The organism is Deltaproteobacteria bacterium (genome assembly GCA_019912665.1).
Lineage (GTDB): Bacteria > Desulfobacterota > GWC2-55-46 > GWC2-55-46 > GWC2-55-46 > UBA5799.
The window spans coordinates 1-57,671 of sequence record JAIOIE010000022.1 but is presented as its reverse complement, the minus strand read 5'-3'; the positions used below and the strand labels follow the sequence as shown (position 1 = coordinate 57,671).

The window sequence follows — 57,671 nt, the reverse complement described above, 5'->3', positions numbered from 1 at the left end:
TCGAGCCTCCCGCCATTTCCGAGCTGGCCGTCGGAATTTTCACCCCAGCATGCGGCAGAATCGCCCGAGGCGGCGCATGTATGGAAACCCCCGGCGGAAAGCAAGGTAGCCCGTAGCTCCGTGCCGTCGTCACCGTTACCGCAGCCCCACAGGGCCGGGAAGAGAAGGGCCAACAGGAACCGCTGGAATTGCGACATTCACTCCCCCGATGCGCAGTTTCACGACCGATTAAGTATTCCGCAAAAAAAGGGAGTGTCAAGGCCCTGGCTGGGATGCTTGTAATTGACCGGAAGGCCGTTTTCTGCTATTTTAAACTGAGTTTCCAGCAGGGGTATCCATGGGCAAGGGAAGGATTCTCGTAATCGATGATGACGCGTTCTTCAGGGTCCTTTGCTCTGATATGCTGGCGGGCGGAGGGTACTCTGTAAAAACCGCTTCCTCCGGAAAAGAGGCCCTGGCCGTCATCGAGGACGAAAGCTTCGACATTGTCATGACAGACCTCGTGATGCCGGACTTAAGCGGCATAGAGGTGCTGGAAAGGGTAAAGCAGCAAAACACCCTTACGGACGTCATCCTCGTTACTGGCCACGGCTCGATAGAGTCGGCCATAGCGGCCCTTAGGAGCGGGGCTTTCGACTATATAATGAAACCGCTCAATGAGGCGGAGCTCCTCCATACGGTCGGGAGCTGCATGGAGAAGCGAAAGCTCCTCGAAGAGAACCAGGAGATGCGCCAGTCGCTCCGGCTCTTTGAGGTGAGCCGGGCAATAACCACCACCCTCGACATACCCAGGCTTTACGAACTCACCCTCGACGCGCTCCTCCAGACGGTCCCCGCAGACTCAGGCATAGCCACTTTTTATGAAAGCGATCTAAGGACCCTCGCCGTCAAGGCGTCCAGGCACATAGACCCGGAGCAGGCCGAACGGCTCGCCGGGTTCTTCAAGACCATCTTCGAGGGCGATTACGAGGCCAGGCCCGAGATAAAGGTCTTTTCAAAATCGGAGTTCGACTTCGCGGAAAACGGGCCGCTAAAGGGGTTCGAGTCCTTCATCGTCGCGCCCCTTGCCAGGGGGCAGAAGGCCATCGGCTACTTCATCCTCCTCTCCCGCAAGCCGAAAGAGGAATACCTGGAAAAGGACCTTATGAACGCCTCGTTCATAGCCGAGCACGCCTCGACCGCCTATGAAAACGCCGAGAAGTACGCGGATGCCAAGGAGATGGCGTTCATAGACAGCCTCACGAACCTTTATAACGCCAAATACCTGGACCTCGTCCTCGACAAGGAGATTAAAAGGGCGGACAGGCTCAGGATGCCCGTTACGGTCCTTTTCCTCGACCTGGATAATTTCAAGAACGTGAACGACTCCAACGACCACCTCGTCGGCTCGAAAGTGCTCGTGGAGTTGGGGCATCTTCTCTTGAAATGCGTTAGGGAGGTGGACACGGTCATAAGGTACGGGGGCGACGAGTTCGTTATCATACTGGCGGACGCGGACCACAGGGCCGCGATGCAGGTCGCGAACAGGATACGGGCGACCATAGAAAGGCACGAGTTCGTGCAGGCAGAAGAGAAGCTTGTCTTGAGGATAACCGCCTCGATAGGTGTCGCGACCTACCCCACTCACACGAGGGACATGCGCGAGCTCTTGAAGACCGCCGACAAGGCCATGTACAAGGCCAAGGACCTTTCGAGGAACACGGTCTTCCTCGCGCCCATTCCGGAAATCGCAGCCCCCAAATAGAGACTAAACTCCCCTGGCAGGTTGCTCACGACTATTTTAGCTTGTCATTCTGAGCAAGCGAAAAATCCCGGCGCTAATCGAATCAACAAATCACGAGCTTCTTATCTCCCCCCGTCTTGGGGCTCGACACAGCCAAGGAAGCTACCGCTTGCCCGGGCGAGCTCCGCTGCCAGGGCCTTTATCCTCTTCATGTCCGTCTTTCCGGTCGCTGTTACCGGAAGCTCCTCGACGAAAAAGAAACTGTCCCGCTTGGGGAGCCAGAGCCGAGGGAGGTCCGTCCCGGCCAGCGCCTTCCAGGCCTCTTCGGGCGCTGTCTCCCTTTTCGTATAAAGGGCCACAAGCCGTTCCCCCCGCGCCATGTCGGGCACTGCCGTTACGACGCAATCCGAAGAAAGCGCGCATGCGAGGGCTTCCTCTATCCTTATGTGCGGTATCATCTCGCCGCCTATCTTGCTGAACCGGGCGAGCCTGTCGAGTATCGTTATGAACCCGTCTTCTCCTATGGAGGCTATGTCACCGGTAACATACCACCCGTTCCTTAAGACGCGCGAAGTGGCCTCAGGGTCCCCGAGATAGCCGAGCATGAGGTTCGGCCCCTTAACGAGGAGCATCCCTTCGCTACCGGGCGGTAGCTCCTTGCCCGTTTCAGGACTGACCACCTTGGCAGAGACGCCGGGTATGGGGTGGCCTACGGTGTCCGGACGCGAGCCCCTCTGGCGCACCCCGCCGTGCTCGATATCCGGGATGTTGACCGAGACAACGGGAGACATTTCCGTACAGCCATAGCCCTCAAGGAGGTCGAGACCGAACCTGGATTTGAACTCCGCGGCCACTTGGGGCTTAAGCTTCTCCGCGCCCGCGACGGCATACCTCAATGAGGCGAAATCCCCCGGCTCGCATTTTTTGACGTAATGGGAGAAGAATGTGGGCGCGCCCATTATCATGGTGGCGCGGTATTTCCGCGTAAGCTCGCCTATGCCCCTCGCGTCCATGGGGTTCGGGTGATAAACCGACCGGAAGCCAGAAAGGAGCGGGAACCAGATGGTCGCCGTGTAGCCGAATGAATGGAAGAAGGGGAGCGTGCCCATTATGGTGTCCCTGTGGGAATGGACGAATATCTGCTGGAGCCCCTCGACGTTGGAGATGACGTTGTGGTGAGATAGCATCACGCCCTTCGGGACGCCTGTCGAGCCGCTCGTGAATATGATGGCAGCAAGGCCCCTGGGGTCTTTATTTACGCAGTAGAGCGCCGAGATGAGGCGGGCCGGGAAAAGCAAAGCGGCAGCCATGCCGAGAAGGCGCCCGGTCCCGGAGACCTTTGCCATTACGTCTTCGAGGAAGAGCATCCTCCCGTCCCGCTCGATGCCCGCCTTTTCGATAAAGGCCCTTGAGGTGATTATCTCGCGGGCGCCGCTTTGCGAAACGGCGGACTCGAGGGCCTCCTTGCTAGCGGTGAAGTTAAGGTTCACCGGGACCTTTCCGGCCATGAGAAGCGCTATATTCGCGAGGGCCCCTGCAACGCTCGAAGGCAGAAGCAGGCATACCTTCTCTCCCTTGAGGTTCGAGGCGGCCCACCTCGAAAGGACTATAGCCCCGGCGAGCGCCCTTGCCCAGGAGAGCTTCTTTCCGGTAGAGTCGGCCATGCAGAACGAGAATAGGCGCGAGCGGGCTTCCCTGACGAAACCGAGGTGTAAAAGGTCCTGAGGGGTGCGCCTGTGGTCGTGGGCCGCGCTCCCGAGCTCCATCACGGCCTGCCTTACATCCTGCGCCGTCCCCTTATGGATGGGCTTTCCGAAGGAGACGGTGACCGGGTAGGGAAAGTGCGTTGGGAACTTCCAGAAGAACTTCATGCCCTTGAAGCTGAAGACCGAGCCCCAGACCCGGTCGAGGTGGACCGGGATTATCGGGACGTCGAGGCCGTCTATTATCCTTTCAAAACCCTTCTTGAACGGAAGGAGGTTACCGGTCCGGGTTATGGCTCCCTCGGCGAATATGCAGACCATGTGGCCGGCCTTGAGCTCGTCCCTCGCGCGCGAGATGGACTGGAAGACCTCTTTCCTGTTGCCGTCGGCTATGGGCAGGGCCTTCATGAGGCGCAAAAGCCACTGTATGGGTTTTATGTTGTAGAAGTACTCGTAGATGAGGAACCTTATGAAGCGCTGAACGCACGCCCCCACGAGAAAGGCGTCCACGAACGACATGTGGTTTGATACGAGGAGCGCAGGACCCGTAAGCGGAACGTTCTCCTGGCCGACCACCTTTATCTTGTAGAGGGTATGGGTAAGCATCCAGAGGATGAAGCGAGTTAGGAAGTCCGGCAGGGCCTTAAGTACGAATACGGTCGAGAGGAGCGTCACCACGCCGAAGGCGAGTATTATTTTATCTGCCGCAAGTCCCAGTGTCTCTGTCGTCACCCAGAGCACGCCCGAGGCGGCGAGAATGCCGCAGGTGTTGAAGAAGTTGTTGGTTGCGATTATCCGGCCCTTCTCGTCCGCCGCGCTCTTCTGCTGAAGGAGCGCGTTAAGGGGAACTATGAAGAGTCCGCCTGAAAAGCCGAGCATGAGCATGGCCGCCCCGGTCCGCGGGTACGAATCCGGCGAGAAGGCGAGGAGGAGAGAAAAGAGGCCCATGCCCAGCCAGCCGAGCGGCACGAGCCCGGGCTCTACCTTGTCGCCCGATAGCCTCCCGGCCGTGATGCTCCCCAGCCCTATGCCCACCGCGAGGAATACTATGAGTATACCGACCCAGAGGTCGGTAAGGCCCATTACCTCTTTCCCGAGAAGTATTATGACCATCTGGAGGAGCGAGCCGAGAAACCAGAAATATGTTATGCCGCAGACGGTGAAAAGGAGGAGCCTGTTCTTAAGGAGGCTCCGGGAGCCCTTGCCGATTTCCGAGAAGGGGTTCCATTTGAAGCTCTTGACCGCGCCGGAATCCGTGACGATCGGCACGCCGAAGCTCATGAGCATGCCGACAAGGGCCGTTACCACGAGGACGAGGCCCACGACCGTTAGCCTATCGCTCCAGGCCGAATACATTATTGTCCCGAGCGAGGTGCCGAGTATTATTGCCAGGAAGGTGGACATCTCAAGGAGGCCGTTTGCGCGCGAGAGGTCCCTGTCCGGCAGCATCTCGGGCACTATGCCGTACTTTGCGGGGCTGAAAAATGTTGAGTGGAGCGCCATGAGGAAGAGGGTCCCGAGCATGAGCTCGATCCTTCCGGACCAGAGCGCGGCGAAGCCGAAGAGCACCGCGACTACCTCGAATCCCTTGGTGACGATTATGACTGTCCGCTTGTTGAAGACGTCCGCAACGTGGCCAGCGTACCCGGAGAAGAAGAAGAAGGGGAGTATGAAGACCGCGCCCACCATTGAGAGGTACGCCCCGCCGGAAGCGCCTTCCGAGCCCGCGATGTTCACGGCCACGAGGGACAGGACTATCTTGAAGGCGTTGTCGTTGAACGCGCCCAGGAACTGTGTCCAGAGGAAGGACTGGAATCCCATGGACTTTATGAGGTCTTTATATCTGCCTATGCTCATTTAGATATTGATTCAGGGAGTTGTCTTCTTTCTTACACGGGCTCAGCCTGCGAGGTCATATCGGTTCCGACGGGCGTCACGGCAATTAAAAAGCAAAGGCCTATTATACCCCAATAGGGCCCCGGATGGGGCAAAAAGCAGGGCCGCCCTGGATGAGGGCGCTTGCTTCATACCCGATATTCGGGCCAAAGGGCTTTTTTGGCAATAGAGCGAAATCAGGGCGGCACAAGGGTGGAAAGGAGGTTTTTAGGAATTTCGGCTTTTTCCGGTCCCTGGCATCCGCGCCGATAAAAGCGGACTCCCGCCGGGCGGGGCCCGGCAAATAAAAAAAACCCCTCAGTGCCTGAGGGGTTTCTCTTTGAAAGGGGATTACCTTTCGTGCGGGAGCTTGTAGCCGACCCCGGCGAACTGGATGTTCTCCGGGTCGTCGCACCTCGGCGGAGAGACCGCGTGCACGCCGCCGCACTTGGGGCACTTGCCGACAAAGGTCTTCAATGTAAAGGCCTCGCCGCACCCCTGGCACTTGGCGTTCAGGCCGCCGTCCGGGATGGGGGCGTTCCTTACCCCGCCGCCGTGCGCGTGATAGACGAACTCCACGAGCTCAAGACCTTCAGAGAACGGGCCGCCGCCGGCAGGCCCGCAACTTCCGCAACCTTCACCCATAAGACCTCCTGAAAAAGAAAATAAGCTATTGGAAAACTTACATTAAAGGATACTACACTTCTTCAGGCCGTTCAAACAAAAATGTTTGCCGCCCCGGATAATCTCATAACCTGATATTTCATTGAATGATGTCTCCAGCAGGTATCCGTTCTCGCGGACGAGGTTCCTGAAGGCGTCCTCAATGTCCATGCCGTCCGCGAAGCCTATGACTTGGCAATTTTCGATGTCAGGCTCATCAGAATCAGAACCGGGCTGAAATGTAAACCCTTCCGACGTTATGAAAATAAATGACCTCATGCCGGACCTCCGAAAGTTTTTTGAGCCCTGCACGTTTATAACCTTTTTCAAAAATCCCTTCAAGAGCCTGTTTGTAAAACCGCTTGTCATGATGGAGATGATTTTGTATTCTGAGTTCCAATGGACCTGTACTTCGACATAAGTAAATCCAGGGGGTATAAAAGCCCTTCGCAGATCGCCCGCGTCCTTACCGAGGATTGGGGGCGGCGGAACCTTTTCTGCGCCTCCTGCTCGCGCTCTTCCCTCGTTACTTCGAAAGACAACACGAAAGTCCACGATTATGTTTGCGCCTCCTGTGGAGAGACCTATCAATTGAAGAGCCAGCGGAATCCGCTTGGAAACAAGTTCGTGGATTCGGCTTATCAGCCGATGATCGAATCCATTCGGGAAAACCGCGCTCCGAACCTGCTCCTCCTGCATTACCATCCGGTGGAGCGCTGCGCGGAGAACCTGATTATAGTGCCCAGATTTTTCCTCTCCGAATCGTGCATAGAGGCGAGAAGACCCCTTTCGGAAAACGCGCGCCGCGCGGGATGGGTGGGCTGCAATATAGTCCTTAAGCAGCTTCCGCCTGACGGAAGGATCCCGGTCATAAGAGATAGGCAGGCAATGAACAAAGGCCGGGTCAGGCGGGAGTTCAGGAAGTTCAGATTTCTGCTCGAAAAAAGAAGCGAGCTACGGGGCTGGACCGCGGACGTGCTTAAGATCGTAAGGGACTTGGGAAAAAAAGAATTCAGCCTCGAAGAGGTGTATTCAAGGGAAGGTGAGCTTGCAGGGCTCCACCCCTATAACAGCCATATCAGGCCCAAAATACGCCAGCAACTGCAGCTTCTGAGGGACAAGGGAGTTTTGAGGTTCATCGGAAACGGGCGTTACGTCCTTCTCTAAACCCTCTCGTACGGGTCCCACAGTTTCTTGAACTCGTCAAGCGCGAACCTGTCGGTCATGCCCGCTATGTAGTCGCAGATCACCCTTTCCTTGCCGTGCTTCTCGATTTCCATGCAGGTCTTCGGCGGCAGGAGCTTCGGCTCCCTCATGTAGACGGTAAAGAGGTTCCTTAGAATCCTCCGGGCCTTATCAGCCATCCGTATGACCCTGTGGTGGTTGTAGAGGTTGGCTTTGAGGAATCTTTTAAGCTCCCGGTTTCTCGCGTCCATTTCCGGGCTGAAGCTCGCGATATTCGCCCGACGCGCCCTCACGTCCTCAATAGAGCCTATGCCCTCGTCGGCTACGGTCTTCAGGATCGTATTCACGAGGTCCGTGACCTGCGCGTTTATTATCCTTATGATGGTCTGTGAGACGAGTATCTTCCTGTCCTCTCCGGGGTAGAGGGCCTTAACCTCGTTAAAGTGCTCCTTCCAGAGCGCGACCTCCTTAAGGGAGTCGATATCTATCATGTCGGAAGACAGGCCGTCGTCTATGTCGTGGTTGTTGTAGGCTATCTCGTCGGCTATGTCCACAATCTGGGCTTCGAGCGAGGCCGAGCTTCCGCCGTCGTATTCGGAATTTAAGCCGGGGCGGTCGTGCTCGGAGGAGTGCTTCACAATGCCTTCCCGCACTTCATAGGTGAGGTTCAGGCCGTTAAAGCCCGGGTACTTCCTCTCAAGCTCCTCGACTATGCGGAGGCTCTGCCCGTTGTGCTCGAAGCCGCCGTGCCCCTCCATCAGGTGGTTTAGCGCGTCCTCGCCGGTGTGGCCGAAGGGCGGGTGCCCGAGGTCGTGGGCGAGGGCTATGGCCTCGGCAAGGTCTTCGTTAAGGCCGAGGGCGCGGGCGATGGTCCGGGATATCTGTGCCACCTCTATGGTGTGCGTAAGCCTGGTCCGGTAGTGGTCCCCCTCATGGTATACGAATACCTGGGTTTTGTACTCGAGCCGCCTGAAGGCGTGGGAGTGGATTATCCTGTCCCTGTCCCTCTGGAAGGGGGTCCTGAAGGGGTGCTCGGCCTCCGCGTGCCTCCTGCCTTTTGATGCGCCGCTCCAGGCCGCATAGGGCTGAAGCCTCCTGGATTCCGCCTCGATGTGATTTTGAGCTTTGGCCATTGACTTTTCCCCGGAAGATAATAGAATTAATGCATGAGAACTCTCGTCCTCATCCTGGCTGTAGCGGTGCTTGCGGGTTGTTCGGTCATGCCCAGGGGCGTCCTGAGGGCAGTTGACCAAGACATAACCCTCGACCAGGTCCAGGCCAACCCGGATCGCTATCTCGGCTCGAACGTCCTCTGGGGCGGCATAATCCTCGGCGCCGAGAACCTCGAAGACGTAACCGAGATAGAGGTGCTTGAGACGAGCCTCGGGTTTGACGAGCGCCCCAGTAACGGAACCTCAAAGGGCAGGTTCATAGTCCGGTCACCGGGGTTCCTTGATACCAACATATACTCCAAGGACAAGCGGATAACCGTGGCCGGGACTGTAAGGGCTGTCGAGAGGAGGAGGATAGGCAGGATGGAATATCCCTATCCGGTCCTCGAACCCATTGAGGTCAGGCTCTTCGACCCGACCGAGGAAAGATACCCTTACCAGGACCCCTACTTCTACGGGCCGTTCTATCCGTACGGGCCCTATGGCCCGTTTCATCCCTTCAGTCCCTATTACCCCTTCGGCCCGAGGCGGCCGTTCTATCCTTATCCGTTCTTCCCATGACAATCTGCTGAAAAATCCCAATCTGCTGTGTCGTTTAAAATTGGACACTCCGGCGTACAAGAAAAGTACGCCTCATGCTCATGTTTCGACTCCTTGCATCTTGAGCTTTTTGAGCGGACTGCATGAGATCTTTTGTTTTGAAGCAAACTGCTAATCCTTTATCGGCGAGCAGCCGTCCTTCACGCCCCTTAAAAACTCCATGTACTCGTCGTAATAATCGTCCATGAACTCGAAGACGTTCCTGCCTTCGGTATCCAGCCCTTTTTTAACCTTTAGGAATTCCTTGAAGGTCATGGTTTACCCTTTTAATCTCTTAAGGTTTGAATTCCCACCCTTTGGAGCGCGTTTGTTTTTGACTTTTCACCCTTGATGGGGGGCTGGGAGGGGGTGAAGGAATTTCACCCTCCCCTCGTCTCCCCTCCCGTCAAGGGAGGGGAGGTTTGTAGATACCCCGCTACTTGCGGGGTAGTTCATTCATGCTTCCGCGATAGGGTATCGGGTCCGTTACCCCGGCCTCCCTGAACCCCCGGAGCCGGAGAAGGCACGAGTCGCACTCCCCGCAGGCAGCCTCCTCGTCGCTGTAGCAGGACCATGTGAGATTGAACGGGGCCCCGAGTTCGACGCCCTTTTTTACTATCTCTGATTTCCTGAGGCTTATCAACGGGGTGACTATCCGTATCTCCGTTTCCGGCCTGGTCCCGAGGTTTGCCGCCCTCTCGAACGCCTTGAAAAACTCGAGCGTGCAGTCCGGGTAGCCGGAGCCGTCCTCCTCGACCGCGCCGATGTATATCTCCTCTGCCCCGGTAACCTCCGCCCAGGAGACGGCTATTGAAAGCAGGTGCGCGTTCCTGAACGGTACATACGTCGCTGGCACCTCTTTCCTCTCAAGCTCACCGCCCGGAACGTCGATGTTCATGTCGATCAAAGCCGAGCCGCCTATGAGCCTCAGGTGGCTTATATCCACGATGAGCCTTTCGGTTACGCCGTAGAAATCGGCTATGGCGTTAAACGACTTAAGCTCCCTGGCCTCGGTCCTCTGGCCGTAGTTTACATGTAGGAACGCGCACTCGCCCTTTTTCGCGGCCCAGGCCGCCGTTACAGTACTGTCCATGCCCCCGCTCAAGAGGACTATCGCCTTGCCCATACAGGAGATTAAAGCACATAAGGCTTGGACGGCTCAACCGAAAATTGAGGAGAATACCATCCTGACCCGCTCCGGGAGGGGGTCCTCTGCCCAGGAAACGATGTGAGGCCCGGATATCTGCTCGAACAGGGCTTTCTGCCTGAGATAGATGTCCCAGTCCGCATCAGAGACCGCCTTACCCGGCTCGGCCAGCCTCCCCCGGAGGCGCTCCCTTATCGTGGAATTCCGGGCAGTGCACTCGACGGTGTTGACGATAACGCGCTTCCTGGCTGCCATCTCCCTGGCCTTCAGAAGGCGCTTCCGCTTCCCGAAGGTCGCGTCCAGTATGACGGAGCGCCCTTCCCCCAGCAGATCCGAAGCACGACTTATAAGCGCCTTGTAAGTCCTCTCGGTGAAATCCTCGGAATAAATGCCCTGGCCAAAGGGCTCCGTCCTTCTCTCGTAAGGCGAAAGGCCGGCGAGCTCCTTCCTGACAGCGTCTGAAGAGAGGTGGACGAAATTGGTATGCAAGGCTATTTGAGCCGCGAGCGAGGATTTTCCTGTCCCGGAAAGGCCCGAGATTATAATGAGCATGGGCTTGAACCCGCCGGATGCGTAGAGCCCTGAAAGATGGAAATGGCAGGCGGCGCGGAGAAAGGAGGCTTCCCTCTCGGCCTCACCGACCTCCGGCTCGGAGGCCTTGAAGCCCTCGACCTTGCCCCGGACAAACGCGCGGTAGCACCTGTAGAAGTCCATGAGGCGGCTGCCTTCGTAGTCGCCGGTTTCGTGAAAGTACGCTTCGTCAAAGGCCGAGGAAAGGGCGTGCCTGTTGAGGAAATCGAGGTCCATCGAGAGAAAGGCGGCATCTGCGATTACGTCCGAGTACCTGAAGCGCTCGTTAAACTCTATGCAGTCGATTATCTGGACGCCGTTGTCGATGAAGACGTGCTCGGAATGTATGTCGCCGTGGCAGTCCCTTATGAAGCCGTTCCTTGTCCGGCTCTCAAGGAGAGGGGCCTCGAAAGAGAGAAAGCCCTCGGTATGGTCCCTTATCAAATCGTGGAGCCTTTGGCTAACGGTCCGGCCGATAAAGGGGAGGGTCTGTGAGAAGTTCTCGCCGGTATTCCTCCTTATGGACTCTATCGAGCCGAAGCCGGATATACGCGCGTCCGTGCCGGCTCCAGCGTGGAACGAGGCTACGGCGCGCGCGACCTGCGCTGCCGTCTCTTGTGTAGCCCGGTCCGACGCGATGAGGGTCGAGAGGCACTTTCCATTATCGAGCCTTTTCATCTTGACCGCGTATTCGATCGCATTCCCTGGCCCGCCCATGAAAAAGGCGCCGTCCTCCTCCGAAATGGCTGAGACACCGAGGTATGCGTCCGGCGCAAGCCGGCGATTTAGCCGCACCTCCTCCTCGCAGAAGAAGCGGCGCTTCTCAAGGGTGGTAAAGTCCAGGAAGCCGAAATCGACGGGCTTTTTTATCTTGTAGACGAAATCCGGCGTGAACAGGAGATACGAGACGTGGGTCTGGCGGAGTTCGATTTCCGAAGGGCGCTCAGGGAATGCCTCGGGCCTCAAAAGCCCCTCTATGAGCCGGGCAGGTCCATCCACGGTTCCCCCTCATCATCTTGAATGGTGTAGAGGCCGGGAAGGCCCCTCAGCATTTCCTTGTGATCCATCCCGTAGCCGACGACAAAACCGGGCCCAATGACCGCTCCAATGTAGTCGGCCCTTAGCTCCGGGGCCCCGCCTTCGCGCTTAAGGAGCGTGCAGAGCCTTATGGAGGCCGCGCCCCTGTCGGAGAAGTACTTCATGAGCGCCTGTGCGGTGTGCCCCCTGTCTATGATGTCCTCTACTATTATCACGTCGCGCCCGCTCAAGTCCGCGGTTATGTCCCGGACGATCAGGACGTCCGCTGCCGGGGTGTCGCGGTGCCCGTAGCAGGCGGTCTGGATGAAGTCGACCTCGTGCCCCACCTCGAGTTTCCTCACGAGATCCGAGAGGAAGAGAAAAGCGCCCTTGAGCACGCCCACGAGCAAGGGAGTCCGGCCCCTGTAATCGGAATTTATCTGACGGGCGAGCCGCTCTACTATTTCGTTTATTCCTTGTGGCGGGATAAAGGGCTTAAGGTTCATCTCAGGGGTCCGGATTTTAATTAAGCATATAATCACGGCCCTCCCGTGTCAAGGCGGAGTTGGACTTGAATTGAGGTTATCCGGTGTGCTACATATTTACAAACACCTTAACCCTCAAACGCAGGGGAGAAGAATGATAATACAGTGCGACAGGTGCGGGACCAAGTTCCGCCTGGACGATTCACGGATAAGCGGCAAGGGTGTAAGGGTCCGGTGCACCAAATGCCAGAACGTCTTCATGGCCGCGCCCCCTCCGCCGGTCGAGGAAATACAACTGGAGGATATCTTCGGGGCTGCGGCAGACGAAACGGCGGCTGATGCTGCAGGGCCGAGGCGGGATAAGTCCGGCCGTAAACCCGTCAAGGATGAAAAAAAAGAAAACCTCGCCTTTGACTTCAGGGAGGGCTCGGAGGGGGAAGCCCCTTCGCGTCATGAGCCCGGACAAGACCCGGAGATTGAAGGCGGCCTCGGTTCGGATGCCGGGTCGGATGGAGACGATTCCGGGGAAGCACCAGGCGGCCAGGGCTTTGAGTTCAGCCCCGAAGGCGGAGCCCGGGAAGAGAAAAATGAATGGGGCCTAGGGGATGAGAAGGACGATTTCAGCTTCGGCTTCGAAGACCCTGAAAAGGACCATGTTGAAGAGAAAAAAAAGGAAATAAAAGAAGAAGTAAAAGAGGACGAGGACGAAATAAACTTCAGCTTCGAAACGCCTGAGCTCGTAAATAGAGAGGCGGCCCCCTCCCTCCAGGGCGCGCTCGCGGCAGAGGCTCAGCAGGCGGCCGGGGCAGCCAGGGAAAAGGCGATACCCTTTGCCGCCTCGGGCTACGCCAAAGAGGCCCTTGTCCCAGAGAAGGCTCAGCAGCAAAAAGCCGCCGGGGACGATTTCAAGGAGATACTCTCCCAGAACCTTTCGAGGGAGGACCTTCCGGCCTTTGAGGATAGCGGCGAGGAAGAGGTGCGGGAGAGGGGAGGCGCCAGAGCGCGTAAGCCCCCTGCATCACTGGGTCTGATGATAGCCGTTCTCATAGTTATTGTAGGAGGCGGCCTCGTTTACTTCACCGGGGCCATAGACAAGCTTGCAGAGGCGCTTACGCCCGGAGAGGCGAAGGTAAAGACCGTAGGCATAGAGACGATAGAGGGCTATTACGCCGAGAACAGTAATGTCGGCAGGATATTCGTCATCCAGGCACGCGTAAGGAACCTGACCGAAGAGCCGCAGGAGATAAAGGCCGCAACCGGGGCCATCTACGACCGGAGCGGCAAAAAACTCGGCTCGCGCTCCGTATCGCCCGGCAGGGTGGTATCGCTCGAGGAAGTGGGGAGCCTCTCCAGGGAAGACCTCCTCAAGTCCTTCAAGGACCCGTCCGGCGGCATCATACCGCCAAGGGGCACGGTGCCTGTGATGGTCGTCTTTACCGAGGCGGAGGGAGTGGCCGAGTACGGCATAGACATCGTAAGGTAACCGCCCTTCGGGAAATCGATGCGACGCCTTGAGGGCATAGCAGAGAATCTCCTTTCCGGACTTTCGGCCCTGCCCGAGAAGAGGATGAGGCTCGGGCTGTTAGCAAGGACCCTGGCCGCCCTCCCTCCCGAGGACGCCGCCAACCTCATCGAGATAATCTACGGGATGGACCCCCGCGATGCGGGCGTGTCGATAGTCCGCGCCATGATGGTGGACCATGACGCGCTCGGGAGCGCCCTTGGCCGTGTCTCCGATTCCATTTACCTCGCGGCCCTCAGGCTTGGCCTTTCAAGGGTAGAGAGGCTCTTTAACGATTTCGAGCCCTTCAGGGACGGGGTGAGCGGCTATGAGGAAGAGGAGTTCGTCAAAACCGGCCACCTCACGTTAGGCGAGCGGAGAAGCCTCTCAAAATCGCACCGCTACAAGGACATCGAGAAACTCCTTACCGACCCGGACCCTGTCATAGTAACGAACCTCCTCAATAACACCAGGATAACCGCAAGGGAGGTTTTGAAGATCGCCTCCAAGCGGCCAAACTCGCCCCATGTACTTAAGCTCATCGCCCTCCACAGTAAATGGTCCGGGAGGTACGAGGTCATGAAGGCCGTATCGAGAAATCCTTATGCCTTTCCGAGGGTCTCCATGGCCCTTATCGAGGGGCTCCTTGCCCAGGACCTCAAGGAAATAGCCGAGGACAATACATTGCACCCGGAGCTTAAAGAGGCGGCAAGGGATCTTTTGAAGAAAAAAGAGAAAGGCTAATACGAAGTTGTCTGGTTTTGAGAAACCGGAAAAAGGCAGACAGGGATTGTGAGGACCGGGAGGTTACGGCTGTACGGCCGGAGGAGGACTACTTCAGGCGTTCCTTTTCGTCCCTTGGCGCGGCGTCCAGGTCGGTTTCGCTTGAAGACCTCTTGAAATTTTTTATGGCCTTGCCAAGGCCAGAGCCTATCTCCGGGAGCTTTCCGGCCCCGAAGATGACGAGGATGATGACCAGTATGAATATAAGCTCTGTTGTGCCGAGCCCGAACATTGTATTACCCCGCTCTAATGTGTAAAATACGGATAGGCGCTTTTTAAGTCAACCCACTTGAAATTCTGACAGAAATACAGGTGCATGTCAACCGAAACCTTCCCGGGCCCCCAAGGCCGCATATCGCGTACCTTTTTGATTTTCCTTGCGCTTTCCGTGCTCTTGCACTTCCTGGCGCTTTGGGCGTCCACACTTCTGCCTGAAGATGCCGTCCGGAGAAAAGAGGCCCGCGCCCCCATACCTGTCGAGATACTGGATCCGCCGCGTCCCGGAGAGGAGAAGAGGAGCATCCCTGTAGCCGAGGCGCCCAAGGCAGAGCCTGATAACATCTCGCCGGCAAAAAAGCCGCCTTCGGTCTTTGCGGATAAAGACCAGAGCGTAAAAAAGGAGACCGTGCCTCCCCCTGCCCCGCCCAGTCAGATGGCGCAAAGAGCCCGTCCGGCAATGCCCCGGATCGAGCCGTCATTGGAGGAAGCCGGAGAGGCCCGAAAAGCGCCCCCCCTGTCCGGTTCCGGAGAGACCGAAAGAGAAAAATCCGGGCCAAGCGCCGGGACCGCCAGTAAGGAACCAAGGTCCCCCGTTGACGAACCGATCCGGACCGGGCCGGCTTCGCCGGGAGCACAAGCAGAGCCGCGCATATTGCAGGAGGAACAGAAAAGGCCGAGCCTCTTCCCCTCTGATGAAAGGATAGCCGAGCTTACCAGAAACTACGAGGCCGGGACCCATGAGAAGGAGACGGGCAAGACCCTGCAGCTCAACACGGCAGAGCTCAAATACCAGAAGTATCTGCTGGACATGAAGAGGAAGATAGAGTTCTACTGGGACTACCCGGCCCTGGCAGCGCGTAACGGCTGGCAAGGGAGCCTCTTCATAAACTTCACGATAAACCGGGACGGCACCGTATCAGGGGTGCGCATGGAGAGGTCCTCGGGCTACCCCATGCTCGACGATGCGGCAATTACCGCCATAAGGCTTGCGGCACCGTTCCCGCCCTTTCCGGCGAATTTCACTGTCGAGGACTTGAATATAAAAGGGCAGTTCCAGTACCATATCGTCGCGCCGAGAGGAGGCGGTTAGTTCGGGACTACAGCCCACCGCTCCCCTCCGGCCTTGAAAAGACCAGCCCGAAAAGATAAGATGCCGATTCAGAAAGAGAATCCAAAAAAGCCAGATCCGTTCCTTCCTTAATTGATGGCATATACTTCAGAAGAGACCATAAGGACATACCCGCGCCGGGCCTCAGCTTTCGCACTCATTGTGCTTGCGAGCGCCGTTGTCTTTCTTTTGCTTGTCCTTGTCGTCGACTCCCGGATGGAGATAATCCGGAATAGCGACGACGGGCATTATTTCTCTTACGCCAGGTCGGCGGTCATCGACAGGGACATGGACCTTCTGAACGAATACGAGCGGCTCGGTATCAAGGATTTCCGCCTGACGCCCGCGGGGCTCCCGGCGAACAAGTATTCAATAGGCCTTCCGCTCGCGGTCCTCCCCTTTTATGCTTTAACCCACATGGCCGTCCTCGCTCTGAACGCGCTCGGGTCCGGCCTCGACAGTTCCGGGTATTCCATCCCCTATCAGCTATCGTTCTCACTCGGGAGCATCTTTTACGGGTATTTTGGTCTACTTATCTCGTACAGGCTCGCGAGGAGGTACTACCCCGAAGCGGTCTCTTTCCTTTCGGCGGCCTCCATCTTCCTGGCCTCCAATCTCGTATACTATTTCATCAGGGAGCCGTTCATGTCGCACCTGGTCTCGTTCTTCGCGGCGGCGCTCTTTTTCTACATGTGGAGCGTTACGAGAGAGGGGGAGGGCGGAAAGAGGGCTTTTTTCGTGATGGGGCTTTCCGCCGGGCTGATGGTGATAACGAGGCAGCAGGACGCGGTATTTCTCATGGTGCCGCTCGTCGACGGAGTTATCGGTTTCATTAAAGAGAGGAGGCTTCCCTGGTTTCTGACGGCCAGGGGCCTTTTCCCGTTCGTCGCCGGGCTTGTTCCGGCGGCTATTGCGCAGGCACTTGTGTGGAAGCTCATATTCGGCTCTTTCCTCGTCTACTCATATGGCGGCGAGTCCTTCATCTATGCGGCCTCGCCGAAGATAATCGAAGTCCTTTTCTCCTCAAAGCACGGGCTCTTGAGCTGGAACCCCGTAATAATCCTTGCTTTGATAGGGGTCGGCTTCTTTATCAAGTATGAGAGGCGGCCGGGAACGCTCCTTTTAATAGCATTTCTCCTGCAGCTATACGTGAACGCCTCGTGGTTCATGTGGTGGTTCGGGCATTCCTTCGGTCACAGGGCATTCATAAGTTCCCTGCCTATCTTCATCATCGGGCTCGCGGCTTTCTTTGAGAAGCTCGATAGGAAAGGGCTCCTTGCCTGGGGAATAGGCGCGGCAGTCCTCCTTTCAGCGTGGAACATGGTAATGATGCTGGCGTATCTTTCCGAGATGATACCCTACGCCGACTACTTCAGCTGGAAAGAGCTTTTCCTTAAACTTCTCGACCTTCCGGAAGCCGTATTCAGGAAGGCACTCTCCATCTCCTGACCCTTGTCCTATTCCGAAATTCCGATTGCGATGTCCATTACGTTCGTGCCGGTCGGGCCGGTCATGAAAAGGCCGCCGATCGGCTTGAAGAAATTATAGGAATCGTTCCGGGAGAGGAAGCCCGACGCATCAAGGCCGAGGACCGAAGCCTTCCTGAGCGTGTCTGGCAAGGCAAAGGCCCCTGCCGCGTCGGTCGGGCCGTCCGTGCCGTCCGTTCCTGCGGAGAGGATCGATATGCCCTCCTCTCCGCCAAGTGCGAGGGCCGCGCAAAGGGCAAACTCCTGGTTCCTTCCGCCCTTTCCTTTTCCGGCCACCCTGAGGGTCGTCTCCCCGCCCATGAGCACGCAGGCAGGCGGCCTTACGGGGTTACCGGACCTCCTTATCTCCATGAGCACCGACGAGAAGAGCCGGGCCGCTTCGCGTGTATTGCCGGTCACTGCCGATGAAAGTATTATGGGGCGGAAGCCCAATGAGGCGGCCTTCTCTTTTGCCGCCAGAAGGGCGGTAAAGTTATCGGCCAGGATGATATTAGCGGTCCGGGCGAAGGCCCTGTGTCCGGGCTTGGGCGTTTCGGCAGCATTCCTTTTTACGCCGCTACTGAGGAGCTTAAGCGCCTTTGCAGGTACTCTCGCTGAAAGGCCGTATTTCCCGATTATTCGGATACAGTCCTCGAACGTCGAGGGGTCGGGCGCGGTCGGCCCCGAGCCGATGGAAGAGAGGTCGTTACCTACGACATCCGAAACGATAAGCGTAAGTACGCGCGCGGGCCATGCGAGCTCCGCGAGGCGGCCGCCCTTTAGCCTTGAAAGGTGCTTCCTTACCGCGTTTATCTCGTTTATCGAGGCCCCGGAATTTATGAGGAGCCTCGATATGGCCTGCTTCTCCTTTAGCGTAATCCCATCTGCCGGGGCCGGGAGCAGGGCCGAGGCGCCCCCGGTAAGGAGGAATATGACCAGGTCGTCCTCGCCTGCCCCTTCAGCCGTCTTTATCATCCTCTCGGCCGCTAAAAGGCCATTACGGTCCGGTATGGGATGGCCCGCCTCCATGACCTCTATCCGCTTAAGCGGAAGCGAGTGGCCGTACTTGGTCACGACGAGACCGCCGGATATCCTGTTACCGAGCAAGCCTTCCACTGCCCGGGCCATTGACGGCGCGCCCTTGCCCGCTCCGATGACAAAGACCCTGCCGCCTTTTTTGAGGCCTACGGACGCATTTTTTACTTTGAGGACTGATTTTTCAGGTGAACGGACGAGACGGAGGTTTGCACGGACCGCCGCATAGGGCGAGGCGGCATTTACAGCCGCCTCGAAGATCTTCCGGAGGGAGGCCTTCCTATCTGCCGCCGTTTTCATAGCGGTTCGTTATGGGCATGCGCCTGTCCTTTCCGAGTGCCCTCGGGGTTATCTTTATTCCGGGGGGCGCCTGCCGCCTCTTGTATTCGCTACGGTCGACCATGCGGGCCACCTTCCTTACAAGCTCCCTTTTGAAGCCAAACGCCGCTATTTCCTCTATAGACCTGTCATCTTCAACATAGGCCTTTAAAATCCTGTCGAGCACGTCATAAGGCGGGAGGGTGTCCTGGTCGGTCTGGTTGGGCCTTAGCTCCGCCGTAGGGACTTTCGTAAAGACCCGCTCAGGGATGACCTCCCTCCCTTCGAGCTCGTTTATCCTCTGTGATACTTTGTATACGAGTGTCTTCGGAAGGTCCTTTATGACAGCGAACCCCCCTGCCATGTCGCCGTAGAGGGTCGAGTAGCCCACACTCATCTCGCTCTTATTTCCGGTCGTAAGAACAAGCCAGCCGAACTTGTTGCTCAAGGCCATGAGGATGTTCCCCCGTATCCTGGCCTGCATGTTCTCCTCTGCCTCATTGGGCCTCGTCCCATTGAAGGCGTCCCTCATGGTCTCGAGATAGGCCTTGAAGGGCTTCTCTATCGAAATGGTAAGGGTTTTCATCCCTATGTTCCGGGCAAGTAATGTCGCATCCTCTATGCTCTCCCTGGAAGTATACCTCGAAGGCATGAGAACGCCCGTTACGTTCTCTTTTCCGAGCGCTAGTCCCGCAACGCAGGCAACGAGAGAGGAGTCTATGCCGCCGCTTAAGCCGATGACAGCGTGCCTGAACCCGTTTTTTTGGAGATAATCCCGGGTGCCGAGTACGAGCGCCTTGAGGACCTCCTCCTTTTCTTCGAGTATCAAGGACTTCCGTTTCGGCAGGCCGGGGAGCGCTCCTTTGGCCTGGACAGTTCCGAGGTCAATGGTCCTCACGCCGGGCACGTCCCTCTTCGCGGCCTTAATCCGTTTCTTGCGTTCAAGGCGGGTCCTTGATACCGAGTCCGCGTCCAGGTCGGTTATTATGAGGTCCTCTTGAAATGGCTTCCCCCTTGCGATGACCTCGCCTCTCTCGTTTACGACCATTCCGGCGCCGTCAAAGACGAGCTCGTCCTGTCCGCCGACAGTATTATTGTACGCTATGATGGCCGTGTTGTCGGTTGAGCGGGCCCGTAAAAGCTCCTCCCTTATGAGCGGCTTTCCCATGTGGTACGGAGAGGCGTTTATGTTCACGATGACCTCTGCGCCTGCGAGCGCCTGCGCCCGCGCCGGCCCCTCCGGGAACCAGATGTCCTCGCATATCTCGAGGCCGAAGGTTATGCCGTTGAGGACGAAGTTCAAAGGGACCTTCCCGGCCCGGAAATAGCGCTCCTCGTCGAAGACGCCGTAGTTCGGGAGATGCATCTTGTGGTAAACGGCCGCGATCGCCCCTTTGTGCACCAGGGCAGCGGCATTGTATAGCCCGGCCTCCCTGTCCACGAAGCCGACAACGGCGGTTATGCCCCGCATCTTTCCTGCAATGCCCTGGAGGGCATTGAGATTATCGTCTATAAAGCCGGGCTTCAAAAGGAGGTCCTCCGGCGGATAGCCGGTAAGGGCGAGCTCCGGGAATAGGACAAGCGCTGCCCCGGCCTTTCTGGCCTTTTCAGCATAGGATATGATCTTTTTGGCGTTGCCTCTGATATCCCCTACCACCGGGTTTATCTGGGCCATGGCGAGCCTGAGATTTCGCATGGGTAGAAGATTATCAAAAGGGGTTTTCCGTGTAAAGGAGAAGGATGGGCCGCGGGCGCTCTCTACTTTACAATCGCGCCCCGGAGGTCTATAATCACCATTCCGATGAGCAACCCGTATTCCATATTCGACAAGGCGGAGCGGAAAAGGTCTCTCTCCAGGTTCCTGGAGGCCATCCCACTGTATCTCGAGGCCAGGAGGCTGGCCGGGCTCGACGACGAGCTCAAGAGCGCATGCTACTTCTCCCTCGGCGACACCTATAGGATGGTCGGCGAGTTCACAAAATCGGGGAGGTGCTATGCCGAGTCGCGGAAGCTCCTCCTTGCCCTCGGGGACGAGGAAAGGGCTCTGGATGCGATGGTGGGGCTTGGCCTGAGCCTTCGCGCAACGGGCGAGGTGAAAGAGTCGCTTGCCATATTCAACAGGGCGCTCAAGGCCTACGAGAAACTTGGCGACAGGGCAGGGGCCGCGTTCACGCTCTGGGCAAGGGCAGGGGCGCTCCGCTTAAAGGGCGACCTCAAGGCCGCGATCTCCGGCTTCAAGGAGGCCAGAAAGGGATTTACGCGCCTCAAGGACAAGAGCGGGGTCGGCTACTGCCTTACCGGTCTCGGCGGGGCTTCGAGGGTATCGGGCGACTACAAGGCATCATACAGGTACTATAGCGAGGCGAACGCCCTTTTCAGAGAGCTCAGGGATACCTTCGGGATTGCCTACTCTTACTGCGGGATAGCCAATTCCATGCGCATGAACGGGGACTTCAAGGGGTCGCTAAAGTTCTTCAAGAAGGCCAGGGAGAACTATAAAAAGATCGGCGACAAGGTGAGCTATGCCTACACGCTATGGGGCGAGGGAACAGCCCTACAGATGCTCGGAAAAGACAGGGAAGCGCTTAAGGATTTCGAGGAGGCCCGGTCGCTATTCAAGGAAACGAAGGACAGGAGGGGGCTTATCTATTGCCTCATCTCCATAGGAGAGCTTGATTTCATGAAAGATCCCAAAAAGGGCATGCGCGCATTCAGCACTGCCCTTAAGAGGGCCGAAGCCCTCGGCCTCGGGGTGGAGTCGCGCTACGCCAAATCACTTATGGAGACCGGAAGGAAGGAGCCGGGGGCAATACCCCTTAACCTTGCGTAGAAGATGGACATTACCCAGGCCCTTGTGCTCGCTTTAGTCCAGGGCATAACCGAATTCCTTCCTATATCATCTACAGCGCACCTCATCATGGTGCCGCTCTTTACCGGTTGGCCGGACCAGGGGCTCCCTTTTGACGTTTCGCTCAATACCGCGACCTGGCTCGCGGTGGTCGTGTATTTCAGGAGAGACATAATCGGCATTTCAATGGGCTTCGGCAGGAGCCTCTCGGAGCGGAGCCTTAAAGGGAACCACGAGGGCGCTCTCGCGTGGATGGCTATTGCCGCAACAGTCCCTGTCGTGCTCGCAGGGGCGTTCGCCCACGACATCATATCGCACGACCTCCGGAGCCTCGAGGTCATAGGCTGGTCCTCGATAATATGGGGGATCGTCCTCTGGGTGGCCGACAGGAGGCCGGGAAAGACCGAAATAGAAGGGATCGGCTGGAGGGAGGCCGTCCTGGTGGGCTTTGCTCAGGCGCTCGCGCTCATACCTGGCACCAGCCGCTCGGGCATCACAATTACCGCCGGACTCTTTGCGGGCCTTTCGCGGACCGCTGCCGCGCGCTTCTCGTTCCTTCTTGCGATCATCGTGGGCGCGCTTGCCGGGGCCCGTGAAGGCGTCGAGATGGCAGGCGCCGGGGCGGCGACACCCTGGCCCGCTCTTATCGCGGGCTTCCTCGCGGCCTTTGCCTCGGCCTACCTCGCCATACATTATTTCCTAAAGCTCATCTCCCGCTCTTCCATGATCCCCTTCGTGGTATACAGGGTGGGGCTCGGCGCGCTGATACTCGGCTACGCCTACGGCTTATTCTGAAGGCAACCTCTAAAAATTTATCTTTCCCCCGGATTCCTTGTCAGGCCGGGAATAAAAATGCTCACATATTTACATATATGCTCCGCTTTTTATTCCCGTCCTTCCGTGACTGCGGAAAAATCTGTAATTTTTAGAGGTTGCCTGAATCAAATATGATTTTCCGGGGGAATGGGCTGCCTACTCGACTATCTGATAGGCCTTGCGGACGAGTTTCTTATCGAGCGCCTCGAAGTGCCACCACTCTATAGGGATGCCCTGAAAACCCGCGGCGTTCATGACCTTACGGAGGAGCCTCCGGTTCGAGAGCTGTTCCTCCGTAAGCCGCCCTTCCCTCAAGAATCTCTCCTCGAAGCGGGGTTGCGCGAGCTCCCCGAAATAATCGATGGGGGTGCCCATGTCGAGCCTCTTCCCTTCCGTGTCGCAGATGGTAATGTCCACCGCGAAGCCGTAATTGTGGATCGAGCCCCACTTGGGGTCGGCTACATAGCGCTGCATGGGGCTCCCGGAAAGGCGGGCCCACATCATTCGGGATATGCTCCGAGGCCGGAGGGCGTCGGCGACAAGGAGCGTAAGCTCAGGCCGCAGTTCCTTGAGGTACCTGTTGGCCTGCGCGAGCTTAATAGCGGCCTCCTCCCTTAGATAGGCCTTTCTCAAGCCGCCGTACACGGCGGCGCGCATGAAATTATCTTCGGACGCATACTTGAGCTCCACTCTTATATCCGGGTCGAGCGTCTGCACATCAACGAAACCGAGCGGTACCAAGACGGCTTCAGAAAAAGAAAGCGTCTCTCCGGCTCCGGATTGGGCCCGGGAATCATTCTCAGCCTGTGCAGCAGAATGTGGGAAAAAAACGGCGAGCGAAAACGCGAGCAAGGCCGGAAAAAGATGGAAACGGAAAGAAAACAAACGAACACCCTTTCTGGAAATAAGAGTAAACCAGATTTCTTGTAATATTTCCAGAGGTTTATGCGTCCGGGTAGATGCAGGTAAGCCGGAAGCCCAGGTCTACTTTTTCTGCCCTGCAAGCCAGGCAAGCCCCGCGTTATAGACGACGTCGTGGCTGCCCTTGTATATCTTAAGGACTGCGTTGCCCGATTTCCTTTCATAGAGGAAGGTGATTCCCGCGTCCTCGAAAAGGCGGTCTGAATATGCGCCTCTGAAACCGGACGGGAGCGTGTGCCGCTTTGAGATGTGCTCTATTTCGTCCTCCGAAAAACGGTCTTGCTCGTCAGCGAGGTCGTTAAAAGCGCGTAACGAATGCGCGGGCGGCACGAAGCTGTCTTCCGATCCTACGGCGATATAGACCGGGACCTTGCCCCTGGCGTTTTCAAGGTAAGTGCTCGGGCTTCGCCTGCGGCACTCAGCCTCGTGCGGTGTATCGGGTAGCGGCGGCCCGCCGCAGGAGGAAGATATCTGGCTCGAGTAGTCGTGGGTCGCGTTTTTTGTGTGCGTGTACCAGTCCGGCAGGTCGTATACAGCGCCCCAGGATACGACGCCAGCCCACTTATCAGGGAACCGTCCGGCCATGAGGAGGGCTGCCATGCCGCCGCCTGAAAAGCCCGCCAGGTATACGCGAGATTCATCAATGCGGGCGTTTTTTGCCGCATACGCGAGCGTGTCCAGGATGTCGTTTACCGCCGATTCAGATGCGGTTGAGAGCGGGTTTGTGAAGGCTCCCCTGAAATCCGGCTGGATAAAGACCCAGTCGTTCCTTACGGCCCAGAGCCCGTATGGTATGCCGAAGGACTGGAGGTAGTCCTCGCTCCAGCTGTGGAGCACTATGAGCAGCGGTTTTTTTCGCATGGACCCGGAATCATAGAAAAGGGCTGGCTGGCTGGTCCAGTCATGGCTGGACTCGATTGAGACGACAGATACTTCGGGAACGGTTTTTTCCCATGCGTCGATTTCGGGCATGTCCCTGAGAGGCGTTTTAGCAAGCCGGGTCAGGGTCTTGAATTCGTCCTTTTCGATAAGGCCCGGTTCTTCCGCCGCGTAAAGGCCAGGGCTAAAGAGTGTGAAAAAAACGAGTACCGCAGGGACCGCGTGTTTAATGAGAGGCAGGCCCTTGATGACAAGGACCACCAGGAGGGATGCGAGGAATATGCCCAAAGCGAATACCGGGATGCCTATGAAGGGGTCCATCAGGTCCGGCGTGAACCTGAAACCGAGCAGCCCCCTTTTGGCAACGGCGATGAAGATGGCGTGCACGAGATAGATGCCGGGCACGCAGGCCGCGGTCAGGCGGATGAGCCGTCTGAAATAACCGGGATTGCCGGAGAGGAATGAAAGCCGGAGGCCCTTCGCAAGAAGGAATATGGAGACTGACATTAGAAGGACGCTAAAGCTCGAGTACTCGTAAAATATGCCGCTGAACCGGCCGTTGTTTTTTATAACAGTCGCGATATACGTGCCGTAGGCGGTTATGAAAAGGCCGAAAAGAAAAAGCAGGAGGAAGAGGGATTTTCTCAAGGGCGTTAGCTTGAGGTCCTTGAGCATCCATCCCAGCACGAAATACCCGATGAAGTTGAATGCTGAATTTCCGGTGCCCGGAGAGGCATAGGTCTTGACCCCGGACCAGGACTCGATGAAAGTAAGGCCGGAAGCGAGCACAACCCAAATGGCCAGGTAGTACCAGAGGTGGCGCGCACGCGTGCCCTTGGCGTAAAGGCCGATTATCGGGGTAAGGATGTAGAGCCCTAATACGAGGTACATGAACCACAGGTGGTAATAGACGGGCTCCTTAATGAGCATGGGGAAAAAAGACGATAAGGAGAGGTCTTCATTATTCGCGTATATCCTCCATAGAAAGTAGATGAAGCTCCATATCACTAAAGGGACAAAGACCCTTGAAAACCTTCTCAAGAAAAAATCCTTGAGCCTATCATCCCGGTGCTTCTCTATGAGAAAAAAACCGCTAAGCATGACAAAGACGGGGATGCACCACCTTGAAATCGAATCGTAGATGTTGCCGGCCCACCAGCGGTAGAAATGCCCTCCGTCCTGAAGGAGCAGGTAGGGGGCTGCTGTGTGTATAACGATGACCGCGTAAACCGCGCTTATCTTAAGTACGTCCGGCCAGACGAGGTAGTCTTTTCTTCCCGCGCCTCCGCTGTCATTGACCATTATTTAAGCTTAGCAGAGGAGGGGATGGATGCAAAAAAGTATGGGATAGCTTTGGCTGGCTTGATTTCGAATTGCGGATAAAAGGGGTTTGTTCTTTCGACCAAACCCCTTAATTTTAGTGCCGAAGGGGGGACTCGGAAGGGCTCCGCTCCGGCCTCCCGGCTGTTCGCTCTGCCCCGCGTTTGCTCGCTTACGGCGCCGCCTCCCGACGGCGCTCATCCTCGCGTCCGCTCGGCGCTCGCAAACTGTTCGAGTGCCGCCTACTTGATATTGAAATTAAAAAAACCGGCCTAAGCCGGTTTTTTTAATTTTGGTGCCGAAGGGGGGACTCGAACCCCCACGGGTTTCCCCACTACCCCCTCAAGATAGCGTGTCTGCCAATTCCACCACTTCGGCCTGAAAGAGGACCAGAGTAAAAAAGGCCTTTACGGGCCTTTTTGATACTTCTTACTCCTGTCCCGATGTTTGCATCGGAGTCTGAAAAATTAACATGAAGCCCTGATACCAGTCAAGGGGATTATCCCTTTTTGTCCTACTCTGCCGGCGTCGGCTGTGTAGAAGGCGTCTCTGGCGGGGCTACCGGCGCGGTCGCGGCCGGCACTTCGTCCATTATCGACCTGGTCCGGTCTTTTCCTGACATGTAGGTCAGGGCAAGCGAGGTCACCATGAAAGTCGCCGCGCACGCGTAAGTTATCTTGGCGAGCATGGTCGCGGGCCCCGCGCTCCCGAATATGGTCTGGGACGAGGAGGACGAGCCGCCGAAGGTGGAGCCTATGGAAGCCCCTTTCCCGACCTGCAGGAGCACGGCCCCTATCATGACGATGCTCACAAGGATATGTATTATGAGGAGAACAGTAAACACCCGAATCCTCCGGAATGCCCGATGCGCTTACGGCCTAGCGGGCGCAGGTTTTGCCCTTAAAATAGTTATTTTAACCATACCGAAAGTAAAAAGCAAGAGGGAAGATTGGGGAGGGGGAAAGGGTGGTCTCTCAGGAAATCGGGCCGCAGGATCAGAGCGGCAGAAACTTGACTATCCGGGCGAAATCCTCGGCCTTGAGGCTTGCGCCCCCCACGAGCGCGCCGTCGATGTTCGGCTGGGCCATGAGCTCGTCAATATTGTTAGGCTTTACGGACCCGCCATAGATTATGCGGACATTACGGACCGATTCGCGGTCGTAAAGCTCATGGAGGAGCTCGCGTATGGAGTTATGCACCTCCTCTGCCTCCTGGGACTTTGCGGTCTTCCCGGTGCCGATGGCCCAGACCGGCTCATAGGCTATCGTGACCTCCTTCATAGCGGAGCCCGCAAGCCCCGAAAGCGCCCCGGAGACCTGCGTCCTTACCCTTGAGAGGGTCTTTCCGGCCTCCCGCTCATCGAGCGTTTCGCCCACGCACACGATGGGCTTAAGGCCGTGCCTCATGGCGGCAAAGACCTTCCTGTTTACGGTCTCGTCGTTCTCGCCGAAGAGCTGCCTGCGCTCGGAGTGGCCGATTATCACGTACTTGCATCCAGCGGATGATAGCATCTCGCCCGATATCTCTCCAGTGTAGGCCCCGTTCTTTTCCCAGAAGAGGTTCTGGCCCGCAAGCCTGATATTGCTATCCGCAAGGAGGTGATTTAGATGATGGATCGAGGTGAAGGGAGGGGCTATTACGACCTCAGCCGACTGGACGCCCCTAAGGAGATCGCGGAGCCTGAAGACCAGGGCGGCTCCCTGGTCTATGTCCATGTTCATCTTCCAGTTTCCGGCAATTAGCGGCAGCATTCAGCAGTCCCGGGTAGTATCGGAGTGGTTGCCTGTCCTATTCCGCATTCATCCTGCAGGCGTATCGCGTATCCGCTTCCCTGCCTCTTGCTCATGAATCGAGGAGGAAAATCAGTTTGCTGCCTTGGGTTTTTCCTTCTTCTGCCTGAGCGCCGCTATGCCCGGGAGGTCGGCCCCTTTGAGGAGCTCAAGGAACGCGCCGCCGCCGGTCGATATGTAGCTCATCTTGGCGTACTCCCCGGCCCTGTGCACGGCGACATCGGTATCGCCCCCGCCTACTATGGTCATGGCATAGGTGCTTGCAACGCTCGATACCATCGCAAAGGTGCCGCGGCTGAAGGCGTCTATCTCGAATACTCCCATAGGGCCGTTCCAGACTATGGTCTTCGCGTTCTGTATGGCTTCCGTAAAGAGGGTCACCGTGGCCGGGCCTATGTCCAGCGCCATCCAGTCCCTGGGTATCTCCTGATAGGTGACGACCTTGGTCTCCGCATCGGCCGCGAATTTGTCGGCCACGACGAAATCCACCGGCATGAAAAGCTTTATATGTTTCTGGCGGGCTTTTTCTATGACCTCCCTGGCGGTATCCAGGGCGTCTTCCTCGGCGAAAGAGCTCCCGACCTCGTATCCGAGCGCCTTGAAAAACGTAAGCGCCATCCCGCCGCCGATTATGAGCTTATCGACCCTGTCGCAAAGGGAAAGGAGGACCCCGACCTTGTCCGAGACCTTTTTCCCGCCTATTATAGCGACGAGCGGCCTAGTGGGCTTTTCAAGGGCCATGCTGAAATAGGTGAGCTCCTTTTTCATGAGGAACCCGGCCCCGGCCTCTTTTACGAATTTGGTTATGGCCACGTTGGAGGCGTGAGCCCTGTGGGCCATGGCGAATGCGTCGTTTATGTAGACGTCCGCAAGCTCGGCGAGTTTCTTGCCGAATCCCTGGTCGTTTTTCTCCTCCTCGGGATGGAACCTGAGGTTTTCAAGAAGGAGGACGTCCCCGGGGTTCATCGCGTCCACCATCTTCTTCGTGTCTTCGCCCGCGCTGTCCGGGGCCATTGCCACGTCCTTCTCAAGAAGCCTGCCGAGCCTCTTGGCCACCGGCGAAAGGCTCATTTCCGGGACCCTCTTCCCCTTGGGGCGGCCGAGATGGGAGGCGAGTATTACCTTTGCGTTCTCGTCGAGGGCATAGTTTATGGTGGGGAGGACGCCCCGTATCCTGGTGTCTTCCCTTATATTCTGGTTCTCGTCGAGAGGGACGTTGAAGTCCACCCTGATGAGGACCCTTTTGCCCCTGAGATTAATCTCGTCTATGTATTTGAGCCCCTGGTTCAAAACCCACCTCCGGCCGCTGGAGACAATATACGGTTCGATTTATCAAGGGTGCAGAAAAACAATTAAGTCGGCGAGGATTAAAGGCCCTTGCCGGCCATGTAGAGCACCACGTCCCGCATCCTGCAGGAGAAGCCCCATTCGTTGTCATACCAGGCCAGGACCTTTGCCATCTTCTCGCCTATTACCTTGGTGGCCTGTGCGTCGAATATGGAGGAATGGGGGTTGCCTTTGAAATCAACAGAGACGAGGAGCTCCTCAGTGTACTCGAGCACCCCTTTAAGGGAAGAATTGGAGGCCTCCAGAAAAGCTGAATTTATATCGTCCGCCGTAGCGGCCTTCGAGAGCTCGGCAGTCAGGTCCACAACCGACACCGTCGGAACCGGCACTCTTATGGCCATGCCGTCGAGCCTGCCCTTGAGCTCGGGGAGCACTAGCGAGACCGCCTTGGCGGCGCCGGTGGAGGTGGGTATCATCGAAAGAGCGGCGGCCCTGGCCCTCCGGAGGTCCTTGTGCGGCAGGTCGAGGATCCTCTGGTCGTTGGTGTAGGCGTGGACGGTGGTCATGAGGCCCTTCACGATGCCGAACCTGTCGTTAAGCACCTTTGCTACAGGCGCAAGGCAGTTTGTCGTGCAGGAGGCGTTTGATATTATATTGTGTTTCTTGGGGTCATAGCTCTCGTGGTTGACACCGAGACATATGGTTATGTCCTCGTTCTTTGCCGGTGCGGATATGATGACCTTTTTGGCCCCGGCAGTGATGTGCGCCTCAGCCTTGTCCCGGCTGGTGAAAAGGCCGGTGCACTCGAGGGCGATATCGACATTCAGTTCTTTCCAGGGGAGCTTTGCCGGGTCCCTTTCGGCGGTAACCTTTATTTCCTTGCCGTTCAGTATGAGCGAGCTGCCCTTTACGGATATCTCGGCGGGAATCTTGCCGAAAACCGAGTCGTATTTAAGGAGATGGGCAAGGGTAGGGGCGTCCGTAACGTCGTTTATACAGACGAACTCGATCTTGTCAAGATTGCCGAGTGAGGCCCTGAGTATATTCCTCCCGATGCGTCCGAACCCGTTAATCGCGACCCTTACCATCACTTACCTCCATAAACCATCATATTTTACCCCTTTTAGGGGAGAAAATTCCGAGTGAAGACGTATCTTAATTCAACGGGCCTTTAATGTCAATCGGCCGGACCATGCGAATCCTTAAATATGTGCGGGCGGCCCGTTATACCCGCTCAAAACCCGTAACGCTCGAATTCCTTTTTAAGTGCCCCAAGGGAGAGCTGGCCAGGAGCCGTCTTCCCTGAGACCGAGCCGTACGTCACAAGAGAGCCTATTATAGGGAAAAAGACCCTTGAGGCGGCTCCCAGGGCGCCCATGCCGATCACTATCAGGTCTTTATGATCGAAAAGAAGCCGGGCAAGCCTCCTCAGGTCTCCCGGCGAGTCCACTAACGTAGCCAGTTTTATTATATCAGCGCCCGCAGAGCGGCCTGACTCGATGATTTCATTAAGCTTTGTATCACCGGGTGTGGTCCTGAAGTTATGATAGGAGGCTATGACCTTTTTTCTTTTCCCTTTGGCAGATTTTACCACATCTTTGAATATTCCGCTTGAGCGCGCCTCTATATCGACGTAGTCCGCGTACGGGATAAGCTCTCTGAAAAGTCCGAGCCTTTCACTTTCGGTCAGCCGGGCCATTCCGCCCTCTGCCCTGCTCCTTATGGTGAGGATAATTGGCAACCCGGTGATTTCTTTCAATCTTTTAAGCGAAGAGGAAATAGACCCGGGGTCGAGCGAGCGGAAGGTGTCAATCCTTGCCTCCAGAAGGCCTGCCCCGCCCGAGACCGCTTTCCTGGCTGCGGAATCGGTGGCCCCTCCAGTAATGACGGCGGCAGTCCTGGCCTTTCCAAGACCCCTGGATGACATGGCTACTATCCTTTAAACAATTATTGAGGAACGGATGGCCGGAACCGCTGGAAACGTTATACGTTTACTTAATAGAAGGCTAAAAGTCAAGGATAAAGCGTCATTTCGAAAGCCCCGGCGGGATTAGAAAAATTTTAATGTGAACGGCTTCGAATATTTAATATTCGGGTTTGATAATAACTCCGGATTGTATTCGGGGGGCCTCTCTGTCCCGGTCATGTTTTTTAAGGCTTTTCCGCCCCGCGCTATTGAAAAACGCAAGTTCCCGAGGTATAATCCCGCTACCGGAATAATTTTTATACGCATCGGAATCGAAACCGATTCCAAACGTATTCGGAGTTTAGATGGGCGGCGTAGGCATAGTACTCGGTCTTTTTCTCGTCTTTTCCGTTGCCGTCTCCTGGGTCTCGGGAGACAAGGAGAAGAACAGGCTCGAGCTCACCATGAAGGAGAGGAGCGCCAAGGAGAAGCAGCTCGAGGAAGAGATAAAGAAGGCCAAGATAAAATTCGCGCAGGACGCCGAGACCCTGAAGGAGATAGAGAGCAAGCTCAAGGCCGAGGTCGCTGAAAAGAGAAAGGTAGAGAGGGCGCTCGCGCAAGAGGAGCGCCAGAGGAGGATGCTCGAGAAGGCGGGCGCGAGCGTAGATATAGAGCAGGAAAGAGAAAAGATCAGGTCAGAAGTAGAGGCCAAGACGAAACAGGAGATAGCAAGCCTCGAAGAAAGATTGAATGCCGTCGAGGAGGCCAAGAAGAGGCTTGAGGCTGAAATGAAGCTCAAGCTCGAGGAGGGGGCCAGGAAGAAGGCCGAGGACGCCTGGACCCAGGCCGAGCTTGCCAGGGCAAAGGCGCAGGAGGCCGCGACGAGGGCCGGCGAGCTGGAATCGAAGCTCAAGGAGCTTGAAAAGGCCGGCAAGGAGATGGAGGGCCGCCTACAGCAGCACGAGTTCGCCAGGATGGATGCCGAGCGCCGCCTTCAGCAGGAAAAAGAGGCCCGGGACTCCATGGAAGCCATGCTCAAGGAGGCTGAAGAGGCCCTTGCAGCGGCACGGGCCCAGACCGAGGTCGTAAAGGAAGCCGCGCTTGACGAGGCTACTGCAAAGCCGGAACCCGCTATAGTCACCCAGGAAATCACCGCAGAAAAATCCGCATACGATAACCAGCTCATCGCCGACCTCGAAAACTCGAGAAACGAGGCCAGGGCAAGGCTTGATGAGAGCCTGGCCGCACTGTCGAGGCTCGAGGGCGAGGTCGGGTCGCTTACCGCTGAAAGAGACCAGCTCAAGAAAGACTCCGTTCAAAAGGAAGAGGTGATAACCTCGCTTCGCCAGGAGCTCGAAATGGCTCGGGAGTCGGAGGCAGGGCTCAAAAAGGAGCTTGCCTCTTTGAATGCCGTTGCAATCGAGGCCAGGGCCAAGGCAGAGGCTGAGATGAAGGCGCGGCTAGAGATCGAGACGGCAAAGGCCGCCGAGGCCCTCAGCCAGGCGGAGCTCGCGCTTAAACAGGCCGAGGAGGCCGGGAAAAAGAGCGCCGAGCTCGAGATACGGCTCGCCGAGACCGAGAAGATAACCCAGGCCTTCGAGGCCACACTCCGCCAGCAGGAATCCCTTAAGAAAGAGGAAGAGCTTAAGCTTGAGAAGGCCCTGAATGAAAAAGCGGCCATTGAGACGAGGCTCGCTGAGGCAGAGGAGCAATTGAAGGCAGCGATCGCTTCGGCGGAGGAGCCCGCTTCCAGGCCGGAGACGGCGTTCGTAGCCGCGGAGCCTGCAGGCGACAAGGGAGCTCAAGAGGCGATTGAAAAAGTCGCGGATCTTGAGAGGTCAAGGGACGAGGCCAGGGCCGCGCTCTCGGTGCTTGAAGAGGAGCTTAAGAGGCTTAACGCCGACCGCGAGCTCATGGCCAGGGAAATTTCCGGCCAGTCCGGGACAATAGAGAAGCTCCGGTCAGAGCTGGAGGAATCGAGAAAGGCCGAGGCGGCCCTCAGGGGCGAGATAGAGGCAAGGCTTGCCGAACTTGAGAACGCGAGGCTTGAGCTGGCCCGGGAGCCGGGGTTGAGCAGCAAAGAGGAATCCGACAGGGCCAGAGCGGCATTGGAAGAGGCAGAGCTTGCCAGGAAGAGCGCGGAAGAAGTAGCAGCCAGGAGCGCGGCCCTGGAGAAGAAATACGCGGAGCTCGAGACCGCGAAGAGGTCCATGGAGACCGCGCTTCGCGAGCACGAATCAGCCAGGGCCGAGGCCGAGCTTATGCTCTCGCGTGAAAAAGAGGCAAGGGACGAGCTCGAGGCGAGGCTTAAGGAAGCCGAGGAGTCGCTTATATCGGCAAGGGCCTCGATGGACGCGGTAAGCGAGAAATCCCTGGCGGAACCCGCTGATACGGACGTTCCGGCCTCAAGGGATGAGGAGCTGGAAAAGGCCAGGAAGGAAGCAAGGGCGGCGGAGGAGGAAGCACTTTCCGCCCGGAAAGAGGCAGAAGCCGCAAACCTCATAATAGCCGAGCTCGAGAGGTCAAGGGACGAGGCCAGGGCAAGGCTCGAAGAGAGCACCGCTTCAATGGCGTCGCTCCGTGAGGAGATGGCGAAGATAAAGGACGAGTCGGAGCTTATAAAGAAGAACGAGTCCGAAGGGGCTAAGGCAGTGGCCCTCCTCAAGGAGGAGCTTAAAGCGGCGCAGGGGGCCGAGGCCGGGCTCAGGGCGGAAATCGAAAGGCTTGAATCCGGCTCCAAAGAGGCGCTCCTCCAACAAAAAGAGAGGGAGCGGGAAGGGCTGGCAGCAAAGGCCGCCGCACTTGAGGAGAAGCTCGCGGCCGCCGAAGCGGCCAGTGTGAAATCCGAAGAGGCCGCGAAGAACGGTCTTGAGTCGGTTGCCGCGCTTGAAAAAGAAGCCGCAAGGCTTAAGGAGGAAAGGGAGCTTGCGGTAAATAAGGCGTATAAGGATGCCCAGGCAGCTGCCTCCCTTCATGCTGAACTCGAATCTCAAAAGAAGAGAGAGACCGAGCTTGTGGGCGAGCTCGAGGAGTCGAGGCAGCTCGTTGAGGCTCAAAAGGCCCAACTTGAAGCTGAGAGGGAAGAGCTGTCAGTGAAGGCCGCCGCACTTGAGGAGAAACTCGCGGCCGCCCAAGCGGCCGGTGTGAAATCCGAAGAGGCCGCGAAGGCCGGGCTTGAAACCATTGCCGCGCTCGAAAAAGAGGCCGCAAGGCTCAAGGAGGAAAGGGCGCTTGCTGTTCAAGAGGCCTCTCAGAAGGCCCAGGCAATTGCCGCCCTTAATAGCGAGCTTGAAGAGTCGAAAAAGGCCGGGGCTGAACTCAGAAAAACATCAGAGGCGCTGGCCGCCATACCCACTGGAACCGCAGCCCCGGCGGACATTGACGAGTATCCAGGGAAAATAAAGGAGCTTGAGACGAGGCTTGCCGAGTCAGAGGCGGCCCGCGTGAAATCCGAAGAGGCGGCAAAGGCCGGAATGGAAGCCCTCGCCTCTATTGAAAAAGAGGCGGCAAGGCTCAAGGAGGAAAGGGAGCTTACTCTTAAAGAGGCCTCGCAAGGGGCCCAGGCAATTGAGGCCCTTAAGAGCGAGCTTGAGGAGTCGAAAAAAGCCGTGGCCGAGCTCAGGAAAAAATCAGAGGCGTTGGCCGCCATCCCCACTGAAACCGTGGCCCCGGCGGACATGGAGGAGTCTTCAAGGAAAATTGCCGAGCTTGAGAAGAGGCTTGCAGAGACAGAGGCGGCCCGCGTGAAATCAGAAGAGGCGGCAAAGGCCGGAACGGAAGCTCTCGCCTCGATTGATAAGGGGGCCGCAAAGCTTAGGGAGGAGAAGGAGCTTGCGGTAGCTAAGGCGTCTCAGGAGGCCCGGACAGCGGCTACACTCCGAAGCGAACTCGAAACTCAAAGGAAGAAAGAGGCCGAGCTTAGAGGAGAGATCGAGGAGGCGAGGAACCTCGCAGCCGCTCAAACGGCCGCGCTAAAAACGGAGCGGGAAGAGCTGACAGCAAAAACTGCCGCCCTTATGGAGAAGCTCGCGGCCGCCGAAGCGGCCCGCATGAAATCAGAAGAGGCCGCGAAGGCCGAGCTTGCGAGGCTCGGCGCCCACAATATTGACCTCGAGGCCAGGAACCGGGAGCTCGAGGAAAGGCTCAAGGAGACGAATACCGCGCTTGCCAGGGCCGAGGCCGCGGGCGAGGTCGCAAAGGAGCTCATCGTAAAGAATTCAGAGCTCGAGCAGAAGCTCAAGGAGGCCGGCCTTGCGAATCTCCAAGGCAAGGCGTCGAGCTATGTTGCGCAGAAACTAATAGAGCGTAATACAGAGCTCGAGATGAAGCTTAAGAAGGCGGAGCTCGCGCTCGCTCAGTCGGAAGCGGCAAGGAGCCAGGCCGAAGCCATAATCAGCAGGAACACCGAGCTCGCCTCCATGCTGAAGGAAGCGGAGGTGATGCTCGCGAGGAATAGCGACCAGGCGCCGCTCCTTGAGACCCTGAACAAGAGGAATTCGGAGCTCGAGACAAAGATAATGGAGGCCGAGGGGGCGCTTGCCGAGGCCGAGGCAGCCCGCTTCATGGTCGAGGAGCTTAAGGCAAGGAATAACGAGCTTGAGGAAAAGCTCAAGGCCGGCAAAGGAAGCGCCGCGGACCCCAAGGCCTTTGAGGAGCTCAAGAAGGCAAGGCTTGAAACCGAGTCTATGCTCAGGCAGGAATCCGAGGCCCGGAGCTCGCTTGAGGCGCGGCTGCGCGAGGCCCAGGCGGCCAAGGGCGCGGGCGAGGCGGCAATAAAGGAGCTTACGCTCATTGCCAGAGAGACCGAGAGTAAGCTCGGCCAGGAAGCCGCCGCAAGGAGCGCGCTTGAGGCCCAGCTCAAGGAGGCGCTTGCATCGAGGGAGGCCAATGAGGCCTCGTTCAGGGAACTAAAGGCCGCGAGAGCGGAGCTGGAGGCCCGGCTCGGAGAGGAGATCGAGTCCAGGCGAGTGATGGAGGCGCGCTTAAGGGACATGGAGTCGACCGAGGGCGCGCGGAAGGCGGCAGTGTCAGAGCTTGAAAAGGCGCTCGCCGACACAAGGGAAAAGCTCTCCAGGGAAACGGATGCGCGCAGGCGCCTCGAGCTCGAGATCTCCAGAATCAGCAAGGAGACGGAGCTCCTTTCAAGGTCAGGCATGGACCCGGCCGGGCTCGCGAGGCTCCAGGACGAGTTCGCAAACCTCCGGACGAGCATCGCCAGGAAGCTCAAGTCAGGCGACATAAAGAGCGAGGAGCTCATTAAGCTCATGCAGGCCGACGATGTCATAAGCTTCTACATCGTAAAGAAGGGCGATACGCTCTGGAAGATCGCCAGGGAGGATTCCTACGGGAACCCCTGGAAATGGCCGCTCCTTTATAGGTATAACGTGTCGAGGCTCAAGAATCCCGACCTCATAAAGCCCGGGAACGTATTGATAATCATGAAGAACGTAAGCGAGAAAGAGGCGAGGGACGCGGTCCGGAAGGCAAAGCTCAGAGGGGACTGGAAGAAATGGTCGGAGGGCGACAGAAAGTCCTGGCTCGAAGACTGGCTGAACTGAAAAAACGGCCTCGGGCCATATAAGACGTCAAAAGGGGCTCAGACGAGCCCCTTTTTTCATTTCAGAAAAGAGAGAGCGCTTTGATCAGCCGATCATGTCTTCGTCTTCCGTCCCATAGAGGACCTGTACGTGCACGACCTCGTTCGTCTCAGGGTCGCCTATGAGGAGCACCCTCTTGTCTTCCTCGGCAATCGGGCCGATCTCTTCGATGTTGGCGAGTATCTCCCATCCCCTTTCAGCTGCGAAAAAGGACTCGCAGTTGTAGACCGACCTGAAGCATACCCCTATCGTAGTATCCGGCCCGGTCTGGAACGGCACATCCGCAAGCTGCGGCCCAAGGAGCCCCGGCACCTCGGTCTTCATCACGAGTTCGTTCCTTTCAGGGTCTATCCCGGTAAGGGTGCCCATGTAATAGACGCCTTCGCCCTCGCCTACCACGCCAGAGTCGAACAGCTGGTCGCTGCCGAGAGGCGGAAACGGCTCTGTCTGCTGGAAGGGCGGCTCTATTCTTGAAGACATCCCCTGGTCCTGGGCGCTCGCCGGAACGGACAGAAACAGGGCAAAAAGGATGGGCGCTATTCCCAAGCCTTTGATTATCTTCATTAAAAACACCTCCTTTACGGTTCCTTAATAAAGTATAGCTCAATACCGCTATCCGGAGTTGAAGGGCTTATCTATCTGTTCAGATTCGAAAATCCTCCTTCGAAAGTACGATCGGGCCGATTGATTATCTCTGGCGAGTTGCCTTTTAATCAAGGGCCTTTCCTTCTTTTTGTATCGCTTCTTTCCACTACCCCTATATATAGTGTTTCTCCTTTCAAATTAACACTTTGTATTGTATTTTTCCGCTTTACAAGAAGGAGAAACTCTGTTACCATTCACGGCTACAAACCCGGGTGAAAGATGAAAATAAAAAAACTCACTATCCACGGATTCAAATCCTTCGTAGATAAGGTCACTCTCCAGTTCCCTTCAGGCACTTCCGGCATAATAGGCCCCAACGGCTGCGGAAAGAGCAACATAGTGGACGCCATCAGGTGGGTCCTGGGTGAGCAGAACGCCAGGCATCTTCGCGGCAAGCAGATGGAGGACATTATATTCAACGGCTCGGAGTCCAGAAAGCCCCTGGGCATGGCCGAGGTCGTCCTGACCTTTTCGAATGAGGAAGGGCTCGCGCCGGCGCACTTCGCGAATTTCTCCGAGATAGAGATATCGCGCCGCCTTTACAGGTCGGGCGAGAGTGAATACTACATAAACAGGGTCCAGTCCAGGCTCAGGGACATAGTCGACCTCTTTACCGATACCGGGATCGGGACGCGCGCATACTCCATAATCGAGCAGGGGCAGGTGGGCTGGCTCATAAGCGCAAAGCCCGAGGACAGAAGGACCGTCTTCGAGGAAGCCGCGGGCATAAACAAGTTTAAGCACAAAAAGGACGCGGCTCTACGGAGGCTCGAGTCAACGAGGGAGAACCTCACCAGGGTAAGCGACATCATAAGCGAGGTAAAGCGCCAGCTCAATTCGCTAAACAGGCAGGCCAAGAAGGCCGAGAGGTATAAGGCGCTCCGGGAGGAGCTCAAGGAACTGGAACTTCTTCTTTCGTCGATAGAGCACTCGAGGATGAAAGCGGAGCTTGCCGACCTCGTCAAGCGGCTTGAGGCCGTAAAGGACGAGGAGGTCTCGCTCGGTGCGCTCTCAACAGCGAAGGAGGAGCAGGCAGAGGAGCTCAAGGTCGAGTTCCTTGGCGTTGAGGGCGAGTACAAGGACATACGGGAGAGGTCCTTCGGGCTTGAGCGCTCCATCCAGGACGAGGAGAGGAAGAGCGCGCTCGCCGGGATGAGGGTAGAGGAGCTAAAGAGGGCGGAGGAGCGCCTTTCAACTGAAATTAGCGAGCTTTCAAGCGCAAGGGACGCGGCAGCAGCTGAAATAGAGGCGCTTTCCGCTTCTCTATCGGCCTTGGGGTCAGAGATAGAAGCCGAATCCGGCCTCCTTGCCGGGCATTCGTCGTCATTGGAGAGCATATCGGCCGAGCTAAGGGGCAAGGAAGGGGCGCGCTCAGGGCTGAAGGCAGAATCTCTTAAACTATCCACGAGGCTCACTGAAATACGGCACGCTATACAGAACTGCCTTCGCGAGGAGGAGGACCTTCGCGCAAGGGAAGCGCGCTCCAGAAAAGAGCTTGAGAACGTCTCTATTGAGCTCGCCTCCAAGGAGGGTCCGCTGGGGGCGCTCAAGGCCCGCATAGCCGAGGCGGAATCCGGGAAGGGCGCGATAGAGGCGGAAATAGGGGCCATAAGGTCCAGGCTCGAATCCCTCGAATCCGAGCGGGCCGCAAAAAGCAATGAGGCCCAGAGGGCCAGGGACGAATACTCCAAGGCATCGGCCACGCTCGCCACTCTCGAAGAGATGGAGAGGAACTTCGAAAGCGTAAAGGGCGGGGCAAAGGCCATAATGCAGCGGGCGGACAGGTCGGGCGTCTACGGACTCATTGCCGACTGCATCGAGACAAGCCCAGGATACGAAAAGGCCGTTGAGGCGGTCCTCGCCGACAAGCTCCAGTACGTGCTGGTCGAGAGCGCGAAGGAAGGCATCGAGGCCATAGAGTACCTGAGGTCAAAGGGAGCGGGCAGGGGAAGCTTCGTGCCGGTAAGGGACGCCCGCCCCATGGCGAGCCCTGTTCCGGCCGAGGGCTGGGGCGCTCCCAATATCCGCGCGCTCGGCTCCGAGATGAAGATAAAGAACGGCTACGAGGAGATAGTGAATTATCTCCTGGGTGACGTTTTCCTCGCTGACACTCTTGAGGACGCGCTCTCTGCCTGGAGGGAAAGCGGCGGCTTCCGCGCCTTTGTCACGCCAGAGGGAGACATGATAGACGCGCAGGGCGTCATCACGGGCGGAGGGGCCATCTCCGACGGCGGCATACTCCAGAGGAGGAACGAGACCAGGAAGGTGCGGGCCAGGGCCGGGGAGCTTGAAAAAGCCATAGCCGCCCTTGAAGAGGCGCTACGCTCGGTCCAGGAGTCCATCCAGTCCGAGGGCGCCCGTCTCGAATCCTTAAGGGAAAGGCTCCATGCCGCGGACATAGAAAAAGTTAACCTCTTAAGCGAGCTTAAGAGGGAGGAATCCGAGCTGGAGAGGCTTGGACGCCTTCGGGGCACGCTTCTGGCCGAGGCCTCGCAGGCGGCGGAAAGGCTGCTGCGGATATCCGAAAGAAAGGCCTCGCTCTCTTCGGAGCTGGAAGGGATCGAACGGGAGCTTGCCGAAAAAGAGCGCTCCATAAGCGCCCTATCGGACGAAATAGCCGCGCTCGCCGCAAGAAAAGAAGAGCTCTCGAATATAGTGACCGAGGCCAGGGTGCGGCTTGCGAGCTCCAGAGAGCGCCTGGAGGCTCAGAAGAGGGCGCTTGCCGAGAAAGAGCGCGCGGTAAACGATACCGGGCTTCGGATACAGTCCAGGCAGTCCGACATTGAAAAGGGCCGCGCTGAATCGGAAGAGAAAAAAGAGGAGCTCGCCCTTATAAAGGAGCGGCTCGAAGGCCTCCTCTTGAAGGTCGACGAGATAAAGAAGGAAGAGACGGAAAAGGCTGAGGCGCTCGAGGCCATAACGAGCCAGATAAAGACAGCAGAGCACGAGCTTAAGGAAGTAAAGGCCAGGTATTCAGAGCTCGGCGAGCTCAAGGGCGAACTGACGATAGAGATACGCGAAAAGGAGCTCGCCATCTCGAACCTCATCGAAAGGATGCGGGAGAAGTATTCGTCGGCCGTCGGGGAATTCAGGCCCGCCGAGGGCGAGGCAATCCCGAGCGTCGAGGAACTCGAGGAGAAGCGCTCGGAGATGCGCGAAAAGATAACCTCCCTCGGGGAAGTGAGCCTCTCGGCGCTCGAGGAGTATAACGATCTTGAGCGGAGGCACCAGTTCCTCCTTGACCAGCAGGCCGACCTCACTAAGTCGGTCGAGAGCCTTCATACCGCGATACAGAGGATAAACAGGACGACCCGCGAGAGGTTCAAGACCACCTTCGACGAGATAAACGCGAAGTTCCAGGAGACCTTTCCGAGGTTCTTCAGCGGCGGCAGGGCAGAGCTAAGGCTCACGGACGAATCGGACATACTCGAGGCCGGGGTCGAGATAGTGGCCCAACCCCCGGGCAAGAGGCTCCAGAACATAACGCTACTTTCCGGAGGGGAGAAGGCCCTCACGGCGACCGCGCTCATATTCGCCATATTCCTCATCAAGCCGAGCCCGTTCTGCCTCCTTGACGAGGTGGACGCCCCCCTTGACGACGCGAACATCGACAGGTTCAACCTCTTCGTGAGGGACATGTCGAAGATAAGCCAGTTCCTCCTGATAACACACAATAAAAAGACGATGGAGATGGCCGACTCGCTCTACGGCATCACCATGCAGGAGCCCGGGGTCTCAAAGGTAATTACGCTCAAGTTCTGATACCCCGGCATGCCCCGCGTGTGAAGGAACGCATACCGGCCCCCCAGGAAGAGACCCCCTGAAAAGCATATTGGTCGGAACGCAAGAGAAAAGAAATGGCATTTGACAGCATACTCGAAGACCTCTCAATGAGCGCCGGAGCCAACGGCGCGATCCTCATAGACTGGGACGGAGAGATTGTCGCATCCTGGGCGGCTTCCAGGGACGTCAATATAGACCTCATCGGCGCCCATCATGAGATTATCCTAGACATAGTCAAGGAGGCCGCCTCCCGCCACGACCGGCAGGATGTGAAGCACCTGGCTATAACGACGGACAAGGCCAAGCTCGCCATATCGACCGTGAAGGAAGGCTACTGCCTTGTGGTCGCGCTCGGCAGCGACCGGCCAATGGGAAAGGCCCTCTTCGAATCGAAGAGGGCAGTAGAGAGGATAGAAGAGGAGATGGGCTGAGGGCTGCGCGTTTTTGAGAGCGCGGCTATAAAGCCAGGATAAGTTTAAGCCCTGCCGTATAGTAATTGAACCCCGCGGCGCTCCCTACCGCGTAATTCCCGCCCTCTGCCCGTAGCTCCAGAGCGGCCCTGCCCGCCTTGATACCCACGGCCCCCGTGCCTCCCCAGAAGAAGTCGTTATCTTCACCGGCATTTCTCTTAAAAGACTGATAGCCCAGGTAGGGCTCTAAAACCGCGTATAAAGCCTCTTTCTCGCAGCGCAAGGCCGCCAGGACCTGGTGGGATACGAACCAATCCGGGTCGAAGTACCCGTTTGCGGCCTGCCTATCGAAATCGAGGTATCTTAACCTGTAGCCGATATCTATCCTCGGGTTGCCGGGCCTCAATGCGTACATCGGGGTTATGCTCAGGTCTACTGCCGAGTTGTCGTCCGAATAGCGCCTTAAGCTTACGGCTCCGTTAAGGCTCGCCTTGCCGTACGCCCTTGAAGCGGCAGCCGAATAGTCAGCGAGCCTTATCCGGTTCTCTATGAGGAGGGCCGTGTCCGTGAGGGCGTCTTTCGAGACGCTTGCAGATATGTCCCAGCCGTTCAATTTCCCGGAGGCGCTGATATGGCCTGTCAGAAAGCGGCTCCCGCCCATTGAGACGACCCCTGCGCCTGCACCGGCTGTAAGGGCCTCGAAAAGCCTGCCTGTAACGGAAAGATGGGACGCCTCGGCGTCGTTTCGGCGGAAGTCATCCCTGGCCCTTGCGCTCCTTAAGCCGAGAGCCGCCCGGTGGCTGAAAACCGGGAAGGAATAGACTAGAGCGTACCTGGATACCCGGTTCGAGTCCGAGTCGCCGTAATAGCTTGAGACGGCGTCGAAGCCGGGTGCTGCGGCCCCTCTCAGGGCGCGCTTGAGACTCTCAAGCTCCTTTTCCTGAGCTTCGTACCCCGGCTTAAGCCCTTTCACGCTTTCGGCTGCCGCTTTCATCTTTCCGCTCCCCAGGAGCGCGTATGAGAGGCCTACCCGCGCGTCGAAGTCCTCGCCGCCCGCAAGGACCTCCTCGTATGCGGAGATGGCCTCCTGAAATCTGCCCTGCCATCTCAATATGTTCCCTTTTATTACCAGGGATTCCCTGTCGCCCGGCGCGAGCGCGAGCGCGGCGTCTATCCCGGAGGCGGCCTCTTCGAGCCTCTCGGCCCATGAAAGGACCCTTGCAAGCGGCTTAAGCACCTCGGTTGACGGTTCCTCTTCCCTGAGAATCGAAAGCTCGTTGATTGCGCCCTGAAGGTCGCCTCCCCAGGACATGATTACAGCCATCCTGGTCCGCTCATCCCGCGTAAATGCGTTCCGTGAAATGGACAGCGCCTTTGCGTATTCCCCGGCAGCGCCCCTGTAGTCCTCTTTTTGAGCCAGTCCATCACCTGCCTTCCTATGCTCCATGGCCGGCGTTTCCGGCCCTTCCCCGAAGGCCTGCCCCGGGGTAAAAGCCCCTATTGAGGCGAAGACCAGAAAAATGGCAAGGATTGCAGACATGAAGCCCGCGCGCTTTTCAATGTCCATCGAACGGCTCCTTGAATCATGGATTTTGTGCCTTATTGTCGAGCCTTTCCTGCGGGGCGTTGAACCCCGTCTTCCTCACATAATCCCACTTACTCTCTTTTTTGAAGAGGAACGATAGCACGGCCCCGGTCCTCCAGAACGCGAGGAGCTGCCTGTACCCGAAGTTCTCTATCACGCCGTAAAGGAGGAGCGTAAGCACGTCACGCGACCGCTGGTACCTCCTGTATGAAAGCTCCTCGAGGAAGAGCGCCGCAATAGAGAAGAATATCCCCACGAGCACGGCCATGAGAAGAAAGAGCGCGAAGAAGCCCTCGTTCACGAATCCGGCAAGGAAAGAGACCGTGACCACGAAGTAGCCCGCGACCTCGATGACCGGTCCCAGGAGCTCGACGCCGAGCTGATAGGGGAGGGCGAAGAGCCCTATGCGTCCGTACCGCGGGTTAAAGAGCATGCCGCGATAGATGTAAAGGGTCTCGGCAAGCCCGACGTGCCACCTCCTCCTCTGCTTCCTCAGGGTCCGGAGGTCCTTGGGCGCCTCGGTCCAGCATATGGGATCGGGAACGAAGTTGATCCTGTACCTTTCGCCCTGCTCCCTCAGGTATTTATGGAGCCGCACAACCAGTTCCATGTCCTCCGCCACGGTCTCCCTGAGGTAGCCGCCGACCGCCAGGACCGTCTTCTTGTGGAACATGGAAAAGGTGCCGGATATTATGAGGAGAGAATTAAGCTGGCTCAAGCCCGCCCGCCCGAAGAGGAAGCTCCGGATGTACTCGACAATCTGGAATCTCGAAAGAGAGTCCGTTGGGAGCTTGACTTGAGCGACCCTGCCTGCCGCGACCTCGGAGCCGTTCGCTATCCTTACGATGCCGCCCGTCGCCCTCACCAGCTCCGGTTCCTCTATGATGGGGCGCATTAGCCTCGTAATGGCGCTCTCCTCGAGCACGGAGTCGGCGTCGACCGAGCAGAAGTAAGGCGCCCTCGATACGTTTATGCCCACGTTCAGGGAGTCGGCTTTGCCCCCGTGCTCCTTATCGACCACTATGAGCTTCGGAAAGGCGGGATTGAGGTAGAATCCCTTCACCCTGCTCGTAGGGAGGGTCTGGCGGTATATGACGTTGTTCCTTGAAAGTCCGAAGCCCTTTATGAGGCTTTCGAGGGTCGAATCCTTTGAGCCGTCGTTTACTACTATGACCTCGTAGCCCGGGTATTCGAGATTCAGAAGCGATCTTACAGACTCGACGATATTGGCCTCCTCGTTATGGGCGGCCATTATGACGCTTGCGGGGGGCGCAACCGAATGGTGTATGGATTTCTGGTACCTGCCGTACTCGAGCCGGGAAAGATGAGTAAGGACCATGCCGGACGCGAGCACGAGGAGGAGGAGATAGACCCCGTTCGCGGCGAAATAGTACGCCAGGACGAAATAATTGAACCAGGATATGAGCGTCAGTCCAATTTCCATATACAGAGCTATCGGCTCAAGGCTCCGGCCTCTCCGGCCGGGCGGCCCCGGAGCGCCAGGATCATGTCACGGGCCTTTTCGACGCCTTCGTCCCTTACGCCTGAGGCGCCTCCTGAAAGTGCGTAGAGCTCATTTTCGAGCCTCCACTGGCTCAGGGTCGAAAGTATTCCCGCCATTTCGAGGAGGCAGTCTTCCCTGATCTCGTTCCTGTCTTCCGCCCCCTGCTCCGGGTCCAGGGGGCGGGGCCTGCCTTCGAGCATTGAGACCAGGTTTTTGTACACGCCGGCCCTGCAGAGGTCGTCGAGGGCCTGGTCCTTTGCGTACTTGTCCGGAATGTCGAGGAAGATATTGAGGAGCTCGACATAGCCCTTTTTCCCGAGCCGGAGGAGGGACTCGGAGGCCGCTGCCCTGACCTGCCAGTTCCTGTCGCAGACCGAGTCCTTGAGGGGCATGAGCGCAGACCCGTCCCCGATAAGACCGAGCGCCCTGGCGCTATGGAGGCGAGTTACCCAGTCCTCGTCGTTCAGCCCCCGGATGAGTTCCGGAACGGCATCCCTGTGCCGGAGCTTCCCAAGGCCCTTTGCCGCCTTGGCCCTTACCTCGTGCTCCGGATCGGAGAGCATGCGCGTAAGCTCGGGGGCCGCGCCCCTGTCCCCGATCTCCCCGATGATGTCGAGCATGGCCGCGCGCACGCGCCAATCCGGGTTCTTCAGTTCCAGAAGAAGTTCTCGGAGGACCGCCGGGCCGAAGGAGATGATGGCGGATTTAAGGACTCGTACCGAGACCTCCTCCTCGCGGGCAAGGGTGTGCTTGAGCATCGTAATCAGGTGGGGTATCGCGCCCTCGTCCCTTATCGCGCCGAGAGCGTTGACCGCCATGAGCTTCAGGTCCCTTCTCCTGCTGCCCATGGCCTCCAGCAGGTGCGGGACCGCGGCCGTATATCTTATCTCACCTAGCTTCTCGGCAGCGAGCGCCCGCTCCCACCTGTTCCCGTTCTTGAGTTTTCGTATGTAATGGCGCGCATATCCAAGAGACTCGAAAAGCCTTGCGGCCTCGTCCCTGCCAGTTTCGGAATTCAGGACCCTGAAAAGGACCTCCTCGACGGCCGTCCATGCAGGAGAGCCTGGCTTATGCGAATAGGGCTCCGTATCCTCAACGTGCCTGCCCGCGCTCAAGTGCGTAAGGAGCGGCGCAAACCTCTCCCTTTCGCTATCCAGGCGCCTGTACTTGCGCGTCATGTACATCCTTCGCGCAAGCACGACGACAAGGGATGCGGCGATAAGTACGACTACGGTCCAGATGGCAAGATATAGAAGTATGAACGACAACTACTCACCCCTGCCAGACTTTATATTATTTTCCCCTTAAAATACAATATCTTATTCATTAAATAAGAAAACTTCCAGTTTATCCCCTAAAGGGTTGAACACATTGCTGCTTGCGGCAGGATATTTCATCGGGTTCTTCTGGCAGGGAGGGATGCCCTGAATAGAGTGGTACGGGAGATAAAATGCAGAGTCATTTACCAAAATAAAAATGCGAAAATAAAAAAGAGGGGGCGAGCCTTAAGAACGCCCCCTCTTTCTTCCGGTTTTGATGCTTTATCCTACTATCTTCATCGTGACCTGGCGCTTGCCCTTGGCTGGCATGGGATGCCGTATCTCGGCTTGCGCGGCCGCGAGTCTCGCTATGGGGACCCTGAAAGGAGAGCACGAGACGTAATCGAAATAGTTCAGATGGCAGAACCTGACGGAATCCGGGTCGCCGCCGTGCTCGCCGCAGATGCCTATCTTGAGCTTCTCCTTTTTCGCCCTGCCCTTCATTATCGCGAGCTTTATGAGAAACCCGACCCCGTCCTGGTCAATGGACTGGAAGGGGTCGCCCTTCAGTATCCCGGTCTTCTTCTCGTCTATGTAGTCCGGCAGGAACCTGCCCGCGTCGTCTCTGGACATGCCGAGGGTCATCTGCGTGAGGTCGTTCGTGCCGAATGAGAAGAAGTCCGCTTGCTCCGCTATCTGGTCGGCCAGGAGCGCGGCCCTCGGCACCTCTATCATGGTGCCGATCAGGAACTCTACCGTTATCTCCTGCTCCCGCATTACATCGGATGCTATTTCCCTGGCCCTTGCCGCGAGTATCTGAAGTTCCTTGGCGTCTATTATGAGTGGGAGCATTATCTCGGGGAATACCTTTATCCTCTTCCTCTTGCAGTCGCAGGCGGCCTCTATTATGGCGCGGACCTGCATGTCGAGGATCTCCCTGTAGGTGATGAGGAGCCTGGAGCCCCTGTGCCCGAGCATGGGGTTCGCCTCATGCAGGCGCTCTATCCGGCGCTTTACCTGATGGAAGGGCACCTTGAGCTTGTTCGCGAGCTGCTTCTGCTCGCTCTCGGTATGGGGAACGAACTCATGGAGCGGCGGGTCTATAAGCCTTATTGTAACGGGTTTTCCGTCCATGGCCCTGAATATGCCCACGAAGTCCTTTCTCTGGAAAGGCAGGAGCTCGTAGAGGGACTTCTTCCTGGTCTTCTGGTCTTCCGAGATTATCATCCGCTGGATGGCGAGCCTCCGCTCTTCGGTGTCGAAGAACATGTGCTCGGTCCTGCAAAGGCCTATGCCCTCGGCCCCGAGCCTTATCGCGTTCTCGGCGTCATAGGGAGTATCGACGTTCGTGCGGACCTTGAGGCTCCGGGTCTCGTCAGCCCACCGCATGAGCGTGTGGTAGGCCTCCGGCAGCTCCGGCTTTATGAGGTTCATGGAGGCCTTGAAGACCTCGCCGGTCGAGCCGTTTATGGTAATGTGGTCACCCTCCTTGAGGACGGTCCTCCCGACGGTGACGGTCTTGGCGTTGTAGTCTATGTTCAGGTCCTCGCATCCGACTATGCAGCACTTGCCCCATCCCCTTGCGACGACCGCCGCGTGGGAGGTCTTGCCGCCGGTGGCGGTGAGTATGCCCTTTGCCGCGTGCATTCCGCCCACGTCCTCGGGGCTCGTCTCTTTCCTTACGAGGATAACGGCCTTGCCCTCGGCGGTCCGGTCCTCGGCGTCCTTGGCGGTGAAGACTATCGAGCCCGTGGCCGCTCCGGGCACGGCGGCTATGCCTGTGGCGAAGAGGTTCTGCTGGAGGGTCTCTATTGGTATCTTGGGGTCTATTACGGGGTAGAAGAGCCCCTCGATATCCTTGTCGGATATCCTGAGTATCGCGTCCTTCTTGGTTATGAGCTTCTCCTTCACCATGTCCACGGCTATCCGGAAGGCCGCCATGGGGGAGCGTTTCCCGGCCCTTGTCTGGAGGATGTAGAGTTTCCCTGTCTCTATGGTGAACTCTATGTCCTGCATGTCTTTATAGTGCCGTTCGAGCTTTTTCCTGACTTCAAGGAGCTCCTTGTAGACCTTGGGCATGCGCTTCTGGAGATCGGATAGGTGTAGCGGCGTCCTTATGCCGGCTACCACGTCCTCGCCCTGCGCGTTCATCAGGAGGTCGCCGTAGAAAATATTATCGCCGGTATTCGGCTCCCTCGTGAAGCAGACGCCGGTGCCCGAATTCTCGCCCATGTTGCCGAAGACCATCTGGACGATGTTCACGGCGGTCCCAAGCAGGCCGTTTATCTTCTCGACCCTCCTGTATGTAACTGCCTTTTCCGCCATCCACGAGCCGATGACGGCGTTTATCGCGCCCTCGAGCTGCGCCTTTGATTCCTGCGGGAAGGGCTTTTTCGTGTGCTCCTCGTAGACCTTCTTCAGGCGCGGTATGAGCTCTTCCAGTTCCTGCTCGTTTACGTCGGTATCGAGCACCGGGCGGGACCTGGGTATGTGGAGCCTGAGCCTGGTCTTCCTCTCCTTTATGTCGTCGAACTCGTAATCGAACCTGTGCCTCGGCACCCCCATCGCCGTAGAGCCGTACATGGTTATGAAGCGCCTGTAGGCGTCGAGGGCGAACCTCCTGTTCCCCGTTTTCTTTGCGAGCCCTTCGACCGAGGAGTCGTTAAGGCCGAGGTTGAGGATTGTCTCCATCATGCCGGGCATGGACCTTGCCGCGCCCGAGCGGACGGAAACGAGGAGCGGGTCCTCCGGGTCGCCGACCTTCTTGCCGGTGAGCCTCTCAAGCCTCTTTATGTTCTTTTCGAGCTCAATATGGAAGCCCTGGGGGTATTTCCGGTCGTTCTTGTAGAAATAATCGCAGACTTCGGTGGTGATGGTGAAGCCGGCAGGCACGGGTAGACCGATGTTCGTCATCTCCGCGAGACCGGCGCCCTTGCCTCCGAGGAGGTCCTTCATGTCCCCCCTGCCTTCGGCCTTTCCGCCGCCGAAAAAGTAGACGTATTTCTTGGCCATAAGAAATATCCTCCGGTATATGTCGCTAAAATTGATCTTTTCCCCGGACCTGCGTCAAGCCTGGAAATAAAAAATGCTCACATATTTCCATATATGCTCCGCTTTTTATTCCCGGCCTTCCTTGATTGCGGGGAAAATCTCTAATTTTAGAGGTTGCCTCAAAGAGTCGGTATCATTTGGGGGGGAACCCGCCTTCATGCCTCCAGGGGCGCTTCATGGGGTTCCTGATTCAAAACATTGAGATTAGCAAAATTAAAAGTGAATGTCATTAAAAATTGGGTAAAAAACGACATAAAAAGCCCTGGCCGGGCGGGCTCGGCCGAACTGTTAAACTCCTTGACACACTTACGAAACCTTCGGTATTATTTAATATTGACCAAATAAGTATACACCCTATTTCTACGCCTTGCACCCTGGAAAGCCTCGGTTTTCAGGTCTTTTGGGCGGTTATCCGGGGTTGTTTTTTATCGTATTCTCAAGCTTTAGGGAAAGAGGAAAGATGGCACAGGAACAGAGACCGGTCTATATAGAAGACGAGATGAAAAAGTCCTACCTGGACTACGCCATGTCGGTCATCATCGGCAGGGCGTTGCCCGACGTGAGGGACGGCTTGAAGCCGGTCCACAGGAGGATACTCTACGCCATGCACGAGATGGGGGTAGAGTGGAACAAGCCCTACAAGAAGTCCGCCCGCGTGGTCGGAGACGTGATAGGTAAGTACCACCCCCACGGAGATTCCGCGGTCTACGACGCCATCACAAGGATGGTGCAGGACTTCTCGCTCCGGTACCCGCTCATAGACGGCCAGGGTAACTTCGGCTCCATAGACGGCGACCCGCCCGCGGCCATGAGGTACACGGAAGTCAGGATGGCGAAGCTCGCGAGCGAGCTCCTGAAGGACATCGAGAAGGAGACGGTCGATTTTCAGCCGAACTATGACGAGTCCTTGAAGGAACCGGTCGTCCTCCCGGCGGCCTTCCCCTGCCTCCTTGTGAACGGCTCATCCGGCATAGCGGTCGGCATGGCGACCAACATGCCGCCCCACAACCTCTCCGAGATAATCGACGCGCTCATATACATAATCGGCAAGCCCGAGGCGACGGTCAAGGAGCTCATGCAGCTCGTCCCGGGGCCGGACTTCCCGACCGCCGGGTTCATAAGCGGCAGGAAAGGCATAAGGGACGCCTACGAGACCGGCAGGGGGGTGCTGCAGCTACGCGCCAAGGCGAGCATTGAGAAGAACCCCCGGACAGGCCGCCAGGCGATAGTCATAACCGAAATACCGTACCAGGTCAACAAGTCCAAGCTCATAGAGAGCATCGCCGAGCTCGTGCGCGAAAAGAAGGTGGAGGGCATCTCGGACGTCCGGGACGAGAGCGACCGCGAGGGCATGAGGATCGTGGTGGAATTGAAGAAGGACGAGGTCGCCGAGGTGATCCTCAATAACCTCTACCACCACACCCAGATGAAGACCTCCTTCGGCATAATAAACCTCGCGATAGTCGACGGCCAGCCCAGGGTGCTCCCCCTCGGGCAGCTACTTAAGGAGTTCGTCCGGTTCAGGAAAGAGGTGGTCGCGAGAAGGACCGTCTTCGAGCTAAGGAAGGCGAGGGAGAGGGCCCACATATTGGAGGGCCTGAAAATAGCCCTCGACAACCTGGACGCGGTCATAAAGCTCATACGCGCCTCGAAGAGCCCGCAGGAGGCCAAGTCCGGCCTCGTAAAGAATTTCAAGCTCTCGGATATACAGGCCCAGGCCATCCTGGACATGAGGCTCCAGAGGCTCACGGCCCTCGAGAGGGACAAGATAATCGAGGAGTACCGGGAGATCCTTAAGCTCATAAAGATGCTCGAAGAGAGGCTCGCCAGCGAAAAGCTCCTGATGGCCGTGGTCGTTGATGAATTGAAGGACATAAGGGAGCGGTTCGGAAGCGAGCGAAGGACCCAGATAGTCGACGAGGCCGGGGAGATAACTCTCGAAGACATCATCGCCGAAGAGGACATGGTAGTCACCATAACGAGCGGCGGCTACATAAAGAGGAACCCCACCAGCCTCTTCAAAATTCAGAAACGGGGCGGCAAAGGGAAGACCGGCATGACCACCAAGGAAGAGGATTTTGTCTCGAACCTCTTCATAGCCTCGACCCACAGCTATATCCTCTTCTTTACGGACAAGGGCAAGGCCTACTCGCTCAAGGTCTATGACATACCGCAGGCCGGGAGGGCCGCCAAGGGCAAGGCCATTGTAAACATCCTGAACATCGCCCAGGGCGAGCACATAACCGCCTTCCTCCCTGTCCGCGAGTTCAGGGAAGGCAACTTCATTACCATGGCTACCGCCCACGGGGTCATCAAGAAATCCGACCTCATGAGCTTCTCCCACATACGCTCGGGCGGGCTCATAGCCGTGAGCCTCGACGAGGGCGACAGCCTCATTGCCGCCCGCCTGACCGACGGGAAGACGGACCTCTTCCTGGGGACACGCCTCGGCCAGGCCATAAGGTTCCACGAGGATGAAGTGAGGGAGATGGGGCGCCAGGCCAGGGGCGTAAAGGGCATTAAGCTCGACGAGGGCGACCGCGTAGTCTCCATGGAGACGGTCGAGGAGAACTCGACCGTGCTTACCGTCACCGAGAACGGTCACGGCAAGAGGACGGAGTTTGCCGAGTACCGGGGCCAGGGAAGGGGCGGAAGCGGCCTCATAAACATCAAGATAACAGAGAAGAACGGGCCTGTTGCCGGCATAGTCAAGGTAACGGACGCGGACGAACTGATGATTTCCACGAGCTCCGGGAAGATCATCAGGATAGCCATGAAGGACGTCCCGGTCATAGGCAGGAACACCCAGGGCGTCAAGCTCATGGACATAGAAAAAGGCGAGCACATATCCGGAATGGCCCCCATAGCCGAAAAGGACGATTCCGGCGAGGCGGAAGAGGAGTGAGCCGCTCTGGCCGGCGGGCCGGAATGCAGGCCCTTGAAATGGCGGAGAGGGCCTTAAAAGGACGGGGCTGATGGGACGGATTACCGTGCTCGGGGCAGGGAGCTGGGGGACAACACTCGCCCAGGTGCTGGCCCTTAAAGGCAAAAAGGTAAGCCTCTGGGCAAGGGAGGAGGAGGTCAGGGCCTCCATCGCCGAAAGGCGCGAGAACAGTATGTATCTGCCGGGGGTGGAGCTCTCTTCGGGCATAACCCCTTTCACAAGCATTAAAGAGGCCCTCGACGGCTCGGATTTTGTCGTAAGCGTTATTCCATCCCACGGCCTGAGGGGCGTTTTCACCGAGGCCAGGGACTTTATCGCTGACGGCTCTCTCATCGTAAGCGCCACCAAGGGCATAGAGGAGGGAAGCATGATGACCCCTGCAGGGGTCATCTCCGAGGCCCTTTCAGGCAAACCCTTTTTCTTCGCGGTCCTCTCCGGGCCCTCTTTTGCAAAAGAGGTGAGCCGAATGCTCCCCGCGGCCCTGTCCGCCGCATCCGCTTCCATTGAATCAGCTCGCAGGGTGCAGGAAGAGTTCTCAACGAACTATTTCAGGGTCTATACGAACGACGACGTGACAGGGGTCGAGCTCGGCGGCGCTCTTAAGAACGTGGTGGCCATAGCCTCGGGCATATCCGACGGGCTGGGGCTCGGCCATAACGCCAGGGCCGCGCTCATCACGAGGGGCCTTGCCGAAATGGCGCGGCTGGGGGTGAAGATGGGCGCCCGGAGAGAGACCTTCTCGGGCCTCTCGGGACTTGGAGACCTGGTCCTCACCTGCACAGGGCCCTTGAGCAGGAACTATTCGGTCGGCGTCTCTATCGGCAGGGGCGAGGCAATAGGCGACATAACCGGCCGCATGCTCGAAGTGGCCGAGGGCGTCAAGACCTCGCGGGCGGCAAGGGAGCTTGCCTCCGGAAACGGCGTCGAGATGCCTATTACCGAGGCGGTATATAGCGTTATTTACGAAAGGAAGCAGCCCAGGGAGGCGGTGCTCGAGCTCATGGGCCGCAACCTCAAAGGCGAGTAATCGCTCTCCCGCCAGTCCCCGTTTTTTTTCTACCCGGCCTATTCAAAATGGGCTAAAATATTCCAGCATTCGTCCGATAAGAGTAAATATCCAGAAAAGCGAAAAGTATTTTCTTCCGCGTATTGGATGCGGGAGTGCGCGTAAACTCAGCCTGAAAGGGGCTTGCTGCGGGTCCGTTAACCTAATCCCAAGCGCTCTGTAGCGGTATGCTCAAGAAAAGCCTACATTCCAGGATACTCGTCCTAATCATCGGGCTCATCACCTTCGGCGTCGTCATCTCCATATACTGGGAAATCAGCAACAAGGAAAGGGAGCTCCTGGAGGAGAAGCTCCGGGCCTCCCGGTTCATGGCCCAGCCCATCCTTACCGCCATCTACGAGGACATGATAGAGGAGAGGGCGGATCTCGCGCGCCACCTTATAAACTCCTTGAGCAAGACGCCCGGCATCGAAAGCGTCTATATAGTAAGGAGCAACGGCACCGAGGAGGCCTTCAAGGACCTTAAGACCATAAGGGCGGTCGAGAAGGAATTCGGCGAGATACGGCCGGAATGGCTGGCGGGCCACCCCGACATGGAAGAGAGCCCTCGGGCCAGGGGCGTCGACGACCCGGAGTTCAGGGACGCGCTCGCGAAGTTCCGAAAGGACTGGCAAAGGGGCGAGGTATACTACATAGACAGGAACGGCGATGAGCCGCTATTCACCTACCTCCAACCGATTGAAAAGAAGCCCAAGTGCAAAAGCTGCCATGTGAGCGAGGACGCCAGGGGCATACTCGTCATAAGGACCCCCCTTTCCGACATGTACGGGATGCTCTCGCAAAGCCGGAACCAGTGGATCCTCTCCGGCATCTTCGCAATAGGCATTGGCGGGATACTCCTATCGCTCCTCATCCGGAAATCCATTACAGGCCCCATCAGGAAGAACGTAGAGATAATAAGGCGGATAGCGGACGGCGAGGCCGGCATAAACGAGCGGATAAACGTCGAGGCCGAGGACGAGATAGGGTATCTGGCCAAGGCCTTCAACAGCATGCTCGACTCGCTTGAGAAGAGGGCAGAGGAGAACACAAAGCTATTCGGGCTCGTCATGAAGAGCAAGGAGGAGTGGGTCGCGACCTTCGACGCCATCCAGGACCTCATCTCCATACACGATAACGAGTACAAGATAATAAAGATAAACAAGGCGCTCGCCCGTAAGTTCAATTCCACTCCCGAGGAGCTAATCGGGAGGAAGTGCTACCAGCTCCTTTACTGCAGGCACGAGCAGAAGGAGATGTGCCCCCATTCGAGGACCCTTGCCACGGGCGAGGTGGCCAACGCCGAGGTGGAAGACCTCGTCTTCGACGGGAGCTACAAGATAACCACCTTCCCGGTCTTCAACGCCGAGGGCAAGGTATGGGCTAGCGTGCACGTCGCCAGGGACATAACTCACGAGAAGCTGCTGCGCGAGCAGCTCCTTCACTCGGAGAAGCTATCGAGCTTGGGGAAGCTCGTCGCCGGGATCGCGCATGAGCTCAATAACCCCCTCATGGGCATTATGGGCTTCAGCCAGATACTCATGGACACGCCAGGGGATAAAAAGCTCGACGACATCAAAGACAAGCTCCGGAAGATCTACCACGAGTCGCTCCGGACGGCAAAGATAGTGCAGAACCTCCTCACCTTTGCCAGGGCCAAGAAGACCGAGAGGGAATACCACAGCATAAACGAGATAATCAGGCACACGATAGAGCTCCGGGAGTATTCGCTAAAGGCCAACAACATCCAGGTCTCCCTGAAGCTCGAGAACGGGCTTCCGAGGACCATGGTCGACCTCTTCCAGATGCAGCAGGTCTTCATTAACATCATAAACAACGCCGAAGACGCGATGGTCGCGAAGAAGGGCAAGGGGCGGCTCGAGATATCCACCCGCGTGGAACGAAAGAGGATCGTGATCTCATTCCAGGACGACGGGCCCGGAGTTTCCAGGGACGTCATACACAAGGTCTTCGACCCGTTCTTCACGACCAAGGACGTGGGCAAGGGCACGGGCCTCGGCCTCTCCATAACCCACGGCATAGTGACCGAGCACGGCGGCTCCATAGAGATCACGAGCCCGGAAGAGGGGGGGGCCGTTGTCACAGTCGAGCTCCCGGTAGTTGAGATGGCGCAATGGATAAGCAAGTCCGGGAAGCTCGCCGAGGCCGGGGAAGTCGCGGCCTCTGGGAAAAAGGTCCTCATCGTAGACGACGAGAAGTCCATAAGGGAGACCCTCGAGGACATCTTCACGAGGGAGGGCTTCAGGGTAGAGACCGCGAGGGACGGAAGGGAGGCCCTTGATATTCTGGATAAGGAGAAAGTGGCCCTGGTCGTTACCGACCTTAAGATGCCGGGCTACGGCGGGACCGACCTCTATGACAACATACTTAAGAAACACGCCTACCTTAAAGACAAGGTCATAATCCTTACCGGAGACGTCTTCAGCCAGGAGGCAAAGGATTTCCTTTCCGGAAGCGGCTGCCCCTGCGTATTGAAGCCCTTTGAGCCCAAAAAGCTCATCGAGATCGCCAGGGAGCTCCTGAAGTAGCTTTCATCCGAAATTCTTATGCTATACTGATTGGGCAACGTCTGAAATTGATCTTTTCCCCGGGCTCTGCGTAGTTACTGGGATAAAAATGCTCACATATTATCCTTATATGCTCCGCTTATTATTCCCGGCCTTCCGGGAAAAGCGGGAAAATCTCTCTAATTTTTAGAGGCTGTTCGGATAAAAAACCGGGTCCGACCGGGGACTCCGGAAACTCCCCTTGATGGAATAAGCCTATTATGTTAGAAAGTTAAGGGGCGGGGAGGCATATTCCCCGGAGGCAGGTCGTTTTCCCAGCCGGCTAATCGAATATTCAGAGGGGCAGGACAGGCGCGCTTAAAAACACCCTTTGCACCCTTTTCGAACCACCCTTCAAAAGGCTTAGAGGCGATCTATCCCGGAAGTAATTTCCGGTTTTGGATCGCCCTGAAACATATCAAAAAAAGTTTGACCGGAAGCGGCGAAAGGAGGTTTTTCAATGGATTTCAAGTCCGTCGGCAGTCTCTATGACGCCCTCAAGGGCGCCGTGAAGGAGGTCAAGGAGGGGGCGGTCGAGGTCCTCGACGAGAAGCTCGTCCGGGGCGCGGTCATAGACAAGCTCGTCTACAACGCCGTCTTCAGCTCCAATGAGGAGGTGCGGGATGTATCGAGGAGGCTCATAAAGTACATCGGCCTGAGCCTTGGCATACGCTCAGCATCCATACAGGGCCTTTACGAGGCCATGGGCAGGGGCGAATGCGGGGGCTTCACGGTGCCGGCCATAAACATCCGCGGCCTAACATACGACACTGCCCGGGCTATTTTCAGGTCGGCCCAGAGAAATAACTCGGGCACCTTCATATTCGAGATAGCAAAGAGCGAGATAGGATACACCGAGCAGAGGCCTGCGGAATACACGGCCTGCTGCCTGGCGGCCGCCATAAAGGAAGGGTGGAGGGGCCCGGTTTTCCTTCAGGGCGACCACTTTCAGATAAACGCGAAGAAATACGTTCAGGACAGGGAAGCCGAGATAAGGGACCTTAAGAAGCTTATAAAAGAGGCGATAGACGGGGGATTTCTTAATATTGACATAGACGCCTCGACGGTCGTGGACCTTACAAAGCCGACCGTTATCGAGCAGCAGAGGCCAAACTTCGAGACAACAGCCATCCTTACGGACTACATAAGGGAGAACGAGCCAAAGGGCGTGACCATCTCTGTTGGCGGAGAGATAGGCGAGGTGGGCGGCAAGAACTCGACCGAGGAGGAGCTCAGGGCCTTCATGGACGGCTTCCTTGCGGCCCTGCCCAAGGGCAAAAAGGGCATAAGCAAGATAAGCATACAGACCGGCACCTCGCACGGAGGGGTCGTGCTGCCGGACGGCACCATTGCCAAGGTGAAGGTCGATTTCGACACCATTGCCAGGCTTTCGAAGGTCGCGAGGGAGGCATATCACCTCTCAGGGGTGGTCCAGCACGGCGCATCGACGCTCCCGGACGACGCCTTCGACCTCTTTACCAAGAACGGGGCCTCAGAGGTGCACCTCGCGACCGGCTTCCAGAATATAATCTATGACAACCCGGCTTTCCCCGAAGACCTCAAAAAAGATATATACAGGCACCTTGCCGATAAGCACTCCGACGAGAGAAAGCCCGCTGATACCGAAGAGCAGTTCATCTACAAGACGAGGAAGAAGGGCTTCGGCCCGTTCAAGGATAAGATCTGGACCCTCGACGAGGACAGGAAAAAGGCCATAGCCGCGGAGACGGAGAAGAAACTCGACCTCTACTTCCGGACGCTTAATGCCCGGAACACGAAAGACCTCGTCTCCAAGTACGTAAAAGGCAACCCCTAAAAATTGACCTTTTCCCCGGCCTTCCTTGATTTCGGGAAAGATCTCTGATTTTTAGAGGTTGCCTAAAATAATGAAATACGGCGCGGCCCCATGTTATAATGGCCGCACAAGACTTGAAAGGAGTACGGGATCCAGATGATAGCGGCAACGCAATTGAGAGTAGGGATGACGATCCTCTTTAACGGGGAGCCGTACAGGGTCGTGTCCGTGCAGCATATAACGCCCGGGAACTGGCGCGGCATGGTGCAGACGAAATTGAAGCACCTGAAGACCGGTTCGAGCGTGGAGAACAGGTTCCGCTCGGAGGACAAGCTCGAGAAAGCCCACCTCGAGCAGCACGAGATGGAGTACCTCTATAACGACGGCGACGACTACCATTTCATGAATAGCGAGAACTACGAGCAGGTCTCGCTCTCGAAGGAGATACTCGGGGACAACACCTTCTACCTCATCCCGAATATAAAGTTCATGGTCGAGTATTATAACGGCGCGCCCGTGGGAGTTGACCCGCCGAAGGTCGTGGAGCTTAAGGTCGTGGATACTGCCCCGTTTATGAAGAGCGCGACCGTTACAGCTTCCCAGAAGCCCGCGACGCTGGAGACCGGACTCGTCGTGAACGTGCCAGGTTTCATAGAGTCAGGGGAGGTCATAAGGGTCGATACGACCGAAGGAAGGTATCTCGAAAGGGCGAAGGCGGCGCAGTAAGGCGCATAAAGCCCCTGGAATTAAGAAAAGCCCCGCCCGGAAACGGACGGGGCTTTTTGTATTTTAGGGCGGGCAAAATTTTTCTGCTCAAACATTTTCGCAAAAAGCCTTTTATCGCGCTGCCGCGCTCTTTTTGGGCATAAGGCTCCGCTCTCTTTCCGCCTCCTTCCTCCGGGCTCGGCCCTCCCCCATCCCTATGTTCGCTCCGCCTTATGCCCGGGGTTGTTTTAAATGCAAAAACAAAAGCGCTGTGAGATTTTTGTCTTTAACAAACCCCGGAGGGTAGGCGAGCGTAGCATAAGGGAGGAAGAGCGTGAACGGGCCGGGGCAGTCAGGAGCGAAGCGACTTTAGGGGCCCGTTGAAGCTTCCCGGCGTAACGCCGGGAAGCTCCGACACAAGAGGAAGATTTCCGGATTTGCATCCGCTCGCTCGACCCCGAAAAA

The 57,671-nt window shown here is 57.2% G+C and carries 41 protein-coding genes and 1 tRNA gene (1 of these 42 running past the window's edge); 17 read left to right on the top strand and 25 right to left on the bottom strand.

The window, feature by feature from the left end; translation table 11 throughout:
• Positions 1-197, bottom strand: partial view of a hypothetical protein gene (locus K8I01_11825; protein ID MBZ0221106.1) — the beginning only. The gene continues 985 nt to the left of window position 1, outside the view; 197 of the gene's 1,182 nt are visible here — the first part of the coding sequence; the start codon lies at positions 195-197; its stop codon lies off the left edge, out of view.
• Between the two features lie 140 nt (positions 198-337).
• Here K8I01_11825 and K8I01_11820 point away from each other — a divergent pair, with 140 nt between their 5' ends.
• Complete coding sequence (locus K8I01_11820) at positions 338-1,744, top strand: diguanylate cyclase (protein ID MBZ0221105.1); 1,407 nt, start codon at positions 338-340, stop codon at positions 1,742-1,744.
• Between the two features lie 101 nt (positions 1,745-1,845).
• On the opposite strand, the gene K8I01_11815 is transcribed toward K8I01_11820, so the two are convergent.
• From K8I01_11815 to K8I01_11805, 3 genes are all read right to left on the bottom strand, one after another.
• The gene (locus K8I01_11815; GenBank protein MBZ0221104.1) at positions 1,846-5,283 is read right to left on the bottom strand and encodes an MFS transporter; all 3,438 of its coding nucleotides are present in this window, start codon (positions 5,281-5,283) and stop codon (positions 1,846-1,848) included.
• 369 nt (positions 5,284-5,652) lie between these two features.
• Positions 5,653-5,946, bottom strand: coding sequence for a hydrogenase maturation nickel metallochaperone HypA (locus K8I01_11810; protein MBZ0221103.1), 294 nt, complete (start codon positions 5,944-5,946; stop codon positions 5,653-5,655).
• Positions 5,947-5,988: 42 nt separating this feature from the next.
• On the bottom strand, positions 5,989-6,243 hold the full coding sequence (locus K8I01_11805) for a hypothetical protein (protein ID MBZ0221102.1): 255 nt from the start codon (positions 6,241-6,243) through the stop codon (positions 5,989-5,991).
• Positions 6,244-6,363: 120 nt separating this feature from the next.
• Between K8I01_11805 and K8I01_11800 the strand changes: the two genes are divergently transcribed.
• Positions 6,364-7,131, top strand: a complete 768-nt coding sequence (locus tag K8I01_11800; GenBank protein ID MBZ0221101.1) for a restriction endonuclease — start codon at positions 6,364-6,366, stop codon at positions 7,129-7,131.
• Here K8I01_11800 and K8I01_11795 read toward each other — a convergent pair.
• Positions 7,128-8,282 (bottom strand): deoxyguanosinetriphosphate triphosphohydrolase, encoded by a 1,155-nt coding sequence (locus K8I01_11795; GenBank protein ID MBZ0221100.1) that lies wholly within the window; start codon positions 8,280-8,282, stop codon positions 7,128-7,130. The two genes, K8I01_11800 and K8I01_11795, sit on opposite strands and share 4 nt — an antisense overlap.
• Positions 8,283-8,315: 33 nt before the next feature.
• On the opposite strand from K8I01_11795, the gene K8I01_11790 reads away from it, so the two are divergent.
• Positions 8,316-8,882 (top strand): Slp family lipoprotein, encoded by a 567-nt coding sequence (locus tag K8I01_11790; protein MBZ0221099.1) that lies wholly within the window; start codon positions 8,316-8,318, stop codon positions 8,880-8,882.
• 150 nt (positions 8,883-9,032) lie between these two features.
• Here K8I01_11790 and K8I01_11785 read toward each other — a convergent pair whose 3' ends face one another.
• The 4 genes from K8I01_11785 to K8I01_11770 form a co-directional block, all read right to left on the bottom strand.
• On the bottom strand, positions 9,033-9,176 hold the full coding sequence (locus tag K8I01_11785) for a hypothetical protein (GenBank protein ID MBZ0221098.1): 144 nt from the start codon (positions 9,174-9,176) through the stop codon (positions 9,033-9,035).
• 160 nt (positions 9,177-9,336) lie between these two features.
• Complete coding sequence (queC, locus tag K8I01_11780) at positions 9,337-10,026, bottom strand: 7-cyano-7-deazaguanine synthase QueC (GenBank protein MBZ0221097.1); 690 nt, start codon at positions 10,024-10,026, stop codon at positions 9,337-9,339.
• A 33-nt stretch (positions 10,027-10,059) separates the two neighbouring features.
• On the bottom strand, positions 10,060-11,616 hold the full coding sequence (locus K8I01_11775) for an AAA family ATPase (GenBank protein MBZ0221096.1): 1,557 nt from the start codon (positions 11,614-11,616) through the stop codon (positions 10,060-10,062).
• Positions 11,592-12,140 carry a hypoxanthine phosphoribosyltransferase gene (locus K8I01_11770; GenBank protein MBZ0221095.1) on the bottom strand — a complete coding sequence of 183 codons (549 nt, stop codon included), beginning with the start codon at positions 12,138-12,140 and terminating at the stop codon, positions 11,592-11,594. Before K8I01_11770 ends, K8I01_11775 begins: the two co-directional genes overlap by 25 nt.
• Positions 12,141-12,273: 133 nt before the next feature.
• Between K8I01_11770 and K8I01_11765 the strand changes: the two genes are divergently transcribed.
• Positions 12,274-13,602 carry a zinc-ribbon domain-containing protein gene (locus K8I01_11765; GenBank protein MBZ0221094.1) on the top strand — a complete coding sequence of 443 codons (1,329 nt, stop codon included), beginning with the start codon at positions 12,274-12,276 and terminating at the stop codon, positions 13,600-13,602.
• A gap of 18 nt (positions 13,603-13,620) precedes the next feature.
• Entirely contained in the window at positions 13,621-14,364 is a 744-nt protein-coding gene (locus K8I01_11760) for a hypothetical protein (protein ID MBZ0221093.1), read from the top strand.
• Positions 14,365-14,452: 88 nt separating this feature from the next.
• On the opposite strand, the gene tatA is transcribed toward K8I01_11760, so the two are convergent.
• Positions 14,453-14,635, bottom strand: coding sequence for a twin-arginine translocase TatA/TatE family subunit (tatA, locus tag K8I01_11755; GenBank protein MBZ0221092.1), 183 nt, complete (start codon positions 14,633-14,635; stop codon positions 14,453-14,455).
• Between the two features lie 135 nt (positions 14,636-14,770).
• Between tatA and K8I01_11750 the strand changes: the two genes are divergently transcribed.
• Positions 14,771-15,712, top strand: a complete 942-nt coding sequence (locus K8I01_11750) for a TonB family protein (GenBank protein MBZ0221091.1) — start codon at positions 14,771-14,773, stop codon at positions 15,710-15,712.
• A gap of 114 nt (positions 15,713-15,826) precedes the next feature.
• Positions 15,827-17,179, top strand: coding sequence for a hypothetical protein (locus tag K8I01_11745; GenBank protein MBZ0221090.1), 1,353 nt, complete (start codon positions 15,827-15,829; stop codon positions 17,177-17,179).
• Between the two features lie 8 nt (positions 17,180-17,187).
• Here the strand turns inward: K8I01_11745 and K8I01_11740 are convergent, their stop codons facing one another.
• Positions 17,188-18,531 (bottom strand): glycerate kinase, encoded by a 1,344-nt coding sequence (locus K8I01_11740; GenBank protein ID MBZ0221089.1) that lies wholly within the window; start codon positions 18,529-18,531, stop codon positions 17,188-17,190.
• Complete coding sequence (locus K8I01_11735) at positions 18,512-20,245, bottom strand: NAD+ synthase (GenBank protein MBZ0221088.1); 1,734 nt, start codon at positions 20,243-20,245, stop codon at positions 18,512-18,514. The genes K8I01_11740 and K8I01_11735 overlap by 20 nt, the downstream gene beginning before the upstream one ends.
• Before the next feature lie 105 nt (positions 20,246-20,350).
• Here K8I01_11735 and K8I01_11730 point away from each other — a divergent pair, with 105 nt between their 5' ends.
• Together K8I01_11730 and K8I01_11725 are read left to right on the top strand one after the other, a co-directional pair.
• Positions 20,351-21,379, top strand: a complete 1,029-nt coding sequence (locus tag K8I01_11730) for a tetratricopeptide repeat protein (protein ID MBZ0221087.1) — start codon at positions 20,351-20,353, stop codon at positions 21,377-21,379.
• Positions 21,380-21,382: 3 nt separating this feature from the next.
• Positions 21,383-22,192, top strand: a complete 810-nt coding sequence (locus K8I01_11725) for an undecaprenyl-diphosphate phosphatase (GenBank protein MBZ0221086.1) — start codon at positions 21,383-21,385, stop codon at positions 22,190-22,192.
• A gap of 177 nt (positions 22,193-22,369) precedes the next feature.
• On the opposite strand, the gene K8I01_11720 is transcribed toward K8I01_11725, so the two are convergent.
• The 8 genes from K8I01_11720 to aroD form a co-directional block, all read right to left on the bottom strand.
• Positions 22,370-22,954, bottom strand: coding sequence for a M15 family metallopeptidase (locus K8I01_11720; protein MBZ0221085.1), 585 nt, complete (start codon positions 22,952-22,954; stop codon positions 22,370-22,372).
• 243 nt (positions 22,955-23,197) lie between these two features.
• Positions 23,198-25,315 (bottom strand): acyltransferase family protein, encoded by a 2,118-nt coding sequence (locus K8I01_11715; GenBank protein MBZ0221084.1) that lies wholly within the window; start codon positions 25,313-25,315, stop codon positions 23,198-23,200.
• 311 nt (positions 25,316-25,626) lie between these two features.
• Positions 25,627-25,711, bottom strand: a tRNA-Leu gene (locus K8I01_11710).
• A gap of 136 nt (positions 25,712-25,847) precedes the next feature.
• Positions 25,848-26,132 (bottom strand): preprotein translocase subunit SecG, encoded by a 285-nt coding sequence (gene secG, locus K8I01_11705; GenBank protein ID MBZ0221083.1) that lies wholly within the window; start codon positions 26,130-26,132, stop codon positions 25,848-25,850.
• A 196-nt stretch (positions 26,133-26,328) separates the two neighbouring features.
• Entirely contained in the window at positions 26,329-27,084 is a 756-nt protein-coding gene (gene tpiA, locus K8I01_11700) for a triose-phosphate isomerase (protein MBZ0221082.1), read from the bottom strand.
• Between the two features lie 111 nt (positions 27,085-27,195).
• The gene (locus K8I01_11695) at positions 27,196-28,413 is read right to left on the bottom strand and encodes a phosphoglycerate kinase (GenBank protein ID MBZ0221081.1); all 1,218 of its coding nucleotides are present in this window, start codon (positions 28,411-28,413) and stop codon (positions 27,196-27,198) included.
• A gap of 77 nt (positions 28,414-28,490) precedes the next feature.
• Positions 28,491-29,498, bottom strand: a complete 1,008-nt coding sequence (gene gap, locus K8I01_11690) for a type I glyceraldehyde-3-phosphate dehydrogenase (protein MBZ0221080.1) — start codon at positions 29,496-29,498, stop codon at positions 28,491-28,493.
• 146 nt (positions 29,499-29,644) lie between these two features.
• Positions 29,645-30,337, bottom strand: a complete 693-nt coding sequence (aroD, locus tag K8I01_11685) for a type I 3-dehydroquinate dehydratase (GenBank protein MBZ0221079.1) — start codon at positions 30,335-30,337, stop codon at positions 29,645-29,647.
• Positions 30,338-30,681: 344 nt separating this feature from the next.
• Between aroD and K8I01_11680 the strand changes: the two genes are divergently transcribed.
• On the top strand, positions 30,682-35,874 hold the full coding sequence (locus K8I01_11680) for a LysM peptidoglycan-binding domain-containing protein (protein ID MBZ0221078.1): 5,193 nt from the start codon (positions 30,682-30,684) through the stop codon (positions 35,872-35,874).
• Between the two features lie 84 nt (positions 35,875-35,958).
• On the opposite strand, the gene K8I01_11675 is transcribed toward K8I01_11680, so the two are convergent.
• Positions 35,959-36,477 (bottom strand): hypothetical protein, encoded by a 519-nt coding sequence (locus K8I01_11675; protein MBZ0221077.1) that lies wholly within the window; start codon positions 36,475-36,477, stop codon positions 35,959-35,961.
• A gap of 300 nt (positions 36,478-36,777) precedes the next feature.
• Here K8I01_11675 and smc point away from each other — a divergent pair, with 300 nt between their 5' ends.
• Positions 36,778-40,320: a chromosome segregation protein SMC gene (gene smc, locus K8I01_11670; protein ID MBZ0221076.1), complete on the top strand. Its 3,543-nt coding sequence runs from the start codon at positions 36,778-36,780 to the stop codon at positions 40,318-40,320.
• 95 nt (positions 40,321-40,415) lie between these two features.
• Positions 40,416-40,772, top strand: a complete 357-nt coding sequence (locus tag K8I01_11665; GenBank protein MBZ0221075.1) for a roadblock/LC7 domain-containing protein — start codon at positions 40,416-40,418, stop codon at positions 40,770-40,772.
• 25 nt (positions 40,773-40,797) lie between these two features.
• On the opposite strand, the gene K8I01_11660 is transcribed toward K8I01_11665, so the two are convergent.
• From K8I01_11660 to ppdK, 4 genes are all read right to left on the bottom strand, one after another.
• Complete coding sequence (locus K8I01_11660) at positions 40,798-42,318, bottom strand: hypothetical protein (GenBank protein MBZ0221074.1); 1,521 nt, start codon at positions 42,316-42,318, stop codon at positions 40,798-40,800.
• Between the two features lie 16 nt (positions 42,319-42,334).
• A complete protein-coding gene (locus K8I01_11655; GenBank protein ID MBZ0221073.1) occupies positions 42,335-43,780 on the bottom strand; it encodes a glycosyltransferase in 1,446 nt (481 codons plus the stop codon).
• A gap of 8 nt (positions 43,781-43,788) precedes the next feature.
• Positions 43,789-45,108, bottom strand: coding sequence for a HEAT repeat domain-containing protein (locus K8I01_11650; protein MBZ0221072.1), 1,320 nt, complete (start codon positions 45,106-45,108; stop codon positions 43,789-43,791).
• A 273-nt stretch (positions 45,109-45,381) separates the two neighbouring features.
• Entirely contained in the window at positions 45,382-48,111 is a 2,730-nt protein-coding gene (ppdK, locus tag K8I01_11645) for a pyruvate, phosphate dikinase (protein ID MBZ0221071.1), read from the bottom strand.
• 499 nt (positions 48,112-48,610) lie between these two features.
• Here ppdK and gyrA point away from each other — a divergent pair, with 499 nt between their 5' ends.
• From gyrA to efp, 5 genes are all read left to right on the top strand, one after another.
• The gene (gene gyrA / locus K8I01_11640; protein ID MBZ0221070.1) at positions 48,611-51,055 is read left to right on the top strand and encodes a DNA gyrase subunit A; all 2,445 of its coding nucleotides are present in this window, start codon (positions 48,611-48,613) and stop codon (positions 51,053-51,055) included.
• A 70-nt stretch (positions 51,056-51,125) separates the two neighbouring features.
• On the top strand, positions 51,126-52,121 hold the full coding sequence (locus K8I01_11635) for an NAD(P)-dependent glycerol-3-phosphate dehydrogenase (GenBank protein MBZ0221069.1): 996 nt from the start codon (positions 51,126-51,128) through the stop codon (positions 52,119-52,121).
• Between the two features lie 206 nt (positions 52,122-52,327).
• Entirely contained in the window at positions 52,328-54,688 is a 2,361-nt protein-coding gene (locus K8I01_11630; protein ID MBZ0221068.1) for a response regulator, read from the top strand.
• A gap of 478 nt (positions 54,689-55,166) precedes the next feature.
• Positions 55,167-56,522, top strand: a complete 1,356-nt coding sequence (locus K8I01_11625; protein MBZ0221067.1) for a class II fructose-bisphosphate aldolase — start codon at positions 55,167-55,169, stop codon at positions 56,520-56,522.
• A gap of 135 nt (positions 56,523-56,657) precedes the next feature.
• Positions 56,658-57,227, top strand: coding sequence for an elongation factor P (gene efp, locus K8I01_11620; GenBank protein ID MBZ0221066.1), 570 nt, complete (start codon positions 56,658-56,660; stop codon positions 57,225-57,227).
• Positions 57,228-57,671: the final 444 nt, after the last annotated feature.

Coding starts and splice junctions, on each gene's coding strand:
- K8I01_11805 (MBZ0221102.1), bottom strand. CDS start 6,243: ATGAGGTCATTTATTTTCATAACGTCGGAAGGGTTTACATTTCAGCCC.
- tpiA (MBZ0221082.1), bottom strand. CDS start 27,084: ATGCTGCCGCTAATTGCCGGAAACTGGAAGATGAACATGGACATAGAC.
- K8I01_11675 (MBZ0221077.1), bottom strand. CDS start 36,477: ATGAAGATAATCAAAGGCTTGGGAATAGCGCCCATCCTTTTTGCCCTG.
- K8I01_11820 (MBZ0221105.1), top strand. CDS start 338: ATGGGCAAGGGAAGGATTCTCGTAATCGATGATGACGCGTTCTTCAGG.
- K8I01_11800 (MBZ0221101.1), top strand. CDS start 6,364: ATGGACCTGTACTTCGACATAAGTAAATCCAGGGGGTATAAAAGCCCT.
- K8I01_11790 (MBZ0221099.1), top strand. CDS start 8,316: ATGAGAACTCTCGTCCTCATCCTGGCTGTAGCGGTGCTTGCGGGTTGT.
- K8I01_11680 (MBZ0221078.1), top strand. CDS start 30,682: ATGGGCGGCGTAGGCATAGTACTCGGTCTTTTTCTCGTCTTTTCCGTT.
- K8I01_11635 (MBZ0221069.1), top strand. CDS start 51,126: ATGGGACGGATTACCGTGCTCGGGGCAGGGAGCTGGGGGACAACACTC.
- K8I01_11715 (MBZ0221084.1), bottom strand. CDS start 25,315: ATGGTCAATGACAGCGGAGGCGCGGGAAGAAAAGACTACCTCGTCTGG.
- queC (MBZ0221097.1), bottom strand. CDS start 10,026: ATGGGCAAGGCGATAGTCCTCTTGAGCGGGGGCATGGACAGTACTGTA.
- K8I01_11765 (MBZ0221094.1), top strand. CDS start 12,274: ATGATAATACAGTGCGACAGGTGCGGGACCAAGTTCCGCCTGGACGAT.
- gyrA (MBZ0221070.1), top strand. CDS start 48,611: ATGGCACAGGAACAGAGACCGGTCTATATAGAAGACGAGATGAAAAAG.
- K8I01_11665 (MBZ0221075.1), top strand. CDS start 40,416: ATGGCATTTGACAGCATACTCGAAGACCTCTCAATGAGCGCCGGAGCC.
- aroD (MBZ0221079.1), bottom strand. CDS start 30,337: ATGTCATCCAGGGGTCTTGGAAAGGCCAGGACTGCCGCCGTCATTACT.
- gap (MBZ0221080.1), bottom strand. CDS start 29,498: ATGGTAAGGGTCGCGATTAACGGGTTCGGACGCATCGGGAGGAATATA.
- K8I01_11745 (MBZ0221090.1), top strand. CDS start 15,827: ATGGCATATACTTCAGAAGAGACCATAAGGACATACCCGCGCCGGGCC.
- K8I01_11760 (MBZ0221093.1), top strand. CDS start 13,621: ATGCGACGCCTTGAGGGCATAGCAGAGAATCTCCTTTCCGGACTTTCG.
- K8I01_11730 (MBZ0221087.1), top strand. CDS start 20,351: ATGAGCAACCCGTATTCCATATTCGACAAGGCGGAGCGGAAAAGGTCT.
- K8I01_11785 (MBZ0221098.1), bottom strand. CDS start 9,176: ATGACCTTCAAGGAATTCCTAAAGGTTAAAAAAGGGCTGGATACCGAA.
- K8I01_11655 (MBZ0221073.1), bottom strand. CDS start 43,780: ATGGAAATTGGACTGACGCTCATATCCTGGTTCAATTATTTCGTCCTG.
- K8I01_11795 (MBZ0221100.1), bottom strand. CDS start 8,282: ATGGCCAAAGCTCAAAATCACATCGAGGCGGAATCCAGGAGGCTTCAG.
- K8I01_11725 (MBZ0221086.1), top strand. CDS start 21,383: ATGGACATTACCCAGGCCCTTGTGCTCGCTTTAGTCCAGGGCATAACC.
- efp (MBZ0221066.1), top strand. CDS start 56,658: ATGATAGCGGCAACGCAATTGAGAGTAGGGATGACGATCCTCTTTAAC.
- K8I01_11770 (MBZ0221095.1), bottom strand. CDS start 12,140: ATGAACCTTAAGCCCTTTATCCCGCCACAAGGAATAAACGAAATAGTA.
- K8I01_11660 (MBZ0221074.1), bottom strand. CDS start 42,318: ATGGACATTGAAAAGCGCGCGGGCTTCATGTCTGCAATCCTTGCCATT.
- K8I01_11625 (MBZ0221067.1), top strand. CDS start 55,167: ATGGATTTCAAGTCCGTCGGCAGTCTCTATGACGCCCTCAAGGGCGCC.
- K8I01_11815 (MBZ0221104.1), bottom strand. CDS start 5,283: ATGAGCATAGGCAGATATAAAGACCTCATAAAGTCCATGGGATTCCAG.
- secG (MBZ0221083.1), bottom strand. CDS start 26,132: ATGATAGGGGCCGTGCTCCTGCAGGTCGGGAAAGGGGCTTCCATAGGC.
- K8I01_11740 (MBZ0221089.1), bottom strand. CDS start 18,531: ATGAAAACGGCGGCAGATAGGAAGGCCTCCCTCCGGAAGATCTTCGAG.
- ppdK (MBZ0221071.1), bottom strand. CDS start 48,111: ATGGCCAAGAAATACGTCTACTTTTTCGGCGGCGGAAAGGCCGAAGGC.
- K8I01_11735 (MBZ0221088.1), bottom strand. CDS start 20,245: ATGCGAAATCTCAGGCTCGCCATGGCCCAGATAAACCCGGTGGTAGGG.
- K8I01_11810 (MBZ0221103.1), bottom strand. CDS start 5,946: ATGGGTGAAGGTTGCGGAAGTTGCGGGCCTGCCGGCGGCGGCCCGTTC.
- smc (MBZ0221076.1), top strand. CDS start 36,778: ATGAAAATAAAAAAACTCACTATCCACGGATTCAAATCCTTCGTAGAT.
- tatA (MBZ0221092.1), bottom strand. CDS start 14,635: ATGTTCGGGCTCGGCACAACAGAGCTTATATTCATACTGGTCATCATC.
- K8I01_11630 (MBZ0221068.1), top strand. CDS start 52,328: ATGCTCAAGAAAAGCCTACATTCCAGGATACTCGTCCTAATCATCGGG.